The organism is Micromonospora sp. WMMA1998, assembly GCF_027497375.1.
GTDB lineage: Bacteria > Actinomycetota > Actinomycetes > Mycobacteriales > Micromonosporaceae > Micromonospora > Micromonospora sediminicola.
In genome coordinates this window covers 1,504,416-1,561,299 of sequence record NZ_CP114911.1, presented here as the reverse complement: position 1 = coordinate 1,561,299, position 56,884 = coordinate 1,504,416, and the positions used below count along the sequence as shown (strand labels likewise).

The 56,884-nt window shown below is 74.5% G+C and carries 51 protein-coding genes and 2 pseudogenes (2 of these 53 only partly in view); 24 read left to right on the top strand and 29 right to left on the bottom strand.

Features of this window, described 5'->3' with window-relative positions; all coding sequences use genetic code 11:
* Both O7600_RS06790 and O7600_RS06785 read left to right on the top strand, forming a co-directional pair.
* A protein-coding gene (locus tag O7600_RS06790; RefSeq protein ID WP_281592825.1) for an ATP-binding cassette domain-containing protein crosses the window boundary here: on the top strand, positions 1–157 show its 3' end. Its footprint begins 764 nt before the window's first position; the window shows 157 of its 921 coding nt (coding positions 765–921); the start codon falls outside the window, past its left edge; its stop codon occupies positions 155–157.
* Entirely contained in the window at positions 154–975 is an 822-nt protein-coding gene (locus tag O7600_RS06785) for an ABC transporter permease subunit (protein WP_281592824.1), read from the top strand. The genes O7600_RS06790 and O7600_RS06785 overlap by 4 nt, the downstream gene beginning before the upstream one ends.
* A gap of 7 nt (positions 976–982) precedes the next feature.
* Here O7600_RS06785 and O7600_RS30105 read toward each other — a convergent pair.
* The 3 genes and pseudogenes from O7600_RS30105 to O7600_RS06765 all read right to left on the bottom strand — a co-directional run.
* Positions 983–1,672 (bottom strand): annotated as a pseudogene (locus O7600_RS30105) (low temperature requirement protein A); the annotation flags it as partial.
* Positions 1,673–1,874: 202 nt separating this feature from the next.
* The gene (locus O7600_RS06770) at positions 1,875–2,510 is read right to left on the bottom strand and encodes a response regulator transcription factor (protein WP_281592823.1); all 636 of its coding nucleotides are present in this window, start codon (positions 2,508–2,510) and stop codon (positions 1,875–1,877) included.
* Complete coding sequence (locus tag O7600_RS06765) at positions 2,507–3,712, bottom strand: sensor histidine kinase (RefSeq protein WP_281592822.1); 1,206 nt, start codon at positions 3,710–3,712, stop codon at positions 2,507–2,509. The genes O7600_RS06770 and O7600_RS06765 overlap by 4 nt, the downstream gene beginning before the upstream one ends.
* Before the next feature lie 171 nt (positions 3,713–3,883).
* Here O7600_RS06765 and O7600_RS06760 point away from each other — a divergent pair, with 171 nt between their 5' ends.
* From O7600_RS06760 to O7600_RS06735, 6 genes are all read left to right on the top strand, one after another.
* Positions 3,884–4,948 carry an ABC transporter permease gene (locus O7600_RS06760; RefSeq protein ID WP_281592821.1) on the top strand — a complete coding sequence of 355 codons (1,065 nt, stop codon included), beginning with the start codon at positions 3,884–3,886 and terminating at the stop codon, positions 4,946–4,948.
* Positions 4,945–5,637 (top strand): ABC transporter ATP-binding protein, encoded by a 693-nt coding sequence (locus tag O7600_RS06755; protein ID WP_281592819.1) that lies wholly within the window; start codon positions 4,945–4,947, stop codon positions 5,635–5,637. The genes O7600_RS06760 and O7600_RS06755 overlap by 4 nt, the downstream gene beginning before the upstream one ends.
* A 94-nt stretch (positions 5,638–5,731) precedes the next feature.
* The gene (locus tag O7600_RS06750) at positions 5,732–7,045 is read left to right on the top strand and encodes a M48 family metallopeptidase (RefSeq protein WP_281592818.1); all 1,314 of its coding nucleotides are present in this window, start codon (positions 5,732–5,734) and stop codon (positions 7,043–7,045) included.
* 195 nt (positions 7,046–7,240) lie between these two features.
* Positions 7,241–8,194, top strand: coding sequence for a TerC family protein (locus O7600_RS06745; protein ID WP_281592817.1), 954 nt, complete (start codon positions 7,241–7,243; stop codon positions 8,192–8,194).
* A 169-nt stretch (positions 8,195–8,363) separates the two neighbouring features.
* Complete coding sequence (locus O7600_RS06740; protein ID WP_281592816.1) at positions 8,364–8,834, top strand: hemerythrin domain-containing protein; 471 nt, start codon at positions 8,364–8,366, stop codon at positions 8,832–8,834.
* 141 nt (positions 8,835–8,975) lie between these two features.
* On the top strand, positions 8,976–10,484 hold the full coding sequence (locus O7600_RS06735) for a PLP-dependent aminotransferase family protein (protein WP_281592815.1): 1,509 nt from the start codon (positions 8,976–8,978) through the stop codon (positions 10,482–10,484).
* On the opposite strand, the gene O7600_RS06730 is transcribed toward O7600_RS06735, so the two are convergent.
* The 15 genes from O7600_RS06730 to O7600_RS06660 all read right to left on the bottom strand — a co-directional run bounded on the left by O7600_RS06730 (position 10,429) and on the right by O7600_RS06660 (position 25,363).
* Entirely contained in the window at positions 10,429–11,892 is a 1,464-nt protein-coding gene (locus O7600_RS06730) for a UbiD family decarboxylase (protein WP_281592814.1), read from the bottom strand. The two genes, O7600_RS06735 and O7600_RS06730, sit on opposite strands and share 56 nt — an antisense overlap.
* Positions 11,889–12,257 (bottom strand): chorismate mutase, encoded by a 369-nt coding sequence (locus O7600_RS06725; protein ID WP_281592813.1) that lies wholly within the window; start codon positions 12,255–12,257, stop codon positions 11,889–11,891. The genes O7600_RS06730 and O7600_RS06725 overlap by 4 nt, the downstream gene beginning before the upstream one ends.
* Entirely contained in the window at positions 12,254–12,601 is a 348-nt protein-coding gene (locus tag O7600_RS06720) for a cupin domain-containing protein (protein WP_281592812.1), read from the bottom strand. Before O7600_RS06720 ends, O7600_RS06725 begins: the two co-directional genes overlap by 4 nt.
* Positions 12,591–13,295 carry a flavodoxin family protein gene (locus O7600_RS06715; RefSeq protein WP_246248268.1) on the bottom strand — a complete coding sequence of 235 codons (705 nt, stop codon included), beginning with the start codon at positions 13,293–13,295 and terminating at the stop codon, positions 12,591–12,593. Before O7600_RS06715 ends, O7600_RS06720 begins: the two co-directional genes overlap by 11 nt.
* Before the next feature lie 57 nt (positions 13,296–13,352).
* Complete coding sequence (locus tag O7600_RS06710) at positions 13,353–14,657, bottom strand: TrpB-like pyridoxal phosphate-dependent enzyme (RefSeq protein WP_099160513.1); 1,305 nt, start codon at positions 14,655–14,657, stop codon at positions 13,353–13,355.
* 28 nt (positions 14,658–14,685) lie between these two features.
* Positions 14,686–15,909 (bottom strand): MFS transporter, encoded by a 1,224-nt coding sequence (locus O7600_RS06705; RefSeq protein WP_281592811.1) that lies wholly within the window; start codon positions 15,907–15,909, stop codon positions 14,686–14,688.
* Positions 15,900–17,135 carry an ATP-grasp domain-containing protein gene (locus tag O7600_RS06700; protein ID WP_281592810.1) on the bottom strand — a complete coding sequence of 412 codons (1,236 nt, stop codon included), beginning with the start codon at positions 17,133–17,135 and terminating at the stop codon, positions 15,900–15,902. Before O7600_RS06700 ends, O7600_RS06705 begins: the two co-directional genes overlap by 10 nt.
* Positions 17,132–17,920: a phenylalanine--tRNA ligase beta subunit-related protein gene (locus O7600_RS06695; RefSeq protein ID WP_281592809.1), complete on the bottom strand. Its 789-nt coding sequence runs from the start codon at positions 17,918–17,920 to the stop codon at positions 17,132–17,134. Before O7600_RS06695 ends, O7600_RS06700 begins: the two co-directional genes overlap by 4 nt.
* A 106-nt stretch (positions 17,921–18,026) precedes the next feature.
* Complete coding sequence (locus O7600_RS06690) at positions 18,027–19,268, bottom strand: MFS transporter (protein WP_281592808.1); 1,242 nt, start codon at positions 19,266–19,268, stop codon at positions 18,027–18,029.
* Positions 19,268–20,557 carry an amidohydrolase family protein gene (locus O7600_RS06685; RefSeq protein ID WP_281592807.1) on the bottom strand — a complete coding sequence of 430 codons (1,290 nt, stop codon included), beginning with the start codon at positions 20,555–20,557 and terminating at the stop codon, positions 19,268–19,270. Before O7600_RS06685 ends, O7600_RS06690 begins: the two co-directional genes overlap by 1 nt.
* Positions 20,558–20,584: 27 nt before the next feature.
* Positions 20,585–21,232, bottom strand: coding sequence for a prephenate dehydratase (locus O7600_RS06680; RefSeq protein ID WP_281592806.1), 648 nt, complete (start codon positions 21,230–21,232; stop codon positions 20,585–20,587).
* Positions 21,216–22,640 (bottom strand): phenylacetate--CoA ligase family protein, encoded by a 1,425-nt coding sequence (locus O7600_RS06675; protein WP_281592805.1) that lies wholly within the window; start codon positions 22,638–22,640, stop codon positions 21,216–21,218. Before O7600_RS06675 ends, O7600_RS06680 begins: the two co-directional genes overlap by 17 nt.
* A 29-nt stretch (positions 22,641–22,669) precedes the next feature.
* Positions 22,670–23,380 carry an SDR family oxidoreductase gene (locus O7600_RS06670; protein ID WP_281592804.1) on the bottom strand — a complete coding sequence of 237 codons (711 nt, stop codon included), beginning with the start codon at positions 23,378–23,380 and terminating at the stop codon, positions 22,670–22,672.
* A gap of 16 nt (positions 23,381–23,396) precedes the next feature.
* Entirely contained in the window at positions 23,397–23,981 is a 585-nt protein-coding gene (locus O7600_RS06665; protein WP_281592803.1) for an aminodeoxychorismate/anthranilate synthase component II, read from the bottom strand.
* Positions 23,978–25,363, bottom strand: coding sequence for an anthranilate synthase component I family protein (locus tag O7600_RS06660; protein WP_281592802.1), 1,386 nt, complete (start codon positions 25,361–25,363; stop codon positions 23,978–23,980). Before O7600_RS06660 ends, O7600_RS06665 begins: the two co-directional genes overlap by 4 nt.
* A 401-nt stretch (positions 25,364–25,764) precedes the next feature.
* Between O7600_RS06660 and O7600_RS06655 the strand changes: the two genes are divergently transcribed.
* The 6 genes from O7600_RS06655 (at position 25,765) to O7600_RS06630 (ending at position 32,931) form a co-directional block, all read left to right on the top strand.
* Positions 25,765–27,132 (top strand): PLP-dependent aminotransferase family protein, encoded by a 1,368-nt coding sequence (locus O7600_RS06655; protein ID WP_281592801.1) that lies wholly within the window; start codon positions 25,765–25,767, stop codon positions 27,130–27,132.
* 195 nt (positions 27,133–27,327) lie between these two features.
* A complete protein-coding gene (locus O7600_RS06650; protein ID WP_281592800.1) occupies positions 27,328–27,855 on the top strand; it encodes a 2'-5' RNA ligase family protein in 528 nt (175 codons plus the stop codon).
* 206 nt (positions 27,856–28,061) lie between these two features.
* On the top strand, positions 28,062–28,886 hold the full coding sequence (locus O7600_RS06645; RefSeq protein ID WP_281592799.1) for an ABC transporter ATP-binding protein: 825 nt from the start codon (positions 28,062–28,064) through the stop codon (positions 28,884–28,886).
* Positions 28,887–28,915: 29 nt separating this feature from the next.
* Positions 28,916–29,902, top strand: coding sequence for an iron-siderophore ABC transporter substrate-binding protein (locus O7600_RS06640; RefSeq protein ID WP_281592798.1), 987 nt, complete (start codon positions 28,916–28,918; stop codon positions 29,900–29,902).
* A complete protein-coding gene (locus O7600_RS06635; RefSeq protein ID WP_281592797.1) occupies positions 29,899–31,992 on the top strand; it encodes an iron ABC transporter permease in 2,094 nt (697 codons plus the stop codon). Before O7600_RS06640 ends, O7600_RS06635 begins: the two co-directional genes overlap by 4 nt.
* Before the next feature lie 33 nt (positions 31,993–32,025).
* A complete protein-coding gene (locus tag O7600_RS06630; RefSeq protein WP_281592796.1) occupies positions 32,026–32,931 on the top strand; it encodes a siderophore-interacting protein in 906 nt (301 codons plus the stop codon).
* 45 nt (positions 32,932–32,976) lie between these two features.
* On the opposite strand, the gene O7600_RS06625 is transcribed toward O7600_RS06630, so the two are convergent.
* The 7 genes from O7600_RS06625 to O7600_RS06595 form a co-directional block, all read right to left on the bottom strand.
* Positions 32,977–34,488 carry an MFS transporter gene (locus O7600_RS06625; protein WP_281592795.1) on the bottom strand — a complete coding sequence of 504 codons (1,512 nt, stop codon included), beginning with the start codon at positions 34,486–34,488 and terminating at the stop codon, positions 32,977–32,979.
* The gene (locus O7600_RS06620; RefSeq protein WP_281592794.1) at positions 34,485–36,269 is read right to left on the bottom strand and encodes an IucA/IucC family siderophore biosynthesis protein; all 1,785 of its coding nucleotides are present in this window, start codon (positions 36,267–36,269) and stop codon (positions 34,485–34,487) included. The genes O7600_RS06625 and O7600_RS06620 overlap by 4 nt, the downstream gene beginning before the upstream one ends.
* Entirely contained in the window at positions 36,266–36,835 is a 570-nt protein-coding gene (locus tag O7600_RS06615) for a GNAT family N-acetyltransferase (protein WP_281592793.1), read from the bottom strand. Before O7600_RS06615 ends, O7600_RS06620 begins: the two co-directional genes overlap by 4 nt.
* On the bottom strand, positions 36,832–38,106 hold the full coding sequence (locus tag O7600_RS06610) for a lysine N(6)-hydroxylase/L-ornithine N(5)-oxygenase family protein (RefSeq protein WP_281592792.1): 1,275 nt from the start codon (positions 38,104–38,106) through the stop codon (positions 36,832–36,834). The genes O7600_RS06615 and O7600_RS06610 overlap by 4 nt, the downstream gene beginning before the upstream one ends.
* Positions 38,107–38,130: 24 nt before the next feature.
* Positions 38,131–39,645 carry an aspartate aminotransferase family protein gene (locus O7600_RS06605; protein WP_281592791.1) on the bottom strand — a complete coding sequence of 505 codons (1,515 nt, stop codon included), beginning with the start codon at positions 39,643–39,645 and terminating at the stop codon, positions 38,131–38,133.
* Positions 39,646–39,712: 67 nt separating this feature from the next.
* Positions 39,713–40,954 (bottom strand): MFS transporter, encoded by a 1,242-nt coding sequence (locus O7600_RS06600; RefSeq protein ID WP_281592790.1) that lies wholly within the window; start codon positions 40,952–40,954, stop codon positions 39,713–39,715.
* Positions 40,954–41,664, bottom strand: a complete 711-nt coding sequence (locus tag O7600_RS06595) for a siderophore-interacting protein (RefSeq protein WP_281592789.1) — start codon at positions 41,662–41,664, stop codon at positions 40,954–40,956. Before O7600_RS06595 ends, O7600_RS06600 begins: the two co-directional genes overlap by 1 nt.
* Positions 41,665–41,718: 54 nt before the next feature.
* Between O7600_RS06595 and O7600_RS06590 the strand changes: the two are divergent.
* The 3 genes and pseudogenes from O7600_RS06590 to O7600_RS06580 all read left to right on the top strand — a co-directional run.
* Positions 41,719–43,761 (top strand): annotated as a pseudogene (locus O7600_RS06590) (penicillin acylase family protein); the annotation flags it as partial.
* Positions 43,762–43,812: 51 nt separating this feature from the next.
* Positions 43,813–44,370, top strand: coding sequence for a GNAT family N-acetyltransferase (locus O7600_RS06585; protein WP_281594082.1), 558 nt, complete (start codon positions 43,813–43,815; stop codon positions 44,368–44,370).
* A 146-nt stretch (positions 44,371–44,516) separates the two neighbouring features.
* On the top strand, positions 44,517–45,683 hold the full coding sequence (locus O7600_RS06580; RefSeq protein WP_281592788.1) for a low temperature requirement protein A: 1,167 nt from the start codon (positions 44,517–44,519) through the stop codon (positions 45,681–45,683).
* 7 nt (positions 45,684–45,690) lie between these two features.
* Here O7600_RS06580 and O7600_RS06575 read toward each other — a convergent pair whose 3' ends face one another.
* A complete protein-coding gene (locus O7600_RS06575) occupies positions 45,691–47,940 on the bottom strand; it encodes a hypothetical protein (protein WP_281592787.1) in 2,250 nt (749 codons plus the stop codon).
* A gap of 158 nt (positions 47,941–48,098) precedes the next feature.
* On the opposite strand from O7600_RS06575, the gene O7600_RS06570 reads away from it, so the two are divergent.
* On the top strand, positions 48,099–48,800 hold the full coding sequence (locus O7600_RS06570) for a DUF1223 domain-containing protein (protein WP_281592786.1): 702 nt from the start codon (positions 48,099–48,101) through the stop codon (positions 48,798–48,800).
* Entirely contained in the window at positions 48,800–49,702 is a 903-nt protein-coding gene (locus tag O7600_RS06565) for a redoxin (RefSeq protein WP_281592785.1), read from the top strand. Before O7600_RS06570 ends, O7600_RS06565 begins: the two co-directional genes overlap by 1 nt.
* 105 nt (positions 49,703–49,807) lie before the next feature.
* Here O7600_RS06565 and O7600_RS06560 read toward each other — a convergent pair whose 3' ends face one another.
* Complete coding sequence (locus O7600_RS06560) at positions 49,808–50,773, bottom strand: N-acetylmuramoyl-L-alanine amidase (RefSeq protein ID WP_281592784.1); 966 nt, start codon at positions 50,771–50,773, stop codon at positions 49,808–49,810.
* Positions 50,773–50,925, bottom strand: a complete 153-nt coding sequence (locus O7600_RS06555) for a hypothetical protein (RefSeq protein ID WP_281592783.1) — start codon at positions 50,923–50,925, stop codon at positions 50,773–50,775. Before O7600_RS06555 ends, O7600_RS06560 begins: the two co-directional genes overlap by 1 nt.
* Before the next feature lie 127 nt (positions 50,926–51,052).
* Here O7600_RS06555 and O7600_RS06550 point away from each other — a divergent pair, with 127 nt between their 5' ends.
* Entirely contained in the window at positions 51,053–52,279 is a 1,227-nt protein-coding gene (locus O7600_RS06550; RefSeq protein ID WP_281592782.1) for a glycoside hydrolase domain-containing protein, read from the top strand.
* Between the two features lie 52 nt (positions 52,280–52,331).
* On the opposite strand, the gene O7600_RS06545 is transcribed toward O7600_RS06550, so the two are convergent.
* A complete protein-coding gene (locus tag O7600_RS06545) occupies positions 52,332–53,222 on the bottom strand; it encodes an SGNH/GDSL hydrolase family protein (protein ID WP_281592781.1) in 891 nt (296 codons plus the stop codon).
* A gap of 192 nt (positions 53,223–53,414) precedes the next feature.
* Here O7600_RS06545 and O7600_RS06540 point away from each other — a divergent pair, with 192 nt between their 5' ends.
* From O7600_RS06540 to O7600_RS06525, 4 genes are all read left to right on the top strand, one after another.
* Complete coding sequence (locus tag O7600_RS06540; protein WP_281592780.1) at positions 53,415–53,963, top strand: YciI family protein; 549 nt, start codon at positions 53,415–53,417, stop codon at positions 53,961–53,963.
* Positions 53,964–54,173: 210 nt separating this feature from the next.
* Positions 54,174–55,337 carry an ROK family protein gene (locus O7600_RS06535; protein WP_281592779.1) on the top strand — a complete coding sequence of 388 codons (1,164 nt, stop codon included), beginning with the start codon at positions 54,174–54,176 and terminating at the stop codon, positions 55,335–55,337.
* A 36-nt stretch (positions 55,338–55,373) separates the two neighbouring features.
* Positions 55,374–56,417, top strand: a complete 1,044-nt coding sequence (locus O7600_RS06530) for an extracellular solute-binding protein (protein WP_281592778.1) — start codon at positions 55,374–55,376, stop codon at positions 56,415–56,417.
* Between the two features lie 109 nt (positions 56,418–56,526).
* Positions 56,527–56,884: the 5' end (the start) of an ABC transporter ATP-binding protein gene (locus tag O7600_RS06525; RefSeq protein WP_281592777.1), read on the top strand. It continues 716 nt past the right edge of the window; only the first 358 of its 1,074 coding nucleotides appear in the window; it begins with the start codon at positions 56,527–56,529; the stop codon falls past the right edge of the window.

Genomic DNA, 56,884 nt, shown 5'->3' with positions numbered 1-56,884 from the left:
CGGTCTGCGGCGCGAGGTGATCGGCGACCGGGCCGCGGCGGCGGGGCTCACCCTGCACGAGCTGACCGCCACCGAGGCGTCCCTGGAGGAGGCCTTCATGACCATGACCCGCGACGCCGTCGAGTACGCCGGCGCCACCGCAGGAGAGACCCGATGACCACCACCGCGCCCACCGCCGTCCCGACCGACGCCCGGATCACCGGCCCGCGCGTGGTCCGCGCGGAGTGGATCAAGTTCCGCTCGCTGCGTTCTTCGTTGATTCTTCTGGCCGCCACCCTCGTGGTGTTCGCCGCCCTCGGGCTCGGCTTCTCGGCGTTCCTGGCCGACGCCACCATCGAACCGGGCACCCCGGCGCCACCCGGCGGCCCCTCGTCCCTCGACCCGCTCGGCGCCAGCCTCGGCGGCGTCAACCTCGCCCAACTGCTGATCGCCACGCTCGGCGTGCTGCTGACCGCCGGGGAGTATGCCACCGGCATGATCCGCACCTCCCTCGCCGCGGTGCCCCGGCGCTGGCCGGTGCTCACCGCCAAGATCGCCGTCCTGGCCGGCGTCTCGCTCGCCGTGCTCCTGCCCACGGTGCTGCTCACCTTCCTCGGCGGACAGGCCGTGCTGGGGGACGAGGGCATCGCCCTCGGCGACGACGGGGTGCTGCGCGCGGTGCTGGGCACGGCCGCGTACCTCGCCGGGATCGGCGTGCTCGGCGCGGCGCTGGGCTCGCTGCTTCGCACCACCGCCGGCGCGCTGACCAGCGTGGTCGCGTTGCTGCTGGTCGTGCCCGGGGTGGTGTCCCTGCTGCCGGAGCGTTGGTCGGAGACGATCTCCCCGTACCTGCCGTCGAACGCCGGGCAGGCGTTCATGAGCCTCGGCGGCGACCCGAACCTGCTCTCCCCGCAGGCCGGTGCGGCCGTGTTCGTCGGCTGGCTGATCGTCCTCGTCGGCGCCGCCCTGGTCCGGCTGCTCCGGCGCGACGCCTGAGTCGGGCTCACCCGGGCCGGCGGCCGGTGCCGCCGGTCCGGGCCGGCGTCAGCCGCTCCGCGTGCGCGACCAGGATGAGCAGCACGCTGAGGATCGCCGACCCGGCCAGCAGCGGCAGGCCCCGACCGACGAGGGCCAGCGCCGCGATCGCGGCCAGCCCGACCGGCCGGTGCCAGGACACCCGGTGGTGGACCGCCGCGGCGAGCAGGATCCAGCCGATCAGGAACAGCGCCGGGCCGCTGAGCGCCATCATCAGCGCCGCCGGGTCCCGCGACAGCGGCTCGGCGATCATGACCTGGGCGCCGACCGCGGCGGCCACCACCCCGGCCACCATCACCAGGTGCAGGTAGCCGGCCAGCAGACCGAGTCGGCTGCCGGACGGGCCCAGCGCGTCGATCGCCGCGCCGAGCCGTACGCCGCCGGGCACCAGGTAGAGCCGGCGGTTGCCGCGCAGCGCCGGCAGCAGGAACGCCGGACGGCCCAGGTGGATCGCCACGTAGGCGCCGGCGAACACCAGCCCGTGTCCGGTGTGGGCGCTCGGCGCGGCGGCCGCCATCATCAACCCGCCGAACATGACCCAGAGCAGCAGCCCGATGATCAGGGGGGTGCCGGGGTCGAACCAGTCCGTCGACCAGGCGGTCACGAACCACACCCACCAGATGGCCGCCAGCAGCAGGACGGCCCGGAGCACCCGCCCAGGGTGAGGTCCTGCTCCAGCGACAGGGAGACCCGGTTCAGCGCGAGGATGAAGGCCAGGTCGAAGAAGAGCTCCAGGAACGACGCCCGGCGGGAGGCCTCGCGTGGCCGTAACAGCTGCCCCGGCATCCCACCCCTTCCGTACGCCCGGCCCGTCGCACCTGTCGTACCACCCGTCGTGGGCGTGACGAGGGCGAACGCGGTCAGCGGCGGATGACGCCCAGGTCGACCGCGGCGGCGACGGCGGCCGTCCGCGACTCCACCCGCAACTTGGTGTAGATGCGCGACAGGTGCGACTTGACCGTACCTTCGGTGAGGTGCAGGCGGCGGCCGATCGCCTGGTTGGACAGGCCGTCGGCGACCAGCCCGAGGACCTCGGTCTCCCGCCGGGTCAACGCGGTGTCGGGGGTGCGGAGCCGGTTCACCAGACGGTCGGCGACGGCCGGCGCGAGCGCGGTCCGGCCGGCGGCGGCGGTCCGCACGGCGGCGGCCAACTCTTCCGGCGCGGCATCCTTGAGCAGGTAACCGGTGGCGCCGGCCTCGATCGCGGGCAGGGTGTCGGCGTCCGTGTCGTAGGTGGTCACCACCAGTACCCGGGGCCCGTCCGGCCGGGCGGTGATGGCGGCGGTGGCCTCCACCCCGCTCATGCCGGCGCCGAAGCGCAGGTCCATCAGGACCACGTCGACGTCGCCTCCGGCGGCGCGGGCCACCGCGTCCTCGGCGGTGGCCGCCTCGGCCACCACGACCAGGCCCGGCTCGGTCTCCAGGACGGCGCGCAGCCCGGCCCGGACGACGGGATGGTCGTCGGCCAGCAGCAGCCGGATCGGGTCCCCGGTCACGGCCGCTTCCCGGGTGGCGTGCGGGGGAGCCGGGCGGACAGCGTGGTGCCCCGGCCGGGCGCGGAGGCGACGGTCAGGTCGCCGCCGAGCGCGCCCACCCGGGCGCGCATGGACACCAGGCCGAAGCCACCGGCCTCCGGATCGGCAACGGGCAGCCGGTCGGGGTCGAAGCCGACACCGTCGTCGACCACGTCGACGGTGACCCGGTCGGCGTGGTAGCCGAGCGTCACCTCGGCGGTGGTCGCGCCGGCGTGCCGGACGGTGTTGGCCAGACCGGCCTGGGCGATGCGCAGCAGCGTCACCTCGTACGCGGTCGGCAGCGGAGCCGGCACCCCGGTCACCCGCAGGCGCGCGGCGAGCGGGTGCCGGGCTCCGGTGGTGGCGCACAGGCGCTCCAGCGCGTCGGCCAGCGTGGTGTCGTCCAGCGCGGGCGGGGCGAGCGCGGCGACGAAACGGCGGGCCTCGGCCAGGTTGTCGACGGCGGCCCGGCGGGCCTGCCCGACGTGGCGGGCGGCCGCGTCCGGCCGGTCGGGCAGCACCCGCTCGGCGGCGCTCAGCAGCAGCTGGATGCTGGTCAGACCCTGGGCGAGCGTGTCGTGGATCTCCCGGGCGAGCCGTTCCCGTTCGGCCGCCACCCCGGCCTCGTGCTGCGCCCGCGCCAGGTCGGCGCGGGTGGCGGTCAGCTCCTCGATCAGCCGCCGGCGGCGTTCGCTCTCCCGGTAGAGCGCCTGATAGCCCCGAACCACGGCCACCGCGACGGCGGCGCCGAGGGCCGGCCCGACCACGCCCGGCACGCTGACCGCACCCCGGTGGGCGGCGAACGCGACGATCGCCGCCAGGGCGGTCACGCCGACCACCACCGCGCCGGCGCGGCGGGGGAGCAGGTGCAGCTGGAGGACGTACAGCGGGAAGGCGACCCACAGCCCGTCGGCGGTCAGCGCGGTCAACCCCAGCCAGAGCGCGGTCACCGCCGCCAGCCACCAGCCGGCAACCCGCCGCGAGCGGCGGACACCGGGCAGGAGCGCCCCGCCCGCGTACGCCAGCAGGCCCGCCGCCGCGACCGTGACCACGGCCGCCGGGTGCGGGCGGCCGGTGGCGACGGCCCGGAGCCCGGCCAGGGCGAACAGGCCCGCCACGAGCAGGTGCAGGCACCAGGCCAGCACGCGGGCGGTCGGCGTCAGGGCGGGAGCGGCGGTGGTCACAGCCCTCTCAGCCTAGAGGAACCGCAGGTCGGCGGGCCTCTGTCGAAAGTCGTAACCGGTACCCCGCCGTTCCGCCCCGAAGCTGCCGTCCGTCGCCGGATGCCGGGTCGCCCGGCCGACGGCGACCGTGGAGGGCGACCGCATCCGTCGCCGGAAGGGACCGCCGCTGCCGTGTTCGTCGCCTGGAGAGACCTGAGATTCGCCAAGGGGCGCTTCGCCCTGATGGGCGCCGTCATCGTGTTGATCACGCTGCTGGTCGGCCTGCTGTCCGGGCTGACCGCCGGGTTGGACCGGCAGAACACGTCCGCGATCACCGGCCTGCCCGCCGACCGGATCGCCTTCGGCGGCGGGCCGGCGTCGTACGGGGACTCGACCGTCACCGAACGGCAGTGGCGGCAGTGGGCGGCCACGCCCGGCGTGACCGCCGCCGAGCCGCTCGGCATCAGCACCACCCGGGTGACCGCTGGCGGCCGGGGCGCCGCGGTCTCCGTCTTCGGCATCCGGCCCGGCTCCCGCCTCGGCCCGCCGGGCGTCGACCTCGACGACGGTACGGCGGTTCTCACCACCACGGCCGCCGCCGACCTGGGCCTGCGCACCGGTGACCGCCTCACCCTGGCCGGACGGGAGCTGACGGTGGCGGCGGTACGCGGCGACGCCTCCTTCAGCCACACCCCGGTGGTCTGGGCCAGCCTGGACTCGTGGCGGCGCACCGTGGCCGCCGGCGCGGACACCGCCACCGTGATCGCGTTGCGGACCGGTCCCGACGTGGACGTGGCCGCCGCCGACCGGGCCGCCGGCACCCGGACCGTCGGCACGAACGAGTCGGTGACCGCGATCGGCTCCTACCGCTCGGAGAACGGGTCGCTGCAACTCATGCGTGGCTTCCTGTTCGCCATCTCCGCGCTGGTCGTCGGCGCCTTCTTCACGGTCTGGACGATCCAGCGCGGCGGCGACGTCGCGGTCCTCAAAGCGCTCGGCGCCTCCACCGCCGCGCTGCTGGTCGACGCGCTCGGCCAGGCCGGGATCCTGCTGGTCGGCGGCACCGTCGTGGGCACCGCCGTCGCCGCCGGGCTCGGCGCCGCCCTCTCCGGTTCGGACGTGCCGTTCGTGCTGACCCCCGCCACCGTCGCGCTCCCGGCGGCGGTGATGGTGCTGCTCGGCACGGTCGGGGCCGCCCTGTCGGTGCGCCGCATCACCTCCGTCGACCCGCTGACCGCCCTGGGGAGCGTCCGATGAGCCTCGACCTGACCGATGTCACCCTCACCTATCCGGACGGGGACAGCCGGCTCACAGCCCTCGACCACGTCACCCTGTCGGTGCCGAGGGGAAGCCTCACCGCCGTGGTCGGCCCCTCCGGCTCCGGCAAGTCGAGCCTGCTGGCGGTCGCCGCCACGCTCGTCACCCCGGACACCGGGGGCGTCGCCGTCGACGGCGTCGTCACCACCGGCCTGACCCGGGGCGCGCTCGCCACTCTGCGCCGACGCGCGATCGGCATCGTCTTCCAGCAACCCAACCTGCTGCCCTCGCTGACCGCCGCCGAGCAGCTCCAGGTGATGGCCACGTTGGACGGACGGTCACCGGCCCGGGTCCGGCGGCGGGCGGACGACCTGCTCGACGCGGTCGGTCTCGGTGCGCAGGCGGGACGGCGGCCGCACCAGCTCTCCGGCGGTCAGCGCCAACGGGTGAACATCGCCCGCGCGCTGGTGAACGACCCGGTGGTGCTGCTGGTTGACGAGCCGACCAGCGCGCTCGACCACGAGCGGGGCGCCGCGGTCGTCGACCTGATCGCCCGGCTCACCCGCGAGCGGGGCACGGCCACCGTCCTGGTCACCCACGACCGGGACCACCTCGCCGCCGCGGACCGGACGGTCGAGATGCGCGACGGCCGGCTGCACCCGGCGCCGGAGGTTCACCGCCTCCGGTAGCGGTCCACCACCGGGTCCACCCCTGTGGGGCGGCGTCGAACCCCGCACCGCCGGGGCCGCCGCGATCGGCCGCCGCGCCCTACACTCCTGCCTCGTGTCGACGACGATCATGCCGCCGGGCAGGTGTGCCGGCTGTGGCCACGAGCTGGTCTCGGCGGGGCCCGAGAGCGCCTCCTGGTGCCCCGGGTGCCGGTGGAACCTGGACGAGTACGACCCCGCGTTGGCGCCCTGGCGGGGGACGAAGCTGGTCGGGCGATGGGGGTTCCGGCGGGGCCTGCGGATCGACCGGGCGACCCGCGCGGAGCTGTCGGCGGATCCCGACGCCGGCTCGGCCGAGACGTCCACCGGCGAGGTCTGGCTGTCGGCGGTCTCGGTGGCGCTGGGGCTGGTCGGGGCGGTCGCGGTGGGTTACCTCGGCTGGCTCTTCCTGGCCAGCGGCCTGCCCGCCGGCGTGCGGGTGGCGTTCGCGCTTCCCGCCGTGCTCGTGCTGCTGCTCGTGAAGCCCGCCTTCGGGCGGGTGCCCCGCGCGGGCGTGCTCAGCGAGCGGGACGCGCCGCAGCTGCACCGCCTGGTGGGCGAGGTGGCCCGGGCGGCGGGCACGCCGGTCCCGGACGTGATCTGCGCCGACCTCAGCATCAACGCGGGCGTCGCCCGGTTGGGCTGGCGACAACGGTCGGTGCTCGTCATCGGCGTTCCGCTGTGGGTGATGCTGCCCCGCCCCGCCCGGGTGGCGCTCCTGGCCCACGAGCTGGGGCACCTCGCCAACGGGGATCCACGCCGGGTACGTCGGACGCTGCTGGCGCGCGCGTTCGGCGCCCGGGCGGTGGCGGCCACCGGCGGGCGGAACCCGTGGCTGCGCGCGGTGCACGGCGCCGACTCCGTGGCCGTGCACGGTGGTGGCCTCGCCGCCCTGTTGTCGCTCGTGGTGCACGCGCTCCTGGGGCTGGTGAACGTCCTCGGCGCCACCGCGCAACTGCTCGTCGACAGCGTCGCGATGCCGGACAGCCGGCGGGCCGAGTACCGGGCGGACCTGATGGCGCGCCGGGTGGCGGGCACGGACGCGTTCCTCCGGTCCTGTGAGGTCGTCCTGCTCGCCGAGCGGATCTGGTCCGAGCTGTGGCACCTGGCGCCCCGCATCGACGGTGAGCGGCTCGAACCGATGGCGGCCGAGCTACGGGAGCACCTGGCGCCGAAGCTCCCGCTGGCCCGCCAGCTCACCCGGCGCGGCACCGACCTGTGGAGCACCCATCCCGCGGAGGACCAGCGGATGCGGCTGGTCGAGGAACTTCCCCGGGTCGACGGGACGCTGCACGTGGACGAGAGTCGTTGGGCCGAGCTGGACCGGGAGCTGGCGCCCTGGCGCCGGGCCGTCCACCACGCCCTGCTCGGCACCCGGGACCGCTACTGACGGAGGTTGACACACGAACTGCGCTTCGTGAATAATGGAACGTAGTTCGAGGGGGAGTACCCGCCACCGGACGCGCGGTCGTCAGGACGGACCCACCACGGGTCCCGGCCGCGCGGGCCGCCCGCGCGGCGGTCCGGGGAGACCTTCGACCCGTTCGCCGGCGACCAGCCGGCCCGGTCGGAGGGAGCGCCGCGCGTGTCCGTACCCCTGTGGGCCTGGTTGGCCCTGACCGCCGCGATCGCCGTGATGCTGGCGGTCGACCTGTTCCTGCACCGGGACAACCACGTCATCGGCTTCCGCGAGGCGGCCGTGTGGTCGGCGGTCTGGATCGCCGCCGGACTGGCGTTCGGTGTGGTGTTGTGGCTGTGGCAGGGCGACGAGGCCGCCGGCGCCTACTACGCCGGCTACCTGATCGAGAAGGCGCTGTCGGTGGACAACGTCTTTGTCTTCGCGTTGGTCTTCACCTACTTCGCGGTCCCGGCCGCGTACCAGCACAAGGTGCTGTTCTGGGGCGTCATCGGCGCGCTGCTGTTCCGGCTGGTCTTCATCTTCGTCGGCGCCGGGCTGCTGGAGACGTTCTTCTGGACCGCCTACGTCTTCGGCCTGTTCCTCGTCTGGACCGGCTGGAAGATGGCCTTCCGGCACGACGCCGAGATGCGTCCCGAGCGCAACCTCGTCGTCCGCGCCGTGCGCCGGGTCATCCCCACCGACGCCCGCTACCACGGCGACAGGTTCTTCACCCGCCTCGACGGCAGGCGCGTCGCGACGCTGCTGTTCGTGGTGCTCGTCGCCGTCGAGGCCACCGACCTGATCTTCGCGATCGACTCGGTCGCCGCCATCCTGGCGATCACCACCAGCACGTTCATCGTCTGGACCGCCAACGCGTTCGCCGTGCTCGGTCTGCGCAGCCTCTACTTCTGCCTCGCCGGCCTGCTGCGTCGTTTCGTGCACCTGCACTACGGACTGGCGTTCCTGCTCGCCTTCGCCGGGGTGAAGCTGATCCTCTCCGAGACCCCGGTCGGCAAGCTGCCCATCCCGCTGACCCTCGGCGTCATCGTGGCCACCCTCGCCGTCTCCATCGGATGGAGCCTGGCGACCACCCGGGGCGCCCCCGCGCCGGCGACGGTCCGGTCGGACGAGGGTCGCTGACGACGGATCCGCGCCCGGTCCCCGGCGATCGAGCCGGGGGCCGGGCGGCCCGCGTCGTGCCCTAGACTCGGCGCAGCGTCGCGTGTCGGTGGCAGGCCGTGCCAGGCATGGAGGCGCCGGACCGGAGGGAGCACGACGATGATGATCGCCGTCCCTTCGCCCTCTCCCCGTGGGTGAGGGTGGAAAGACCAGGCTGGTGGCCTGGAGTCAGGAGATGCGCGCCGTCCACGAGCGGCTGCGCGAGGCGCTGCGGGTGACGCGGCAGGCATTGGCCGACGGCACGCCGGCGGAGCCGGCGACGCGTGATCTGCTGCTGTTCTGTCACGGGTTCTGTGCCGCGCTGAGCGCGCACCACGAGGGCGAGGACCGGGAGCTGTTCCCGGCGATCGCGCGGCACCACCCCGAGCTGCGGGAAACCCTGCACCAGTTGCGGCAGGACCACTCGATGATCGGGCACCTGCTCGCCGGCCTGAGCGCCGCGGTGACCCGGGACGCCCCGCCGGAGGAACTGGGCCGGCACCTGGAGGGGGTGGCCGCGATCATGGAGTCGCACTTCCGGTACGAGGAACGGCGACTGCTCACCGTGCTGGAGACGCTGGCGCTGGACGCCGACCCCGCCGACGTGCTGGGCCCCCTCTGACGACAGGTCGTGAACCCGTCGATCATGAAGGTGGCGGCGAAGTCGATCTCGGATCATGCCGCCACCTGCATGATCGATCGGTGGAGAGAGGCGGGGGCACTAGGATCGGGGTGGGGGATCACAGGCGGGGGAGCGGGTCGGGTGGGTGGGTCGCAGCTGCTTGTCGTGCTGGACCGGGACAGCTCGGTGCCGTTGCAGCAGCAGCTCTGCGACCAGATCAGCGGATCCGTGCGGAGCGGCCGACTGCGCGCCGGTGACCCGGTGCCGCCCAGCCGGGAGCTGGCCCACCAGCTCGGTGTCTCCCGCACCGTGGTGACCCGCGCGTACGAGCTGCTGCGGGCCAACGGTGTCCTCACCTCCCGCCGCGGCTCCGGCACCCGGGTCAGCGGCGCGGTGCCCGACCTGCCACACCGCGACCCGCCGGCCCGGGCGCCGCTGCGGCCGGAGCCGCCGCTGCCCACCGACGCGGGCAGTCCACTGTGGCGACCGTGGGAACCGGCGCCCATGCACCGGCCCGACGGCGCGTACGACTTCCGGCACGGCACGCCGGCGCTGGCCAGCTTCCCGGTGGCCCGGTGGCGGCAGTCGCTCGCCGAGGCGGTGAGCCGGGCCGACGCGGTGGCCCTGGGCTACGGCCCGGCCGAGGGCTCACCGGCGTTGCGCGACCAGATCACCGCGTTGCTGCGGCGCAGCCGGGCGCTGGACGTGTCCCGCGAGCACACGATCGTGACCAGCGGCGCCACCCAGGCCATGGACATCCTGGTCCGGCAGCTCGTCGGCCCGGACGACGTGGTGGTGATCGAGGACCCGAGCCACACCGTGCTGCGGCAGATCTTCGGCTACTCCCGGGCGGCGGTGGTGCCGGTCCCGGTCGACGCCGAGGGGCTGCGGGTCGACGAGATCGCCGACCGGGTCCGCGGCCACGGCCTCGACCCGGCCCGGGTACGCCTGGTCTACGTCACCCCGTCGCACCAGTTCCCGACCGGGTTCGTCATGTCCGAGCGGCGGCGGCGGGCGCTGCTGCGCTGGGCCCGCGAGCACGGCGTCACGGTGCTGGAGGACGACTACCACAACGAGTTCAGCTTCGTCGCCGAGCGGCTGCCCTCGCTGGCCGCCGATCCGCAGGGCGCCGACGTGGCCTACGTCGGCAGCTTCAGCAAGACTCTGTTCCCCTCGCTGCGCATCGGCTACGCGGTCCTGCCGCCGCACCTGGTCCGGCCGTTCCTCGGCATCAAGTGGATCACCGATCGGCTGACCCCGACGCTCACCCAGGAGGCACTGGCCGAGTTCGTCGGCTCCGGCGCGTACGCCCGGCACATCGGCCGGATGGACCGGCTCTACCGGCAGCGCCGGGCCCGGCTGCTGGAGGCGCTCTACGAGCACTTCGGCGCCGGCGTGCGCGTCTCCGGCGCCGCCGCCGGGCTGCACGTGCTGGTCACGCTCGGCGGCGCGCCCGGCGCCGACGAGACGGCGATCGTGCGCGCCGCCGCGGCGCGCGGCGTGCGGGTCTATCCGGCCTCCGGCTACTTCGTCACCCACCCGCCGTCCGAGCCGACGTTCCTGATCGGGTACGCGGCGTTGCCCACCACCCGGATCACCGAGGGAGTGGCGCTGCTGGCCGCCGCGGTGCGGGACGCGACGGCTCGGTGAACCGGGGCCGGCGGAACCGGTCGCGCTGGGCGTACGGCACGGTGCAGTCGAAGACCGCCTTCGCGGTCCGCCCGTCGGCCGACAGCGAGCGGGAGTAGCCGGTGTGCTGGCTCGGATCCAGCGGAAAGCCCTCCCGGTCCGGCAGCACCCGCAGGTCCTGGTCGGCCTGGAAGCGGGTCACCATCGCCCACCACAGGTCCTGGTCGGACTCGACGTCGACGTCCTCGTCGACGCAGAGCACCAGCTTGGCCATCCGGAACGCGTCCAGCACCGCCTCGCCGGCGGCCCGGACCGCCGCGTCGTCGGCCGGGTCGCGCTTGGCCGGCCACTGGAGCACCACCATGAGCTGACCGCCGCCGGCGGTGTGGCAGTGCGCGGCCCGCGCCGGCGTGCCGCGGCGGCGCAGCAGGTCCAGCACGGCGGCCTCCATCCCGAAGCCGAGCAGCACCGACTGCTCGTGGCCGGGGCCGGAGACGGCCTGCAGGATCGGGCTCTCCCGGGCGGTGATCGCGGTGACCCGGATCAGCGGCAGCGACGGGTGCGCCCGGCCCTGGTAGCCGAGGAACTCCGGGGTGGCGACGGCGCCGTGCCGGCTCTCCGGCGCGTGCTCGGCCAGCAGCTCGCCCTCGATCACGTACTCGGCGTGCGCGACGAACTCGGCGTCCACGGTGGCGCACGGCAGCAGCTCGACCGGCCGGCCGCCGAGCGCCCCGGCGACCGCCAGCTCGTCGACCTCCGGCGGCACCAGCGAGGTCGGGCAGCAGGAGGAGAGCAGCACCGCCGGGCCGAGTCCGAGGTGGACCGCCACCGGCAGTGGGACCCTCCGGCGCAGGGCGGCTTGGTGGGCCAGTTCGAGATCCCGACCCGGGACCATCCAGATGGTCAGCGTGTCCGGGCCCTGCACGCACATCCGGTGCACGGACAGGTTGCGGACGCCGGTGTCCGGGTCGGTGGCGAGCACCGCGCCGAGCGTCAGGTAGGGACCGGCGTCCTCGTCGGTGAGCACCGGCACCGGCAGCGCGGTGAGGTCCGTCGGCAGGCGCCTGCGGGGCCACCGCGCCGGGTCGGGCGCGGGCACCGGCGGGCGGGGTGCGGCCACCGCGTCGAGCAGCCGGTGCGGCAGCTCGGTCGGGGTGACGCCGAGCAGGCCGGCGGCCCGCCGGCGGGTGCCGTAGAGCCCCATCAGCACGGCCCGGGTGGGGCCGTGGTCGGGGCGTACCCGGTCGAAGAGCACGGCCGGGCCGGGACCGGTGGGCGGGGCGGCGGGTGCGCCGGCCCAGCGGGCGTAGTGCGCCGAGACGCCGTAGCGGGCGGGCAACTCCTCGGCCACCCGCACCAGCTCGCCCGGCAGCGGGTCGAGCGTGGCCAGCGCGTGCCGCAGGTCCACCGGCGCGCGCAGCCCGGTCATCGCCGGTCCGTCGGGGCCGGGGCGGCCCGCCGGGCCGCCAGCATCTCCAGTTGCATCCGGGTCAGCTCCTCGATCAGCGCGCGGTAGGTGGACACCGCGACCTCCGGCGGCATGCCGTGCCGGTCGGCCAGCTCGCGGACCCGGTCCAGGACCTGCCGGACCCGGTCCGGCGACCGGACCGCCGCCTCGTCCGACTTGTGCACGGTCAACTCCCGGACCACCCGGGTACGGACCGCCAGCAGCTCGACGATCCGCTGGTCGAGCCGGTCCACGGCGGCCCGCAGTTCGGCGATCCGGGCGGGACCGTCGACGGCGTCGACCGGCGGCGAGCCGGCCGACGCCCCCGCGTCGTACCTGTCGGTCACGGCTGCGGGACCCGGTCGATCACGAACACGACGGTCGGCTCGTCGTCGCTGCCCTGCGAGCGGTGCTCCTCGTCGTCGGGGATGACGAAGCCCATGCCGGGGCGGCACGGCACCGAGCGGTCCCGGAAGTGGATGGTGAACTCGCCCCGCAGCACGTAGCCGGAGTGGCCGCGCAGGCACCAGTGGTGCTCGTCGAAACCGGCCGGCAGCTCCAGCAGCCGCAGCCGCTGCCCCCCGACGTACGCGATCTTGACGCGCCCCTCCGCGCCGGGCTTGTCCCACCTCTCCCACTCGGTCGCCGGGAAGTCGATGCCGACCGGCACGGTCGCCTGCTCAGTGGACATTCTCGGTGTCTCCTCTGTTCGGGACGGATTCGGCGCGGCGCTGCCGCGGCACGCGTTCGTTGCGGTCCCGCCGGGGCAGGACCGGGCCGCCGGTGGACCGCCGGTGTTGCTGGAGCAGCTGCACCATGTCGACCATCCGGTGCACCATCCGCTCCAGCGCGTCGACGCCCTCGGGGTCGGTCAGCCCGGGCGTGCCGGTGGTGTTGCGCAGCAGGACGGGGAAGCCGCTGCCCACCAGGATCATGCGGTTGAGCAGCAGGTTGTTGACGATCTGGTTGTGCACCGACGAGTCGCTGTAGCGGCGTCCGGTGACGATGATGCCGCCCACCTTGTCCGCCAGCGGGCGGGTGAAGCGCAGGTAGCCGACGCCGGCCCGCTCGATGAAGATCTGCATCAGGTGGGCCAGGCCGAACCCGTGCACCGGCGCGGCGTAGATCAGCCCGTCGGCGCGGACCATCTGCTCCACCAGCGCCGGGACGTCGTCGTCCAGCTGGCAGGGCAGCGTACGGCTGTTGCAGTCGCCGCACGGGCTGCACGGCGAGATCCGGTGCTCGCGCAGCCGCACGGTGCGCAGGACCGCGCCGCGCTCGGCGATCAGACGCCCGGCGTGCGCGACCGCGAGGTCGGTGTTGCCGCCGGCCCGTTCGGATCCGTTGATGGCCAGGATGGTGGCTGCTTGGCTGGGCAATCGCACCCCCGAGGGCTCGTCGGCCGGGACGCGGCGCCGCACCGCGCCGCGTCCCGGCCTCGTTCAGTCGGTCAGCTTTCCGGCGAAGTAGTCGATGTAGGCCTGCATGTCGAAGTGGCCGTGCCCGGACAGCGAGAACAGGATCGCCTTCTCCTCGCCGGTCTCCCGGCAGCGCAGCGCCTCGTCGATCGCCACCCGGACGGCGTGGCTGGACTCCGGCGCCGGCACGATCCCCTCGCTGCGGGCGAACCGCACGCCCGCCTCGAAGCAGGCGGTCTGCGGCACCGCCCGCGCCTCGATCAGGTCCACCTCGCGCAGCGCGCTCACGATCGGCGCCATGCCGTGGTAGCGCAGCCCACCCGCGTGGATGGCCGGCGGGCGGAAGTCGTGGCCCAGCGTGTGCATCTTGGCCAGCGGGGTGAGCCCGGCGGTGTCGCCGAAGTCGTAGTCGTAGCTGCCCTCGGTCAACGACGGGCAGGAGGACGGCTCGGCGGCCAGGAAGCGGACCGTCCGGCCGCCCTCGAACTGCCGGCGCAGGAACGGCAGGGCCAGCCCGGCGAAGTTGGAGCCGCCGCCGGCCGCGCCGACCACCACGTCCGGATAGTCGTCGGCCAGTTCGAGCTGGAGCAACGCCTCCTGGCCGATGATCGTCTGGTGCATCAGCACCAGGTTGAGCACCGAGCCGAGCGCGTAGCGGGCCGAGCCGCCGCTGCCCATCGCCGCCTCCACCGCCTCGGAGATGGCCAGGCCGAGGCTGCCGGTGGCGTCCGGGTCGGCGGCGAGCACCGCCCGGCCGGCCTCGGTGCGGTCGCTCGGGCTGGCGGTGACCGTGGCGCCGAACGTCTCCATCAGGCCCCGCCGGTAGGGCTTCTGGTCATAGCTGACCCGGACCATGAAGACGTCGCACTCGAGGTCGAAGTAGGCGCACGCCATCGACAGCGAGCTGCCCCACTGGCCCGCGCCGGTCTCCGTGGTCAGCCGCCGCACGCCGTCGAGCTTGCTGTAGTACGCCTGCGGCACGGCCGTGTTCGGCTTGTGGCTGCCGGCCGGGCTGACCCCCTCGTACTTGAAGTAGATCCGGGCCGGGGTGTCCAGGTCGCGCTCCAGCCGGCGGGCGCGGATCAGCGGGCTGGGCCGCCACTGCCGGTAGATGTCGAGCACCGGGCCGGGGATGTCCACGTCCCGGTCGGTGGCGAACTCCTGCGCGATCAGCTCGGAGGCGAACAGCGGCGCCAGGTCGGCCGGGGTGATCGGCTCCCGGGTGCCGGGATGCAGCATCGGGGGCAGTCCCTTGGGCAGGTCGGGGACCACGTTGTACCAGGTCGTGGGGATGTCGCTCTCGGGGAGGACGAACTTCGTCGTGGTCATGGCCTCTTCCGGTGAGGGGTCGGGTGGATCACGGACGGGCGGTGGCCGGCGCGGCGGGTTCCGGCACGGGCCGGGCCTGGGGCCGCACCCGCAGCACTGCGAACGCGACCACGCCGACCACCGGGGTCAGCAGGAGCAGGAGCAGGACCGGGCGGTGCCCGCCGGCCTGCCAGACGAAGCCCAGCCCCATCGGCACCACGAGTCGGGCGGAGCTGAGCACGAAGCCGTTGAGCGCCATGAACCCGCTGACGCGGCGGGGCTCCACATGGTCGGCGATGTAGGTGGGCACCACCACCGACGCGATGATCTCGCCGAGCGTCCAGACCACAGTGGACAGCAGCACTGCCGGCAGCGAGAACGCGAACACCAGCACCGCCATCCCCGCCGACCACAGCAGGCCGGCGACGATCAGCAGCGTCCGCGTCGGGTACGCCTTGATCCGCTTCTCGATCAGCAGGCCGGCGCCCACCACGACCACACTGTTGACGGTGTAGACCGCGCCGACCACCGCCACCGACGACGCCAGCACCTCGGTGACCGCGAGCGGCAGCGTGTACTCCAGACCGATCAGCGGCGCGACGTAGCAGAACGACACCACCACCAGCACCGCCACGTCCAGGTCCCGCCGCAGCTCGGCCCGCCGCGCGCCGGTCGGCGCGGGCACCGTCGCCGCGTCCCGCCCGGTGTCGGCCGGCACGAACAGCCGGATGGTGAGCGCGGCGAGCAGCCCGAGCGCGATGTTGCCGGCGAACATCAGCCCGTACGAGTAGGCCGCGGCCAGACCGCCCAGCAGCGGCCCGACGCCCATGCCGAGGTTGTTGGCGATGTAGCTGACGGTGTACGCGAACGGCCGCTGCTCCGGCTCCGCCAAGTCGGCGATCAGCGTGTTGGCCGCCGGCGCGAACATGCCCATCCCGACCAGCGCCACGAACAGCAGCGCCAAGTACGTCCACGGCGGACCGTCCAGCACCGCCAGGCCGAGGTAGCCGACCGCGTTGAGCAGCAGACTGGACACCAGCGCGGCGCGGCGGCCGGCGCGGACGCAGACCGGGCCGCTGATCAGGCTCCCGGCGAGCAGGCCGGTGCTGCCCACCGAGATCAGCACCCCCGCCTCGCCGGTGCTCAGCTCCCGGCTGCGCACCAGGTAGACCGCGAGCAGCGGGAAGACGAACATGCCGGCGCGGTTGATGAACGAGGCCAGCACCAGCATCCGCAGCGGACGCGGCAGGGCGCGGAACCGGCTCAGCCACATGACGGCTCCCCGGCCGGCTCGGTGCGCACCTCGAACGCGTCCCGGATGGTCTTGAACCGGGCCCGCACGTCGTCGAAGTCCCGCCCCTCGCAGACGTACCAGCCCAGGACGTCGTTGGAGGCGGTCGGTGGGGCGAGCACGTCGCCGACGCTCTTCCACACGTCCGCGTCGAGCACCGAGTCCAGCGCCCGCAGCTCCTCGGCGGTGGTGATCGCGGTGATCCGGCCGTACCGGTCGGAGCAGAGGTATTCCGTGCCGGTCTCCGGGCCCAGCACGGTGGCCGGCACGTGCGTCGGGTCCAGCTCCAGCCGGCACCACTCGCCGGCCAGGTTGATCCCGCGCCCGGCCTCGATCGCCGGGACGATCGAGCCGCCGCCGGCCCGGGCGGCCGCCTCGCCGAAGACCACCTCGCCGTCGTCGCGGAGAAAGAACTCGACGTGCGCGACCCCGGTACGCATGCCGAAGCCGCGCAGGATCTCCGCGTTGGCGGCCAGGATGCGCCGCTCCGCCGGGGCGAGGTCGTGCTTGCGGGAGACCGTGCCGCCCGGCTCGTCGCGGAACTCCAGCACCGAGTAGGTGTAGCGGGACAGCTGCTCGAAGACCACCTCGCCGTCGCGCAGCAGCGAGTCGACGTGGAACTCCGCGCCGCGCACGTACTCCTCCACCCGGTAGTCGTGCCGGGCATCGGCGACCAGCGGCCAGACCCGGGCCAGGTCGTCGGCCGAGTCCACCCGGTGGGTGTCGCCGCAGGCCCAGCCGGCGTACGGCTTGACCACCACGGGCCAGCCCACCTCGGCGGCGAACTCGGCGACCGCCCCGACGGTGTCGGGCCGGCAGGACCGGGCCACCGGCACGCCCAGCTCGGTGGCGCGGCGGTGCATCACGTTCTTGTCCCGGAACGTCAGCGCCTGCTCCGGGTCCAGGCCCGGGATGCCGTGGTCGCGCCGGCACCGCGCCGCGGTGAGCACGTCGCCCTCGAACAGCGGGAAGATCCGCTCGACCGGACGCTCGGCCACGATCCCCGCGACCGCCGCCCGGACGGCCTCCGGGTCGTCCAGGTCGGCCCGGTGACAGGGTAGGCCGGCGGCCTCCGGGGCCGGCTGGTCGGCCGGCAGCAGCACCAGCGTGTCCACGCCCAGGTCGGCGGCGGCGGCGACCACGGCGCGGAACTGGGCGAGGTAGCGCCCGGCGGCGGGCCGGTAGACGACCAGGATCGCGCGGTTCACGACCGGCTCCCCGGGGTGCCGCCGGCGGGGCTGAGCGGGGCGTCGAGGGCGAACACCGCGTCCCGGCCGTCCCGGTCGAGCACCGCCCGGGGCCGGGGCGTGCCGGTCAGGTCGTCGAGCGTCGTGTCGAGCCGGGTCAGCGCCGCCTCCACCTCCGCCCGGCCGCCCGGGTGGGCCGCCTCGACGGTGAGCAGCAGCCGGCGGCGGCCCAGGTCGGTGCGGACCAGGTGGCCCTGGCGCCAGTTCCAGCGCCGGGAGTGCGCCCGCCCGGCGTCGTCGGCGTAGACGATCTCACCCGGATCGGGTTGCTCCGGCGTGTCCGGCATGCCCAGCGGCAGGTACGTCTCGGCGCCGTCGGCCGGCCGGACGACCAGCTCGGTGATGCCGTCGATTGCGCACGAGGCCACCGGCAGCGCGGTGTCCAGCGAGACCGCGTTGCACAGGTCGACGAGCGCGTTGATCCGGGGCAGCCGGTCGCCCCGGGCCACCCGGCGGGCGATCGACTCGGCGGCGCACGGGAACCGGTTCGGGTTCACCCCCACCGCCCGGTACGCCGCCCGCCACGCGGCGACGCCCGGCAGCTCCGCCACCCCGGCCTTGTCCAGGCCGGCCCGGTGCAGCGCGTCCTCGGCGGCGGCCAGCAGCGCCGCCACGGTCGGGGAGGCCGGCCCGACCTCGACCGCCGGCACGGCGATCAGGCCGAGGACGTAGTCCGGCACGCTGCTCAGCACCCGGTCGTCGATGCGGACGGCCAACCGGTCGGCGCCGTCGTCGAGCTGGGTCATCGTCATCCTCGTCGGTTCGGTTCACACGGTCGCCCCGACCGTACGGAGCGCAACAGCCACCGGTTGTGGCCAATCCGGGCGGATCCGGTGAGGCCAATCGGGGAGCTCACCGGCGCACGGCGACCCTCGGCGCGGGCCGGCCCGGCTCACGTCCGGTTCCCCCCTGATCGGGCGGTTCCCGGTCGTCCCCGGCTCCGGCGGCACGCGCGCCGAGCAGCGCGGCGCCCAGCGCCAGCACGCACAGCGCCGCGCCGACCGGACCGAGCAGGTCGACGGCGTGCTCGCCGCCGTGCCGCAGCACCCGGTTGCCGAGGAAGCCGCCCAGCGCGATGCCGAGGAACGTGGCCGACGAGTTGAGCGACAGCAGCAGCGGCCCGGAGCCCGGCGCGACCGTGAAGAGGCGGTGCTGCTGGGCCGGCTGGGTCGCCATCGCGGTGAGCCCCCACGCCGCCATGGCCAGCGTGGCCGGCAGCAGCGCCTGCCGGGTCAGCGGCAGCGTGGCCAGCACCAGCGCCAGCCCGGCGACCGAGGCCAGCAGGACCGGCCGGGCGCCCCACCGGTCGGTGGCCCGACCGCCGAGCACCGTGCCGACGACCCCCGGCACGCCGAAGACCAGCAGCAGCACCGCCAGCAGTGACCCGTCGCCGTCGGTGGCCGGGGCGAGCAACGCCCCGACGTAGGTCAGCGCCAGGTAGCCCCCGGTCATGAACAGCGCGGTGGTGAGCACCGCCGCGCCGACCCGGGCCTGGCGCAACGGCGCGAGCCGGGCGGCCAGCCCGGGGCCGGCCGGCAGCCGCATCGCCGGCAGCCCGACCGACACCGCCGCCGCGCAGCCGGCGCCGAGCGCGGCGAGCAGCCAGAACGTGGCCTGCCAGCGCAGGTCGGCGGCGAGCCAGGTGCCGAACGGCACGCCCGCCACGGTGGCCGCGGACAGACCGCCGAGCACCACCGCCATGGCCCGGCCACGCCGCTCCGGCGCGGCGAGCGCGGCGGCCGAGGCGGACGCGGCGGGCACGTACAGCGCCGCGCTCACCGCGGTCAGCACCCGCGCGCCGAGCAGCAGCGGCAGGTCGGGGGCCAGCGCCGACGCGACGTTGCCCAGGGTGAACCCGGCCAGCGAGAGCAGCAGCACGGTACGCCGCTCCCAGCGGCCGGTGACCGCGCCGAGCGCCGGAGCGGCGACCGCGTAGGCCAGCGCGAACACGGTGCTCACCCAGCCGGCCGAGGCGACGCTCACGTCGAGGTCCCGGGCCACCTCGGGCAGCACCCCGGCGACCACGAACGTGTCCGTGCCGATGGCGAACGCGCCCACCGCCAGCAGCGGGACCACGGGGACGAGCCGCCGCATCAGGCCACCCCCGCCGGCTGCCGGTCCCGGTACGCGGCGGCGTCCCCGGCGACCACCGCACCGCCCAGCAGCACCAGTTCGATCGCCTCCGGGCGGCCCAGCACGGTGATGTCCCGCGCCGGGTCGCCGTCGGTGACCACCAGGTCGGCCAGCCGGCCCGGCTGCACCGTGCCCGCCTCGTCACCCCGCCCGGCCAGCCGGGCGCCGTTGGCGGTGGCCCAGGTCAGCACCGTGGACGCCGGGATGCCGGCCATGCTCACGTACGTCTCCAGCTCCTCGGCGTAGCGGCCGTGCGGGGTCCAGGCGAAGCCGAAGTCGTCGCCGGCCACGATCGGGATGCCCATCTGGACCATCAGCGGCAGGATCCGCAGCGTGTTCTCCACCTCGGCCTCGAACTCCAGCGTCTCCAGGTACTCCGGGGTCTTGCCGTGCGCGGTGCCGGTGGTGAGCAGCCGGTGCGGCTGGTGCAGGCTCGGCACCACGAAGATGCCGCGTTCGGCGATCGCCTCCAGCGCCGCGTCGTCGGCGTACGTGGCGTGGTCGATGACGTCCACCCCGGCGGCGATGGCGTTGCGGATGCCGCCCAGCCCGCGCGAGTGCGCCCGGATCCGCACCCCGCGCTCGTGCGCCGCGCGGGCCGCGACCACCAGCTCCTCGGCGGTGAACAGCAGCTCGTGCGAGCGGCCGTTGGGGAACGTGTCGTCCCCGGTGGAGAACACCTTGATGATCTCCGCGCCCTGGTCGACCTCGGTGTTGACGTAGTCGACGAGCTCCTCCGGGGTGTCGGCCAGCCGCATCAGGTCGGTGGGGATCCGCTGCTTGACCGCCGGGTTCCGGCGTTCCGGCGGCCCGGACACCATCAGGTCCCGGCTGCACGGGGTGATCCGCGGGCCGGGCAGCCGGCCGGCCTCGATCGCCCGCCGCAGCGCCATGTCGATGCCGGCCACCGAGCCGGCGCCGACGAACGCGGTGTAGCCCAGCCGGAGCATCGCCGCCGCGTTCGCCGCCGCGCCGAGCGTCACCTCCGGGACGGTGTACTTGAACAGCGTCTCCCGGCCGTCGAGCACGTTCAGGTAGGCGATGTGGGTGTGGCCGAGCGTCATGCCCGGCATCACCGTCCGGCCGTCCAGGTCGAGCACGTCCACACCCGGGTCGTGCAGCGGCGCCTGCGCCTCGGGCAGCACAGCGACGATCCGCTCGCCGTCGAGCAGCACGCTGTGGTGCGGTCGGGACGCCACGCCCAGTCCCTCCTGGACGGTGGCGCGGTGCAGCAACGTTCGTCGGGACACGGTGGTCACTCCGATTCTCGAAGGGGTTCAGCGGTGGCCGAAGAGCAGCCAGACGATCTCCGCGCCGGGGCGGCGGACCACCCAGCGCAGCCCGTGCCGGCGTACCCCCGGGGCGTTCGTCACGGCGAGGTCGGCGCCCCCGGCGGCGAGCAGTTCGGCGGCGTGCTGGGTGGAGTCCGCGTCCACCCACCGCACCGGGCGGTCCGCCAGCGCGGACGGCGCCAGGTCGCCGAAGATCCGCCGGACCTCCCACAGCGCGGCCACCGTCACCGCGCCGGCGCCGGCGGGCGCGCCGTCCGCGCGGGCGGCGATGCCGTACTCCGGGGTGGCCTGCGCGAAGTACGCGTCCAGCCGCAGGTCCCGGTGCCAGTGGAAGCGAGTCGCGCCCTGGTAGGCGCTGGGCACCAGCGCCTGCTCCACCCGGCGGTCCACCAGTGCGCCGAGCACCGCGTCGAACGTGTCGCACAGCTCGATCCGCAGCGCGTGCCGCTCGGCGAGGAACGCGGCGGTCAGGTGGCTGGACGTGCCGGGCGGGCCGAGCGTCGCCACCGCCGTGCCGGGGTGGCGCGCCCAGCGGTCCACCACCGCCCGCCACCGCCGCCCGTACGCCCCGGCGAGCGGCCCGGGCAGCGCGGGGACCGGCTCGGTGGCGGCGGTGTCAGGTGTCGTAGCCACGCCTGCCCGCCATCCGCTGCGCCACCCGGGTCTCGTGGTCGTCGGCGACCCGCCGGTCCACGATCCGGGCGGCCTTCCAGCTCACGAACGCGCCGGTGCTGACGATCGGGTCCAACCCGTCGCTCAGCTCCACCTCGACCGGCACGCCGAGCGCGTCGGCGGCCCGCTCGCGCACCCCGGCGGCCACCCGGGCCGGGTCGTCGACCAGGTCCTTGAGCAGTTCCAGCCGGATGGTCAGCCGGTCGCCGCCGGTGGCCGGGTCGTGGTCGATCACCACCTGGTAGCCGGCCGAGCCGGTGACCCCGGTCAGCACCGCGCTCTCGATCTGGCCGGCGGTGCGCCGCCGGCCGCCCAGCTCGATCCGGTCCAGCGTCCGGCCGACGATCTGCACCAGGTCGCCGGGCAGCTCGCAGTCGCAGTCCGACGCGCCGACCACCACCGCGTCACCGGTGCGGTAGCGGATCAGCGGCTTCACCCCGTCGACGAGCATGGTGACGGTCAGCTCGCCGCTGCCGCGCGGGCCGTGCGACTCGCCGGTCTCCGGGTCGACCACCTCGATCAGGTAGTTGGTCTGGGACAGGTGCATCCGCTTGTTGCGGCAGGCGGTGGCGATGACGAACGCCTCCTGCGACCCGTAGAGGATGTTGTAGACGTCCGCGCCCCACACCGACTCCAGGTTGTGCGCCAGCGCCGGCGTGCACATCTCCCCGGTGACGAACAGCAGCTTGACCCCGAAGTCCTCACGCAGCCGGTAGCCGTGGTGCTCGGCGGCCTTGGCCAGCGTCAGCGCCACCCCGGGCGTGCAGCAGATCACCTCCAGGGCCAGGTCCTTCATCAGTTGCAGCGCCTTGGCGAAGCCGATCACCGGCGAGTACGGCCAGATCTTGGCGTTCATCGCGCCGACGTTGCGGGCGACGTCGCCGAGCGTGTCGCCGAACGAGTGCACCTCGGTCGGACCCATCAGCCCCACCCGGGGCGCGTGGTCGCCGAAGTGGTGCCGGAAGATCGACGCCCAGGACTCGGTGACGTGGGCGTTGCTGGCCACCACCTCCCGGCCGTCGCGGGGGCACGGGGTGGCGGGCCCGGTCGTGCCGGTGGTCTCGTAGAAGAAGACGGCCTCGGCCAGCGGCCGGCTGAGCACGTCCAGCATCTCCTCGCGCAGGTGCGCCTTCGTGGTGAACGGCAACGTGTTGAGGGTGGCCGGCGTGACCGAGGCCAGGTCGACGCCGGCCAGGTGCCGGGCGTAGAACGGCGAGCCGGTGGCGACCTGGTCGAGCACCCGCCGCAGTTGCCGGCGCCGCCAGGAGTCGAGCTGCTCGGCGGTGAGCGTGCGGTCGAAGAAGGCGCGGTGCAGGGTCAGGTAGTCGGCGGCGAAGCCGGCCGCCGGGCCGGTGGTCGGGAGCCACATGGTCGGGGTCCTTTCGGGTGTGGCGCGGGTCAGTGCAGGCCGCCGTTCACGTCCAGCACGGCGGCCGTCACGTAGCTGCTGGCCGGGTCGGCCAGCCAGGCGACGGCCGCGGCGATCTCGTCCGGCGTGCCGAAGCGGCCGACCGGGATCCGGGCCCGGTAGTCGTCGCGGCGCGCGGCCGGGACGCGGTCGGCCATCGGCGTCTCGACCAGCCCCGGCGCCACCGCGTTGACCCGGATCCGGTGCGCGGCGAGCGCCCGGCCGAGGCTGCGGGTCAGCGCGATCACCGCGCCCTTGGAGGCGCCGTACGCGGCGTCCGGGCTGCCGGACCGGCCGCTGATCGACGCGACGTTCACCACCGTGCCGGGGCGGCCGGCGGCGACCAGCGCCCGCGCGTACGCCAGGGTGCCGAAGAACGTCGCGCCGAGGTTGACGTCGAGCACCTCGGCGTACGTCTTCGCGTCGTAGTCGAGGAAGTCGCGGGCCAGGTAGACGCCGGCGTTGTTCACCAGCACGTCGGGTAGGCCGTGGCGGTCGCGCACGTCGGCGACGACGCGCTCCACCCGCTCCGGCACGGCCAGGTCGGCGACCACCGTCGCGTACGCCGACGGGTCGGCGGCCGGTTCGCGGTCGATGCTGACCACCCGGTGCCCGGCGCGGGTCAGCGCGGCGGTGACGGCCCGGCCGATGCCGCCGGCGCCGCCGGTGACCACGGCGAGCGGGGTCGGGGATTCGGTCATCACGGTCCTCCGCCGCTCAGCCCGCGACCGGCGACGGCGCGCCGCGCAGGAAGGTGTCGAACAGCCGCAGCCCGTCCTGGGTCATCACGCTCTCCGGGTGGAACTGCACCCCCTCCACGGCCAGCGTGCGGTGGCGCACCCCCATCACGTAGCCGTCGTCGGCGGCGCGCGCGGTGACCTCCAGCGTCGGCGGCGCCGGGTCGGCGACGATCAGCGAGTGGTAGCGGGTGACGGTCAGCGGCGCCGGCGCCCCGGCGAACACCCCCCGGCCGTCGTGCGTGACCTCGCTGGTCTTGCCGTGCATGAGATGCCGGGCGACCGCGACCGTGCCGCCGTAGGCCAGGCCGATCGCCTGGTGGCCGAGGCAGACGCCGAGCAGCGGTACCCGGCCGGCGAACGTGTGCACCAGCTCGACGTGCCCGGAGTCGGCCGGATGGCCCGGACCGGGGCCGAGCACCACCGCGTCCGGGCGCAGCGCGGCGAGCTGCTCGTGGGTGCGGGAGCGGGACCGGACCACCACGGTCGCCGCGCCGAGCGTCCGCAGGTACTGGTCGATGATGTGGGTGAAGCTGTCGTACGCGTCGACGAGCAGGACCTTCACGGCAGCAGCTCCTCGCCGGTCAGCGCCCAGTAGGCGGCGCTCATCTTGGCCAGCGTCTCCCGCCACTCGGCGGCCGGCGTGGAGTCGGCGACGACGCCGGCGGAGGCCTGGGTGTGGTAGCGGTGCCCGTCGTGCACGGCGGTGCGGATGCAGAGCGCCAGCACCGCGAACCCGCGCACGTCGACCAGCCCGATCGCGCCGGCGTAGATGCCCCGGGGCTCGTCCTCCAGCCCGTCGATGATCTCCATGGCCCGTAGCTTCGGCGCGCCGGTCATGGTGCCGGCCGGGAACGCGGCGCAGACCGCCGCCCACACGTCCGCGCCGTCGTCGAGCCGGCCGGAGACGGTGGAGACGAGGTGGTGCACGTATGCGAACGGCTCGACGTCGAGCATCGCGTCGACCGACAGCGTGCCCGGCTCGCAGACCCGGCCGATGTCGTTGCGGCACAGGTCGACGAGCATCACGTGCTCGGCCCGCTCCTTCTCGCTGGCGAGCAGCTCGTCGACCCGGCGGCGGTCGGTCTCCGGGTCGGCCGCGCGCGCGGCGGTGCCGGCGATCGGGCGCATCGACAGCCGGTCGCCGTCGATGCGCAGGAACAGCTCCGGGCTGGCCCCGATCACGGTCCGCCCGGCCCAGGGCGCCAGGTACATGTACGGCGACGGGTTGCGGTGCCGCAGCCGCCGGTAGACCTGCGCCGGGGTGAGGTCGGTCTCCACCTCGATGCGGTGGCCGATCTGGATCTGGTAGCTGTCGCCCACCTCGATGTGCCGCAGGCACCGCCGTACCCGCCGGGCGAACGTCTCCTCGTCGAGGTTGTCGTGGACCCGGGCCGGCGCCGGCGCCGCCGGCACCTCCGGGTTGCGGTCGGGTCGCCCGGCGAGCAGTCGCGTCACCGGCGGCGTGTCCTCCGGCGGCAGGTGCGGGCCGGCGGCGGAGAGCTGGTCGACGGTGCCGGCGCGCAGGTCCCACCAGACGGTGTGCCGGAACAGTGTCAGCGCGCACCGGGGGAGGTCGTCGACCGTCCGGTCGAGGGAGAGTTCGTCCATGTCGCGGGCCGCCTCGTAGGCCAGCGTGGTGAGGAAACCGAAGGCGAAGCGGTCGGTCGGCACCGTCGTGGAGACCGCGAACGCCCGGTGCACGGCGCGGACCACGGCCCACAGCCGCGCCGGGCCGGGCACGACCCAGGCGTACGTCGTGGCGTCGTGCGGCACGGGCGGGCCGAGGATCGCGGTGACCACGGCGCGCAGCGCGCCGCCGAGCGGGCCGGCGGCGGTCAGCTCGCACCGGTCGGCCAGGAACCGCAGTTCGGCGAGTCGGCCCCAGCCGACGGCCGCCGCCTGCCGGTCCCGCGCCGGGCCGTCGAGGCTTTCGAAGAGGTACACGTCCTCCGGGGTGTGCTTTTCCGTCAAGACGGTGTAAAGGGATAACGGATCGACGGACGGCAGTGTGATAGAGGTCACGGAAATCGGAATGGTGTCCGGTGGTGGCGTACGTCTCTCCGCCATTGTTCGGTGATGCGCGGTTTGTGCGCTCACCGTGGTCGACAATGAGGACACTGTGGAACCCCCCTCTGAGCAGCCCGCTCCCCGCAACGCCTGCCGGGCAGGGTTGCGTTCGTGACAGATCGGACTTCCCCCGTTGGAAAGGGCGCGCGACCACCCCCGCCCCCTGCGGGGAAACGGTTGCGGGCCCGGGAAACACTTTCGCCAAGTGCGGATCCCGCTGTCCATACCACTTCGGCTGACCGGGAGGGGACCACTCGGTGTGGCATCTGAGTCTGTCAATGGAAAGTGATGCGCGCGAAACATTGGCGGCGCAGCTCCGCAACGCTCTACGCCGGCAGATCGACCAGGGCGCGCTGCGGCCCGGCACCCGGGTTCCGTCCAGCCGGCAGCTCGCCAAGGACCTCGGCGTGTCCCGTACCGTGGTCGTGGAGGCTTACGAACAGCTCTGCGCCGAGGGATACCTCACTTCGCAGCGCGGCTCCGGCACCTCCGTCGCGGACGCCGCGCCCGCCGAGGTCGGCTCCGCGCTCACCACCGACGAGACGCCCACGCCCGAGGTGTGGGACCTGCGCGCCGGCGGCACCGACGTCTCCGCGTTCCCACGCCAGGACTGGATCCGCAGCGTCAGCGCCGTCGTCCGCGCCGCCGGCCCCCGGGAGCTGGGCTACGCCCCGCCGTCCGGCCTGCCGCCGGTGCGCCGCACGCTCGCCGGCTACCTCGGCCGGGTCCGGGGCGTCCGTGTCCGGCCCGAACACCTCATGGTCACCTCCGGGTTCGCCCAGGGGCTCGCCCTGCTCTGCCGGGTGCTGCGCGACCAGGGGCACGACGCGGTGGGCGTGGAGGACCCGGGCCACCCGGGGGAGTGGGCGTTCATCGCCGACGCCGGGCTGCGCCCGGTGGCCGTGCCGGTGGACCGGCACGGCATCCGCGTCGACGACCTCGCCGCCACCGGCGTCCGGGCGGTGCTGACCACCCCGGCCAGTCAGTTCCCGACCGGGGCGGCGCTCAGCCCGCAGCGCCGCGAGCACCTGCTCGCCTGGGCCCGCGCGGTCGACGGCTACGTGGTCGAGGACGACTTCGACGCCGCGTTCGTGGCCCCGGCGCAGCGCATGCCCGCGCTGCAGAGCCTCGCCCCGGACCGGGTGGTCTACGCGGGCAGCGCCAGCAAGGTCCTCGCCCCCGCGCTGCGGCTCGGTTGGCTGGCCGCCCCGCCCGGGCTGGCCGCCTCGATCGAGCGCGTCCGCGCCGGCTGGGACATCGGCTGCTCCGGGCTGGACCAGCTCGCGTTCGCCCGGCTGGTCGACACCGGCGCGTTCGACCGGCACCTGCGCCGGCTGCGGGCCGAGTTCCAGCGCCGCCGCCAGGCGGTGCACCAGCACGTCGCCCGCCACCTGCCCGGCGCGTCACCGCTCAGTGGCGACGGCGGCCTGCAGACCTACCTGGTGCTGCCCCGGTGGTGCGCCGAGGAGTCGATGGTGGATGCCGCCCGCCGCCGGTCCGTGCTGGTCCGCGGCGGCCGGTTCTACGCCCTGCGCCACGACGACCGCCCGCCCGCGCTGGTGCTCGGCTACGCCGGCGTGCGCGGCTCCGACCTCGGCCGGGGCCTGGCCGGCCTGGCCACCGCCTACCGCGACCTGACCCCCTGACCCCCCTCCCGCCGCCCCCACCGCCCCCGCCGCCCGGGGCGTTGACCAAGGAGTTTGGGTCTCGGGTCGGCGTCCCGACCGACGCAAACTCCTTGATCGCCTGCGGGGCGCGGGGTGGGCGGAAGGACTGGGCCCGCAGCTCTGCTGTCCCGAATCCCGGTGGACTGGCAGGAGCGACGGTCGGAGACTGTGGCGATGGAGCCGACCGAGACCGCCCTGATCGTCGCCGTGCCCGAGGCCGAGCGGGCCGTGGGACGCTTCCGATCCGCCCTGGACCGCGCGGCCGGCTGGGGAGTGCCCGCTCATGTGACCGTGCTCTACCCGTTCCTGACCCCGGACCGGATCACCGACGACGTGCTCGCCACCCTGAGCCAGATCTTCGAAGCCACACCGCGGTTCGACATCTCGTTCCCGGAGGTCAAGTGGTTCGGAGACACCGTGGTCTGGCTCTCGCCGCAGCCGGATGGCGGGTTGCGCCACCTCACCGCGGCCGTCTGGCAGCGGTTCCCCGAGGCCCCGCCGTATGCCGGCGCCCATGCCGACGTCGTACCGCACCTGACCATCGGCCACGACGCCCCGAAGCACGTCCTGGCCGAAGCCGCCGAGGTGGTCGCCGGCCACCTGCCCATCCGCGCCACAGTCGACGCGGTCCAGCTCATCGCCGGGGCGCCGGAACCCGACTCCTGGCACCCGCTGCGCGAGTTCCGGCTCGGCACGGCATAGCGCCGCGCCGAGGTGTCCGCCACCTCGGACGGCCTACCCCGTTGCGGGCCGGCGCCGGACTTCGACCGCAGGCACGCGCACGGGTCGAGTGGGGGCGACAGTCCGATCACGCCGCACGTCGGAGGTCGACGCGTGCCGCGTTCACCGAGGTGGGGACGGGGGAGCGGCTTGACAACGCGATCGGAGTTTAGGTTAGCCTTACCTTTGTGACGAGCGGAACGGTCCGGGCCGACGGCCTGTCGGGCAGCCGGTTGCGCCTGGGCTACCACGGCGCCACGGTGGTGCACGACGCCGCCATCACGCTGCGGCCGGCGGCCGTGACCGCGCTGGTCGGCCCGAACGGCAGCGGCAAGTCGACATTGCTGCGCGGGCTGGCCCGCCTGCACCCGCTGGAGCACGGCGAGGTCGTGCTCGCCGACGGCACCCCGGCCCGGGCGCTGTCCCCCCGGGACTTCGCCCGCCGGGTCACCCTGCTGGCGCAGAGCCGCCCCACCCCGAGCGGGGTCACCGTCCGGGACGTGGTCGGCTACGGCCGGCACCCGTACCGCGGGCGGTGGCGGGCCGGCGACCCGGACGGGCCGGCGGCGGTCGAGCGGGCCATGGCGGTCACCGGCGTCGAGGCGATGACCGACCGACCGGTCGACGAGCTGTCCGGCGGTGAGCTGCAACGCGTCTGGCTGGCCACCTGCCTGGCCCAGGACACCTCGGTCCTGCTGCTGGACGAGCCGACCACGTTCCTCGACCTGCGCTACCAGGTGGAGATCCTCGACCTGGTGCGCGACCTCGCCGACACCGCCGGCGTCGCCGTCGGCGTGGTGCTGCACGACCTCAACCAGGCCGCCGCCGTCGCCGACCGCGTGGTGCTCCTGCACTCCGGCCGGGTCCGCGGCAGCGGCGCCCCGCGCGAGGTGCTCACCGAGGCGGCGCTCACCGAGGCGTACGGCATCCGCGTCGAGGTGACCGTCGACCCGGCCACCGGCCTGCTCTCCACCCGTCCCGTCGGCCGGCACACCAGCCGTGCCACCGCCTGAACCCGTTCCTGCCCACAGAAGAGAAACCGATGTTGCGTACCCGCCTGACCCTGCTGGTCGCCGCCGCGACCGCGCTGCTGATCGCCGGCTGCGGCACCACCGAGACGCCCGCCGCCGCACCGTCCGCCTCCGACACCGCCGCCACCGGCCCGGTCACCGTCACCGACAGCCGCGGCAAGGCGATCACCCTGAAGAACCCGGCCACCAAGGTCGTCGGCCTGGAGTGGGGTGAGGTCGAGATGCTCGTCGGCCTCGGCGTGATGCCGGTCGGCGTGGCCGACCCCAAGGGCTACGCCACCTGGGTCACCGCCGCACCGCTCGACGCGAGCGCCAAGGACGTCGGCACCCGGGGCGAGCCGAGCGTCGACGCCGTCGTCGCGCTCCAGCCCGACCTGGTGGTGATGGAGGCCGAGCGCGGCTCCGCGATCGTCCCCCAGTTGGAGAAGTACGTGCCGGTGCTGGTCACCGAGGGCAGCGACGCGGCCGACAACATCGGCCGGATGCGCTCCGACCTGACCATGATCGCCACCGCCACCGGCCGTACCGCCCAGGCGGAGAAGCTGCTCGCCGACTTCGACGCCGCCCTCGCCGACGGCCGCAAGAAGATCGCCGACGCCGGCGCGGCCGGCCGGCAGTTCGCCTTCGCCGACGGATGGAAGGAGGGCAGCACCGTCTCGGTCCGGATGTTCGGCCAGGGCGCGCTCGTCTCCCAGCTCGGCATCCAGCTCGGTCTGAAGAACGCCTGGACCGGCAAGACCGACGCGATGTGGGGCCTGGGCCAGACCGACGTCGAGGGACTCACCGTCCTCAAGGGTCAGGACGTGCACTTCTTCTACAACGCCTCGGACGGGCAGGACGTCTTCGCCGACGGGCTGGCCGGCAACGCGATCTGGCGTTCGCTGCCGTTCGTGCAGCAGAACAAGCTGCACAAGATGCCCAACGGCATCTGGACCTTCGGCGGCCCGCTCTCCGCCCGGCAGTACGTCGACCAGCTCGTCACGGTCTACACGGCTTGAGCCAGACGATCGCCCCGCCGGGGCCGGCCACCCGGCCGGCCCCGCTCGGGCCACCGCCCGCCCGCCGCCGGGTCGCCGGCGCGTTCCTGCTCGCCGCCGCGCTGCTCGTCGCGATCACCGCCGTGCACCTCACCCAGGGCACCTCGTCGGTGGGGGCGACCGACCTGCTCCGGCTGCTCACCGGCGCCGACGACGAGACCGCCCGGGTGCTGGTCGCCTCCCGGCTGCCCCGCCTGCTCACCGGCCTGGCCGTCGGCGTCGCGCTCGGCTTCGCCGGCGCGGCGTTGCAGTCGACCACCCGCAACCCGCTCGCCTCACCCGACACGCTCGCCGTCAACGCCGGCGCGCACCTGGCGATCGTCGCCACCGCCGCGTTCGGGATCGCCCTTCCGGCGCTGCCCGCCGGCGGGCTCGCGTTCTGCGGCGGCCTCGCCGCCGCCTGCCTGGTGATGCTGCTGTCCGCCGGCGGCCAGTCCGCGACGACCCGGCTGATCCTCGCCGGCTCGGCCACCGCGATGGCCCTGGCCTCGCTCACCATGCTGCTCCTGCTGCTCTTCGAGCAGGCCACCATCGGCCTGTTCGCCTGGGGCAACGGCTCCCTCGTGCAGGGCGACCTGGTCGCGTTCACCCAGCTCGCCCCGGTGGTCGGCGTCGCCGCGCTGGTGCTCGTGGCGCTCGGCCGCCGGCTGGACCTGCTCGCCCTCGGCGACGACACCGCCACCGTGCTCGGGCTGGACGTGCGCCGGACCAGGCTCACCGTGGTGCTGCTCGCCGTCCTGCTCTCCGCCGCCGCGGTCACCCTGGCCGGGCCGATCGGCTTCGTCGGGCTCGGCGCGCCGGTGATCGTCCGGCTGCTCGGCCGGTGGGTGCCCGAGGTGCACCGGCACCGGGTGCTGCTGCCCCTGTCCGGCATGGTCGGCGTGGTCGTGGTGCTCGGCTCCGACGTGCTGCTGCGGGCCGTGCTCGGCGGGCAGGCCGGCGTGGACGTGCCGACCGGCGTGGTCACCACGCTCTTCGGCGCGGTGCTGCTGGTCTGGCTGGCCCGCCGGCACCGCGACGCCGGGCCCACCCGGCAACCTCCGGGCGGGCACGCGGCCGTGCGCTCCCGCGCCTTCCACGTCGCCGTCGTCACCGTCTGCGCGGTGGCGGCCGGCACGGCCCTGGTGGTGGGCATGCTGGCCGGGGACACCGGGGTGCTGCTCGGCGACATCGTCAACTGGCTGCGGGGCCGCACCGGCCCGGCGTACACCTTCGTGCTGGACGCCCGGTGGCCGCGCGTCGCGGCGGCGCTGCTGGCCGGCGCGGCGCTCGCGCTGGCCGGCACCACCGTGCAGGCGGTGTGTCGCAACCCGCTGGCCGAGCCGGGCATCCTCGGCATCACCGGCGGGGCCGGTATCGGCGCGGTGTCGCTGCTGACGTTCGCCCCGACGGCCGGCGTGGCCGCGCTCTCCGGCGCCGCCGGTCTCGGCGCGGTCGCCGCGTTCGCGCTGGTCTACGGGCTGGCCCGGCACCGCGGCCTCAACTCCGACCGGCTGGTGCTGATCGGCTTCGCGGTCTGGCAGGGCGGCGCCGCGGTGATCACGTTCATCGTGGTGTCCTCCGACCCGTGGAACACCGGCAAGGCGTTGACCTGGCTGTCCGGCTCCACCTACGGGCGCACCGCGCCGCAGGTGCTGCCGGTGGCGGTCGCGCTGCTGGTCGCCGTCCCGGTGGTGATCGGGATCCGCCGCGAACTCGACCTGCTCGCGTTGGACGACGACACGCCCCGGGTGCTCGGCGTCCGGCTGGAGCGCGCCCGGCTGGTCGCGCTCGGCCTGGCCGCGCTGCTCACCGCCACGGCCGTGTCGGCGGTCGGCGTGATCGGCTTCGTCGGCCTGGTCGCGCCGCACGCCGCCCGGGCGCTGGTCGGCGGCCGGCACACCCGCGTCGTGCCGGTGGCGGTGCTGCTCGGCGCGACCCTGGTCAGCCTCGCCGACACGCTCGGCCGCACCGTCATCGCGCCCGCGCAGATCCCCGCCGGCCTGGTCACCGCGCTGGTCGGCACCCCCTACTTCGTCTGGCTGCTGTGGCGCTCCCGCGCCGCCCGTTGAGCACACCCCGCGATCCCGAGAGGACATCTGTCGATGACGAGCACCCTGGCCGCCGCTCCCTGGCGCGTGTTCACCGTCGAGGTACGCGCGTTGCGGCGGCTCGGCCCGTCGTTCCTGCGCGTGACGTTCGCCGGGCCGGACCTGGACCGGTTCGCCGACAACGGCTACGACCAGCGGATCAAGCTGGCCCTGCCGGCGGTCGAGGGGGCGTCGGCGGAGCTGCCCGCCGGACCCGACTGGTACCAGCGGTGGCGGGACCTGCCGGCGGAGCGGCGCAGCCCGGTCCGCACCTACACCGTCCGGGCGGTCCGCCCGCAGGTGTCCGAGGTGGACGTGGACATGGCGCTGCACGGCGACGGCGGCCCGGCCACCCGGTGGGCGCGGCGCGCCCGGCTCGGGGACCGGCTCGCCATGGTCGGCCCGGACGCCGGCTGGCCGGGCGTGCACGGCGGCGTCGAGTTCACCCCGCCGGCCGGCGCGACGCTGCTGCTGGCCGGCGACGAGACCGCCGCGCCGGCGATCTGCGCGATCCTGGAGCGGCTGCCCGCCGACGCGTGCGGGCACGCGGTGGTGGAGGTGCCGGAGCCGGGCGACGAGCTGCCCTGCCGCGCCCCGGCCGGCGTCACCGTGACCTGGCTGCCCCGCGCCGGAGCGACGCACGGCAGCCGGCTCACCCCGGCCGTCACCGGCCTCGCCGACCGGCTGCTGCCCACCCCGGCCGCACCGGCCCCCGCCGCGCCACTGGCCGAGGTGGACGTGGACCGGGAGATCCTCTGGGAGGTGCCGCAGCGCCCCGACGGCGCCCCGCTCTACGCCTGGCTGGCCGGCGAGGCGGCGGTGATCCGTGGCCTGCGCCGGCACCTGGTCACCGACCGGGGCGTCGACCGCCGGGCGGTGGCGTTCATGGGCTACTGGCGGGCCGGCCGCGCCGAGTCCTGAGCCCGGTCGACCCGGCCGCAGGCCGCCTGCCGGTTCGATCCGGCGTCAGGCCGACAGCCGGTCGGCCCGGTGCAGCAGGGCGGCCGCGACCAGGCCGCCCACCAGGACCGCCACCGCGCCCACCGTCTGGCCGGTCCGCAGGGCCTCGGCGAAGGCGGCGGTGACCACCTCCCGGTCCGGGCCGGCGGCGGCCAGCGCCGCCGGGAACGAGCCGTCGCCGGCCAGCGCGGCCGGCAGCAGCGCGCCGAACCGGGCGTTGAGCACCGCGCCCAGCACCGCGACGCCGAGGCTGCTGCCGACCTCGGTCATGGTGCCGTCCACGCCGGCCCCCGCGCCCGCCTTGTCGGTGGGGATCGCGCTCATCACCGCCTCGACGATCGCCGGGTTCGCCAACGCGCACCCGGCGCCCATCACCAGCAGCCCGGCCAGCAGCGTGCCGTAGCCGTCGGCCGGGCCATGCGTGACCAGCGCCAGGCCGCCGGCCAGCAGGGTCATCCCGACCGCGATCGCGGTCGGCCGCCCGAGCCGGCGGATCACCGACGCGGCCACCCCGCCGGCGGTGAGCACCACGATGGACAACGCGAACGGCGCCATCCGCAGCCCCGCCTCCCAGGCCGGGTAGCCGCGGACGAACTGGAGGTGCTGGGTGAGCAGGAACAGCGCGCCGGTGGCGCCGAACGTGATCAGCACGACGCCGCAGACCGCGCCGACGAAACGGCGATCCCGGAAAAAGCGCATGTCCAGCATCGGGTGGGCGACCCGCCGTTCCCAGCCGACGAACGCCGCCAGCAGCAGCACTCCGGCCGCGGCCGCGCCGAGCACCGCAACCGACGCCCAGCCGCGTTCGGGACCGGAGATGATCGCCCAGACGATCGCGGTCAGGCCGCCGGTGGACAGCGCCACGCCGCCCAGGTCGAGCGGCCCGCCGGCCGGATCCCGCGACTCCGGGACCAGCGCCCGGACGGCGAGCAGGCACATCAGCACGACCGGGACGTTCAGCAGGAAGATCGCGCCCCACGGCAGGTGCGCCAGGACGAACCCGCCGATCGGCGGGCCGGCGGCGAAGCCCAGGGCGCTGGTGGCCGCCCAGACCCCGATCGCACGGGACCGTTCGGCGGCGTCGAAGACCTGCATGGCCACGGCCAGGGTGGCGGTGACCAGCAGCGCGCCGCCCACGCCCATGCCGGCCCGGGCGGCGATCAGCTGCTCGGCGGTGCGGGCCAGCCCGGCCGCCGTCGAGCCGAGCCCGAACAGCACCAGCCCGACCAGCAGCATCCGCCGCCGCCCGTACCGGTCGGCCGCGCTGCCGGCACTCAGCAGCAGTCCGGACAGCACCAGCGCGTACGCGTTGATCATCCACTGCACGTCGGCGGTGCCGGCGTCCAGCTCGACCGTGAGCACCGGCACCGCCACGGTCAGCACGGTGTTGTCCAGCACCACCACCAGTTGGGCCAGGCAGAGCACGGCCAGGATCAGCCAGCGGTGCGGCACCGGAGCCGGGGTGGCCCGGTCGGCGTCCACCGTCGCCGGATCGGCGCTCGTCGGCTCGGCGCTCATGGTGTCGGCGCGAAGTGGGCGAGCGGGTTGACCAGCGTGCCGGCGAACTGCAGCGCGGCGGACGGGTCGGTCAGGTCCACCATCTGCTGGTTGTTGCGCAGCTGGAGCCGGTTGAGGCAGGAGAGCGTGAACTCCGGCGCGAACAGGTCGTACCGGCGCATCCGCTCGGCCAGGTGCGGCACCGTGGCCGCGTAGTCGGTGGCGCACTCGGCGACGGTGCGCCAGAAGTCGTCCTGGTCGAGCACGCCCTCGGTGTGCAGGGCGGCGCTCAGGTGCCGCAGGAAGCAGTCGAAGACGTCGGTGAAGATGGACAGGATCTTCTCGTCCTCTCCGATCGCGGCCCGCACCCGCCGCACCCGCTCCGGCAGGTCGGCCTCCGGGTCCATCACCACGATCTCCTCGGCGATGTCCTTGAAGACCACCCGCTGCACCACGTCGCCGTCGAGCACCAGGATGACGTTCTCGCCGTGCGGCATGAAGGCCAGGTCGTGGGCGTACAGGCTGTGCAGCAGCGGCACCAGGTAGGCGTCCAGGTAGCGGCGCAGCCAGCGCGCCGGCGGCAGGCCTGACCGGGCGATCAGCGCTGCCGCCAGCGAGCGGCCGTCCCGGTCGAGGTGCAGCAGCGAGGCCATGGTGGCCAGTCGCCGCCCGGGTTCCAGGCCGGGCACCGGGCTCTCCCGCCAGAGCGCGGCCAACATCTTCCGGTACGGCGACCCGGGGGCGGTCGCCGCCTCGTACTGCCGGTGCCGGTAGCCGATCGCGGCCCGCTCCCGGATGATCGACAAGCCGGTGCGCGTGAGCACCGGGTCGTTCTCGATCAGGTCGGCCAGCCAGTCGTTGATCGCGGGCGTGGCCTCCATGTACGCGGCGGACAGCCCGCGCATGAAGCCCATGTTGAGCACCGACAGCGCGGTCTTGACGTAGTGCTTCGCCGGGTCGCTGACGTTGAAGAACGTGCGGATGGACTGCTGGGCCAGGTAGTCGTCCGGCCCCTCGCCGAGGCAGACCAGCCGGCGTCGGGCCACGTCGCCGGCGAAGGTGACCGCGAGCCTGTTCCACCACTGCCACGGGTGCACCGGGATCAGCAGGTAGTCGGCTGGGTCGAGGCCGAGCGCGGTGAGCGTGGCGGTGAACCCGGCGAGGGTCTCCTGGCCCAGTTCGGCGCGGACGAGCGTGTCGTAGTCTAGGTCGGCGGCGCAGGTGAACGTGGTGTGGTCGCGGTGCGCGGCCAGCCACAGCAGCCGTACCGGCGCGGCGGTCTCCGGGGCGTAGCGGTGGTATTCGTGCACGCCGAAGCCGATCCGCCCGTTGTTGGCCACGAAGCAGGGGTGACCCTCGGTCATCTGCGTCTCGATGGTCTGGAAGTCCGCGCCGGCCAGCTCGGCGGCGGTCACCGCGGGTTTGCCCAGCTTGTACGCGGTGCCCGCGAGGGTGGAGGTGATCTCCTCCAGGTAGACGGGCAGGATCGCGTCGGTGAGGCCGAGCGCGGCGCGCAGCTCCAGGCACAGGTCGACCGCGTCGGGCGGCAGCTCCGCGCCGTCGCGGCGCCTGGTGATGCTGGCGGCGTCGACCTGCCAGTGGTCCAGCGCCAGCCGCTGCGCGGCGAACCGGTACTCCACCGTGCCGTCGTCGCTGCGGACGACCCACCGCCCGGGGCCGGCCGGCTCGGGGGTGATCAGGCGCTCGTGGGCGAACTCGGCGAGCGCCTTGCGCACCAGCAGCCGGTTGGCCGTCGCCCACGCCTCGGGGGTCAGGTGGTCCACGGACGCGGCGGGGTTCACGGGGTCGCCTCTCCCCGGGCCGCGGCCCGGAATCGTTCCCGGGTGCAGACGCTGAGCAGCGCGTCCTTCTCCGGCTTGCGGATCTCGCCGACGACGGTGAAGCCGACGGCGGCGTTGAGCGCGTGCACGGCGGTGTTGCGCACGTCCGGCTCCACCACTACCCGCCGGGTCGCCGGGTCGGCGAAGAGCCAGGCCATCACCGTGGTGAGCACGGCGCGGGTGAAGCCGTGCGTGGGCGTGTCGGTGGGCGCGCAGAGGAAGTGCATGCCCACGTCGCCGGGCTCCGGGTCGTAGAGGCCGACCAGCTCCACCCGGGCCGGGTCGTACCGTTCGGCCAGGAACGCCGGCCGGCCGCGCCACGAGCCGAGGTACGCGTCGTGGTGCGGGTGGGCGGCGATGCGCCGGTACTCCTCGGCGACGCCGGCCACGTCGGCGTCCTGCATGAGCCAGAACGCGGCCTTCGGGTGGGTGACCCAGCCCTGCAGCAGCGCCGCGTCGGCGTCGGGGTCCAGCGGGCGCAGCGTGAACTCGCCGAGCCGCTCGTCTCGGCGGGTGAAGACGCTCATGCGGGCGCCCCGAACTCCTGGAACGCGATCGACTTCTCGATCGGGTAGTGCTCCCGGCCGGTCAGCTCCCGGATGATCCACGAGTTGCGGTAGGGCCCCATGCCCAGGTCGGGCGAGGTGATGCTGTGCGTATGGGTGCCGCCGTTCTGCAGGAACACGCCCCGGCCGGTGTGGTCGACGCTGTAGTTGCGGGCCACGTCGAAGCGGCCGTGGGCGTCGAAGCGGAGCCGGTCGCGCACCGGGGCGAGGAACTCCGGCACCCGGTAGTGGTAGCCGGTCGCCAGGACGAGGCCCTCGGTGTCCAGCGTGAACGCGCGGTCCTGCTCGGTGTGGCGCAGCCCGAGCCGGTAGCGGCCGTCGGCGTACGCGGCGTCGACCAGTTCGGTGTTGGTCAGCAGCCGGGTCGGCGCCGGCCCGTGCAGGCTCTTCGCGTAGAGGGTGTCGTAGATGTCGTTGATCAGGTCGGCGTTGATGCCCTTGAACAGCGGCTTCTGCGCGGCTTCCAGCCGGTAGCGGGTCGGCTCGGGCAGCGCGTGGAAGTAGTCCACGTAGTCCGGTGAGGTCATCTCCAGCGTCAGCTTGGTGTACTCCAGCGGGAAGAACCGGGGCGAGCGGGTCACCCAGGTGAGCTGGTAGCCGTACGTGTCGATGTCGCTCAGCAGGTCGTGGTAGATCTCGGCCGCGCTCTGCCCGCTGCCGACGACGGTGATGCTGCGCTTGGCGCGCAGCGCCTCCCGGTGCTCCAGGTAGCGGGAGTTGTGGGTCAGGTCGCCGCCCAGGCCGGCGCAGGCGGGCGGCAGGTACGGCGGGGTGCCGGTGCCGAGCACCAGGTGCCGGGCCCGGTGGGTGACCGGCCCGTCCGGCGTGTCGGCGCGTACCACGTAGCGGTCGTCGGTCTCGTCGTACCCGACGCTGGTGACGGCGTGCCGGAAGCGCAGGTTCGGCAGCTTGGCGGCGGCCCACCGGCAGTAGTCGTTGTACTCGGCGCGCAGGGGGAAGAAGCTCTCCCGGATGTAGAACGGGTAGAGCCGCCCGGCCTCCTTCAGATAGCTGAGGAACGAGTACGGCGAGGTCGGGTCCGCGAGCGTGACCAGGTCGGCGATGAACGGCGTCTGCAACCGGGTCGATTCGAGCAGCATCCCGGGGTGCCAGTCGAAGTCGTCGCGCGCCTCCAGGAACAGCCCGTCGAGGTCGTCGATCGGTGCGGTGAGGCAGGCCAGGCCGAGGTTGTACGGGCCCAGCCCGACGGCGATGAAGTCGTGGGTCGACATGGGGTTCTTTCTTCTCGGGCCGGATCAGCCGACCGGGCAGGACAGCTCGGCGGTGGCCGCGGTCCGGGCGTACCAGGCGGCGTGGTCGGCGATCAGGTCGCGCACGTGGGCGATGTCGTCGACGGTGGTCTCGGGGTTGAGCAGGGTGAGCTTCAGCCAGTGCGCGCCGTCGACCTTGGTGCCGGCGACCAGGGCCGCGCCGGAGGTGGCCAGCGCCTCGCGGGCGTGCAGGTTGGCCTCGTCGACCAGGTTCGGGTCGGCGCCGGGCGGCAGGTGGCGGAAGACGACGGTGCTCAGCTGGGACGGGGCCGCGACCTCGAACCGGGGGTCGGCGTCGAACAGCCGCCAGGCCTCGGCCGCGAGGTCGACCACCTGGTCGAAGAGCGCGCCGATCGCGTCCGGCCCCATGATCCGCAGGGTCAGCCAGAGCTTGCACGCGTCGAAGCGGCGGGTGGTCTGGATGCTCTTGTCGACCTGGTTCGGGATGCCCTGCTCGACCGCGCGGGCCGGGTTGAGGTAGTCGGCGTGCCAGGTGGCGTGGCGCAGCACCCGGCCGTCGCGGACCAGCAGCGCGCTGGAGCTGACCGGCTGGAAGAACGACTTGTGGTAGTCGACGGTGACCGAGGCCGCCCGCTCGATGCCGTCGAGCAGGTGCCGGCGGGTGGGGGAGACCAGCAACCCGCAGCCGTACGCGGCGTCGACGTGCATCCAGACGCCGGCGGCGGTGCAGATGTCGGCGATCTCGGGCAGCGGGTCGATGGTGCCGAAGTCGGTGGTGCCGGCGGTGGCGACGACGGCCATCACCACCTGCCCGTCGCGCCGGCAGCGGTCGATGGTGCGGGCGAGTTCATCGGTGCGCATTCGGCGGCCGGGGTCGGTGGGCACGGTGAGCACCGCGTCGGCGGACAGGCCGAGCAGCTTGGCCGCCTTCTGCACGCTGAAGTGACCGGCGGCGGAGGTGATGATCCGCAACCGGGCCAGCACCTCCGGCCGGGCCGGGCGGGTGGCCGCGCCACCGACCACCCGGCGGTAGGCCTCCTCCCGGGCCAGCAGCATGGCCTGCAGGTTCGACTGGGTGCCGCCGCTGGTGAACACGCCGTCGGCGGTGGCGCCGAGACCGATCCGTCCGGCCGTCCACTCGATCAGGCGCCGCTCCATCAGCGTGGCGCCGACACTCTGGTCCCAGGTGTCCAGCGAGGAGTTGACCGCGCTGAGCACCGCCTCGCCGAGCAGCGCCGGGATGACCACCGGGCAGTTCAGGTGGGCCAGGTAGCGCGGGTGGTGGAAGTAGACCGCGTCGCGCAGCCAGACGTCGTGCAGCTCGTCCAGGGCGGCGTCGGTGTCGCCGAGCGGCCGGTCCAGGTCGATCGCGCCGACCACCGGGGCGAGCGCCTCCGGCGTCACGCCGGTGAACGGTCGGTCGGCCGCGCCCACCCGGCGGGCGACGCGGTCGACGCCGCGCGCCAGCACGTCCCGGTACCGCCCGAGCGAGCCGGCGTTGAACAGGTGGGCGCGCGCTGCGGTGTCGATCGCACTCATGTGACTTCCCGGTCGTCGTGCGGACAGGAGCGCGGCCGGGCCGCGCGGAGATCAGATTAGGTTAGGCTTACCTAACAAGCAAGTCCGGCGCGGCGGGTGTCGGGTGGGCGGGCGCTGCGGACGGCGGGAACCGCCGCTGGTGCGCCACGCCCACCACGACGCCGGCGGCCACCAGCCCGAGCGAGGCCAGCGCCACCGCCGGGTAGCCGAACCGCCCGGCGGCGGTGAGCCCGAGCGAGGCGGCGACGAAGGAGCACACCAGCCCGAACGACGACAGCACGGTGAAGTCGGTGCCCCCGCTGCCCGGCCGGGAGTAGTCCATGTTGACGGTGTAGAGCACCACGTTGGCGATCGTGTACGCGGCCAGGAAGAAGCAGAGCGCGGCGACCGTGCCGCCGAGCGGCGCGCGGCCGTTCATCAGCGGCAGCAACGCCACCGTGGACAGCGCCAGCGTGACCCCACCGGCCACCAGCACGCGGGCCCGACCGAACCGGCCGACGCCGAGGCCCGCGACCAGGCCGGCGACGATCGCCGGCACGCTGGTCACCACGCCGGTCACCACGCCGATCCGGCCCAGCGACCAGCCGGCGTCCACCAGCGCGGGCGTCACCAGCGCGTACGCCATGCCGGCCCCCACGTAGACCAGCGGCACCACGCCGAACGTCCACCACCGGCAGCCGGGCTGGCCGAACACCGACACCAGCGCCCGGTAGGCCGCCCCGATGCGCACGACCCGGTCGGTGCGTTCCGGTTCCCGGAACCGCCACACCACGAGCAGCCCGACCGCGGTCAGCGCGGCCAGCAGGCCGACCGCCGCCGCCCAGCCGAAGCGGTCGTAGATCAGCACGCACGCGCCGCCGCCGAGCAGGTTGCCCAGGTAGCTGGCGGCCACCTGGATGCCGTTGCCGGTGCCCCGGTCGGACGCGGCCAGCAGCCGCACCGCGACCGCGTCGGCGGCGATGTCCTGGGTGGCGGAGAAGAACACGAACGCGGCGCAGATGGCGATGACCGGGCCGAGCTGGTCGGCGGGCCGGGAGAACGGCAGCAGCGCCAGCAGCGTCAGCACCAGGGCGGCCTGCAGCACCAGCAGCCAGGACCGGTAGTGGCCGCGGTGGCGGGAGCCGTAACGGTCCAGGACCGGCGCCCAGAGGAACTTGATCGGCCAGATCAGGCCGACCACCTGGAGCAGCGCCAGGGTGTCCAGCGAGGTGCCGCCGTCGCGCAGGATGGCGGTGAGCCCGACGGTGATGAAGCCGATGCCGAGGTACTGCGTGACGTAGAGCGCGGTCAGCGTGCCGAGGCGGCCCATCAGACGGCCCGCCAGTAGCCGAGCGCGGTGAGCTGGTGCTTGCCGACGCCGAGCGTCCGCCGGACGTGCCGGGTGATGCTGCGGGTGCTGGCCGCCTCGCACGCCACCCAGTAGTGCGCGGTCCCGGCGGCGGGCAGCGCCGCGCAGACCGTGTCGACCAGGTGCCGGCCGTCGTCGCGGCGGGGCACCCAGGTCACCTGGTGGTGCGCCCGGGCGCGCGGGGCGAGCGCCTTCTCGCCCTCGTGGGCGTATTCCAGCCAGACCGTCGCCGGAATGTCCGCGCCGGCGTCGAGGAGGCTGTTCACCGCCGGCAGCGAGGCCGCGTCACCGACCAGGTAGAGGTGCTCGGGCGCCGGGTCCGGCAGCTGGAACGCGCTGCCCTGCACGGTCGCGTCGATGGTGTCGCCGACCTCGGCGTCGGTGGCCCACCGGGCCGCGACGCCGTCGTGGACGGCGAACTCCAGCGTGAACCGTCCGTTCTCCGGGTCCGGGTCGACCAGCGTGTAGGCGCGCTGGTGCGCCCGCCCGTCGTTGTCGAACCAGAGCCGGATCCACATCGTCGGGTGCGTGCCGCACGCGGCCAGCAGCCCACCGTCGTCGAGGAGCAGTCGCTGGTAGTGCCCGTCGACCGATTCGGTGCCCCGCACGGTGAGCCGGAAGTCCCGGCCCCCCATGGCCTTGAGCACCAGGCCCTCCCAGTTCCGTTTCACGCGCCCCTCCAGGTAAGGTCTGCCTCAGTTAGGGGAGGGTAACCTAAGTTGACCATCCGAGGAAATGGCCACCCGACGACGCGTGTCGATCGGGACCCCTGGGGCGTACCCCAGCTCTGGGCCGGCGACGTGGACGCGCTCGCCCGCCTCCAGGGCCGCGTCGCCGCCGAGGACCGGGCCTGGCAGATCAGCGTCGAGCGGTGGCGCGCCGAGGGTCGGCTGGCCGCCCGCGTCGGCGCCGCCGAGCTGCCCTGGGACCGGTTCGCCCGGCGGGCCCGGCTGGACGACACCGCCCGCCGCTGCCACGAGCGACTCGACCCGGCGACCCGCCGGTGGGTCGAGGCGTACGTCGACGGCGTCAACGCCGGCCTCGCCGAGGGCGCCGCCGTCGCACCCGAGTTCGCCGCGACCGGCGCCGCGCCGGAGCCGTGGCAGCCCTGGTCACCGCTGGGCGTCTTCCTCGTCCAGCACGTGCTCTTCTCCACCTTCCCGAACAAGCTCTGGCACGCGCACGTCACGCGCACCCTCGGCCCCGAGGCGATCCGGCTGTTCGCGGTCGAGGGGCCGGCGTCGGCCGGCAGCAACGCCTGGGCGCTGCCCGCCGACCCGGTCACCGGGCGCGGCCCGGTGCTCGCCGGCGACCCGCACCGGCTGCTCGAACTGCCCGGCATCTACCAGCAGGTGCGGCTGGCCTGCCCCGAGTTCGACGTGGTCGGGCTGGCCTTCCCCGGGGTGCCCGGGCTGCCGCACTTCGGCCACACCGGCCACGTCGCCTGGGCCGTCACCAACGCGATGGCCGACTACCAGGACCTCTACCGCGAGCAGCTGCGCCGCGACGGCGACCGGGTGCTGGTGCGGGACGCGGACGACTGGATCCCGGTCCCGCGCCACGTCGAGGAGATCGAGGTCCGCGGCGGCGCGCCGGAACCGGTCGAGGTGATCGAGACGCCCCGCGGCCCGGTGATCGACCACGACCGGCGCACCGGCGAGGCGATCAGTCTGCGTACCCCGAGCCGGGTCGAGGGGCGCCTCGGCTTCGAGGCGCTGCTGCCGCTGCTGCGGGCCCGGGACACCGCCGACGTCGCGGAGGCGCTGTGCCACTGGGTGGAGCCGGTCAACAGCGTGCTCGCCGCCGACACCGGCGGCGCCGTGCGTCGCCTGGTCGCCGGCCTGGTCCCGGTACGCGACGACAGGTGCCGCCGGGAGCCGGTGCCCGGCTGGCGGTCGCGGCACCACTGGCGCGGCGACTACCTGCCGTTGGTGGACGAGAAGGTCGAGGGCGTCGCGGTCTGCGCCAACGACCGGCGCGACGACGTCGCCGCGCACGGGGTCGACTTCGCGCCGCCGCACCGGGCCCGGCGGATCCGGGCGCTGCTCGCCGACGGCGTCGACGCGTCCGCGGTGCACACCGACACCCGACTGCCGGCGACGCCGCTGCACCGGCTGCTCGACCGGCTCGACCCCGACCGGCTCGACGAACCCTCCCGTACGCTGCGCCGGCGGTTGACCGGCTGGGACCGCGCGATGGCCGCCGACTCGGTCGAGGCCGGCGCGTTCGCCGCCTGGCGCGCCGCGCTCGCCCGCCGGCTGCGCGCGCACCCGCGGTTGCGGCCACTGGCCGAGCCGTGCGGGTTCGACGAGCTGTTCGCGCCCTGGACCGACCCGGCGGCACGGATCGGCCTGGCGCTGGACCTCCTGGTCGAGCGGCACGTCGACCTGGGCGTCGACGTCGTGCCGCTCGCCGCCGCCGCGCTGGCCGAGGTGGCCGCCGGTCCGACGCCCGAGCCGTGGGGCCGCCGGCACCTGCTGCACCCGGTGCACCTGGGCGTCGCCGCGCAGACCTCGGCCGCCGTCGCGGCGATGCGGCGGTCGGTGGCGCTCGGCGGCGACACCGACTGCGTGCTGGCCACCTCCAGCGTCCCCGGCGTCTCGGACGCCTGCTGGCGCGGGCCGGTGGCCCGCTACGTGTGGGACCTGACCGACCGGGCGGCCGGCGGCTGGGCCGTCCCGTTCGGCGCCTCCGGCGTCCCCGGCGACCCGCACTTCTCCGACCAACTGCGCCACTGGGCCGCCGGGGACCTGATCCCGCTGCCCACCGGACCGCTGACTCCGGCGCCCGCCGGGTCCCCGACGAAGGACGAGACCACAGTGACCTACCAGGAGCGGATCCCCGACCTCGGCGAGCTGGCGCTGGAGCCGGTGCGCCCCGACCGGCACGCCGCGCTGCTGCACGGCTGGGTCACGTTGCCCCGCAACGCGTTCTGGGGGATGGGGTCGCACACGCTCGACGACGTCCGCGAGGTCTACGCGTTCCTCGACGGGCTGGAGACCCACCACGCCTACCTGATCCTGCTGGACGGGGAACCGGTCGGGCTGTTCCAGACCTACCGCCCGGAGGCGGACCCGGTGGGTGAGCGGTACCCGGTCCGGCCGGGGGACGTCGGGATGCACCTGCTGCTCAACCCACCCCGGGGGCGCGCGCGCGGACTCACCACGGCCGTCGGGCCGGCCCTGGCCCGGTTCCTGCTGCGGGACCCGGCCGCCCGGCGCATCGTGGTGGAGCCGGACGTCCGCAACGAGGCGGCGCTGCGCCGGCTGCGGATCGAGGGTTTCACGTTCGCGTCCGAGATCGACATGCCGGACAAGCGCGCGCAGCTGGCGTTCCTGACCCGGGAGCGGTTCGAGGCGGACCACCCGCCGGCGTGACCGGTACGCTGCCGCGTCGCCGACCAGGCGCGGATCGCGCTCCGCCACCACCGGTGGGCGGATAGCGTGACCGGCATGGAGGGCGGCGTCGGCAGCGCTACCGGGGTGCGCGTCCGGGGCGTTCGGGCCGACCGGGACCGGCGGCGATGAGGGCGGCGGTGTCCCGCCGGCCCGGCGCCGAGCGGGTGGTCACCCCGCTCGAACTCTTCTTCGACCTGGTCTACGCCTTCGCGATCGGGCAGCTCTCGCACCACCTGCTCGCCCACGTCGACCTGCGCACCGGCGCCGAGACCGTGGTCCTGGGCCTCGCTGTCGTCTACGCCTGGTACATGACGGCCTGGGGCACCAACTGGCTGGAGCCCGAGCGCCCGCCGGTGCGGCTGCTCCTCGTCGGCATGATGTTCGCCAGTCTGCTCATGTCCGGCGCGATCGCCGACGCGTTCGACGGCCGCGCCTGGCTGTTCGTCACCGGCTACCTGCTCCTGCAGTTCGGCCGCACCACCTTCCTGATGGTCGCCCTGCGCGGCCGGCCGCTCGGTGGGCACTTCGTCCACGTCGCGGTCTGGGAACTGCTCCTCGGTGTGCTCCTGGCGGCCGGCGCCGCCGTCGGTGGCGACGCGCGCCTGGCGCTCTGGGGCGTCGCCGTGCTCGGCCTGCACGTCGGCGCGTGGAGCCTGCACTGGTTGCCGGGCCCGGGCCGGCGCATCGACCTCGGGCACACCGAGATCGCCGGCCCGCACCTGATCGAGCGTTTCCGGCTCTTCTTCCTCATCGCCCTCGGCGAGACCGTGCTGACCACCGGCCGCGCGTTCAGCGACGCGCCGTTCACGGTCGCGCGTCTGCTCGCCCTGGTGGTCGGCTTCACCGGCTCCGTCGCGCTGTGGTGGTGCTACTTCCGGCGGGCCGAGCGGATCGGGTTCGAGGCGGCGCAGACCGCCGGGAACGCCGGGGTGGTCGGCTGGCGGGGCACCTGGACGCTGACCCTCGCCGTGCTCGCGCTGATCGGGATCGCGGTCGGTGACGAGCTGGCGATCGCCCACCCGGAGGACGCCGGCACGCCCGGTTTCGTCGTGCTCGCGTTCGGCGGGCCGGCGCTGTTCCTGGTGGCCCAGTTCTTCTTCCTGCGCGAGGCGCCCGGCAACGGTCCGCGCTCCCGGCTGCTCGGCGCGGTGGCGCTGGTGCTCCTCGCGGTCGCCACCGCGCCGCTGCCGAGGCTCGCCGGCACCGGCGCCTCGACGCTGGTCCTGGTCGCCGTGGCGGCCTCCGACTCGCTGCGCCGAAGGGACCCGCAGCGGGGAGACCCCGACCGGTGACCCCGGTTCACGAGCCCGACGGCGGGCCCGGCGTGGCACGCAGGAGCCCGGTCAGGTCCCGCACCGCTTCGGCGTACGACCGCTCGGACTCGCACGGCCAGTGTCCCTTGATCGGCGGCGGAACGCTGTCCCCGGGCGGCGCGACCAGCCCGTCGGGGTCGCGGAGGCGACGGTCCACCCCGGCCGGCGGTCCGGTGACGGTCCCCGACGCGCGCGGGCGGTGGGCCGAGAAGACCCAGCCGCCGACCGGATCGGTGTCGCGCCACAGGTTCCGCCACCGCCAACCGACCCGGTCCCCGATCTCCCGCAGCACGGCGTCGTCGACGTACGCCGGGAAGAGCCGGGCGTAGAGCCGCCGCAGCGGCGAGCTGTAGGTGAGCAGCGCGACCCGGTCGCTGACCTCGGGCGGCAGTTGCAGGATCGTGGCGGCGACCAGCACCGAGCCGTGACTGTAGCCGGCCAGCAGCACGCCGTTGCCGCTCTCCACCAGGAAGGTGATGCGCCGGGCCAGCTCCGGCACCGCCCGTTCGGCGTAGCAGGGCGGGGCGAAGGGGTGCGCGGACCGGGGCCAGAACGTGGCGAGGTCCCAGAGCACCCCGACGTGGTGCCGGAACCCGGTGCTGCGATAGGCGAAGATCCCGGCGACGACGAGACCGAGCACGGCCGCCGAGACGGCGTAGCCGCCGGCCCCGATGCCGAACGCGACCAGCCCGGCGGGCACGTGCGTGCGGCGTTCGAGGACCTCGCCCGGCGCCGGCCGCAGCAGGGCCATCGCGGTGGTCGCCGCGCCGACCCCGGCGAGGACGGCGAAGAGCACCGTCAGCGGCACCAGCAGGTCGGTGAACCGGGCCCGGACGATCGCCGTCCGGACCTGCCGGAGCCGGGTCGCCGCCTCGGCCGGCGGCGACGGGAAGTCCCGGGCGACGATCGCCGCAGCGGCCCGCCGTCGCACCGGCCGGGAGAGCAGCGCCACCAGGACGGCGACGAGCAGGGTCACCAGCAGTGCCCGGAAGAAGCCGTAGATGGCCCAGGTGTACGCCCGGGCCGGGCCGGCGATCACGGTGCCGCCCGTGGTCGCGTCCCGGTTTAGCACGTCGGCCGCCCGGTGCACCAGTTCCGCGGAGTACGCCACCGCGAGCCCGGCCGCCGCGGCCGCGACCGCCAGCACGCCCAGCCCGGCCGGCGGCCGGCGTCCCGGCCGGCGGAACCGGTGCCACAGCAGCACGGCGGCCAGGGCGGCCAGCAGCCCGGCGTGGCCGACGAACAGCCAGGTGAGCGTGGAGCCGTAGCCCGGCAGCCCGCCGTCGGGCCGCCAGCGGGTGGGCGCGAGCAGCAGGTGGCCGCCGACCACGACGGTCAGGCCGATCGCGACCGTCCGCACCGCCCGGGCGACCGTGTCCCGCCGCGGGTCGGCGGGGGCCCGGTCGATCAGCGCGGGCGCGCAGACCAGGACCACGCAGGCGGCCAGCACGGCGCCGGCGGCCACCAGCAGCGCGACGGTCATTCTCGGCGTGCCCTGGGCGGCCCGGGCGGCGAGCAGGCTGACGTCGAGCGTGGCGAACGCCGTCGCGACGTGGATCGAGCGCAACCGTCCCATCAACGGCTCGGCGTCCCACTGACCGACGGTGCTCAGCGGATGGGTCGAGGCGGCGCGTTCCGGCGCGCGGAACGCGGTGAAGGAGCGCCCCGGCCGGGTGGCGCCCCACCAGATCAGGCAGATCGCGGCGACCGGGGCGAGCGCGAGTACCACCAGGCGGACCTCGACCGGCCGTCCACCCAGCCAGGACAGCCAGTCGCGGTCGGAGGTGCAGGCCGCCGCGGACATGCACTGCCAGGCGACCAGGTCCAGCGCCACCCCCACGACGGCGAGCACGTACAGCGCGGTGAGGCTCAGGCCGAGCACCCGGCACAGCGGCCGGACCAGCGCGTCGGCGGACCGGTCGCCCGGCCGCATCCACACCGCCACGTTGAGCAGCATGAACGGGAGCAGGAACAGCAGCGACAGGGTGCGTGTCACGGTGCCGGAGGGCAGGTCGTTCCACTGGTACGCCTCCAGCGTCACCCCGTCCGCGCCGTGCTCGTCGGCGTGCCCCGGACGGGGGCGGTAGAAGCCCGCGCTCCGGTCGCCGGCCACCTGCCGCACCAGGGGCCGCTCCAGCACCTGGGCGGCGCCGGCCGAGGAGACGCCGTGCACCCGCAGCTCCACCACCCCGCCGGGCACGACCGGCCGGCCCGGTGGTGCTGCTCCAGCCGACATCGACCCTCCGAGACGCCGCGCCGCCGGCACGGCCCGCCGGGCGCATCGGCCTACCCGCCCCGGTGGTCGACAAACGCCGCCGGCTGTCGTGTGCGGCCCCGCCGGCCGGGTAAGCGCCCGACGCTTGCAGGTCGACATCTTTTGCGAAGGGAGCCCGCATGACCGGCGCCTCGCCCACACGCGACGGCTTCGCCGTCGTGGAGATGTTCACCTCCCAGGGCTGCGACAGCTGCCCCCCGGCCGAGGAGGTGCTGTCCGGGATCGACCGGGACGCGCGCGAGCGGCGAGAGCGGGTGTACACGCTCGGCTTCCACGTCGACTACTGGGACCATCTCGGCTGGGCCGACCCCTACGGCGCGGCCGCACACACCCTGCGGCAGGAGGCGTACGCCCGGGCGTTCGGCTCCGGCGGCCTGTACACCCCGCAGATGATCGTCAACGGGACCGTCGAGTTCGTCGGCTCCGACCGTCGCCAGGCCGCCTCGGCGATCGACGCCGCCCTGGCCACGCCGCCCGGCACCCCGCTGACACTCACCGTCGTCGAGGCGGGCGACCGGCGGGTGGTGCTCGACTACGGCACCGGCGCGCTGCCGGAACAGGCCCGGTTGAACGTGGCGCTGGTCGAGCGCGGCCTGGAGAACGACGTGCCTCGGGGCGAGAACGCCGGACGGCGGCTGCGCCAGGACACGGTGGTCCGCGCGTTCCGCTCCGCCGAGCTGAACGGGGAGCGGGGACGGGTGGAACTCGACGTGTCGACGGCGCCCGACCCCCGGCGCGCCTCGGTGGTCGGCTACGTGCAGCAGGGCGACCGGGCGGTGGTCGGGGCGGCCGCGGTCGACCTCGGCGACGGGAGCCGATGATGACCCGCGCCCCGGTCGCGACCCGGCTGCCGCCGATCACCGTGCGCCGCTGGGTGAACTCCCCGCCGCTGACCCCCGAGGCGTTGCGCGGGCGGGTGGTCCTGGTCGACATCTGGGAGTACACCTGCGTCAACTGGATCCGCACCGCCCCGTACGTCCGGGCGTGGCACCGCGACTACCGGGACCTGGGGCTGACGGTCGTCGGCGCGCACGCGCCCGAGTTCGCGTTCGGCCGGCGGCCGGAGAACATCGACCGGGCGATCCGGGACCACGGACTGACCCACCCGATCGCGATCGACGACGACTTCACGTTCTGGCGTGCCCTGCGCAACGACGCCTGGCCGGCCCGGTACCTCTTCGACGGCGACGGCCGGCTCGTGGACCGGTGGGTCGGCGAGGGCGACTACGACCGGACCGAGGCGGAGATCCGGCGGCTGGTCCAGGCGGCGTCGCCCGGCGCGGCGTTGCCCCCGGTCAGCCCCGAGGTGACGGCGTTCGTCACGACCACGCCACCGACGTACGTCGGCATCACCCCGGAGACCTATCTCGGCGCCGACCGGGGCGTGCCGGGCACGTACGCGCTCACCGGCGACTGGCGGGTCGACGGCGAGTACGTCGAACTCGCCGCCGGGGCCGGCGAACTCGTCCTGCCGTTCACCGCCGGCGAGGTGAACCTGGTGGCCGACCCCGGTCCGGGCGGACCGGTCCCGCTGCGGGTCCTGCTGGACGGGAACCCGGTCGGCGTCGCGCGCGGCCCCGACGTCGACCCGGCGGGCCGGGCCCACGTCGACCGGCCGGCGATGGTCCGTCTGGTGTCCGGCGCGACGCCGGGGGAGCACCGGCTGAGCCTGGTCACCGACCGCCCCGGCTTCCGCGCGTACGTGTTCACGTTCGGACCCTGATCCCGACCGCGGCTGTTCGTCGAGGAGATGCGCGCGGCCTTCCGGTCGCTGCGCTGAGGGCCGAGGGCGGTGCGGCCGGGTGGCGTCACCCGGCCGCACCGCCGCTCAGACCTCGGTGAGTCGGACGGCGTCGGCGATGACGAGCCCGGCGGCGGAGCTCCAGCGGCTGACCGCGACCCGGTCCGCGTCCCCGGCCGGCAGCGTGAACGTGCCGAGGGTGCGCCACTGCCCGCCGGTCGCCCGCTGGTCGACGTAGACGGTCCGGTTGCCCGTGGTGGTGGCGACGACGTACGGAGTCGAGGCGTTGTAGCCGGAGTTCGCCGGCCACCACGCCTCGACCCGGTAGTTGCCGGTGCGGGGGACGTTGAACTTGTACCAGGCGGCGTCGCTGGCGGCGACCGGGTTCGCGTAGCGGTAGTCGGCGCCGTAGCGCTGCCCGGAGTAGGTCGACACCCCCCAGTTGGCGCTGGCGCTGAACCGGCCCGCGGTCGCGTTGTCCACGATCGACGACCACCCGCCGCCACCACCGGCCATCTTCGCCGCCACGTCGGCGCGCATAGCGTTCAGGTCGATGAAGGACGGGTCGATCTTGCCGGTGGTGCTGGTCTCCCGGTGTCCGCGGGCATAGCTGGAGTCCCGGCCGAGCCGGGTGAGCACGGCGGCGGTGGCCGCGATGCTGGCGTCGTACTGGGCGGTGGTCATCCGCTGGTCGACGCCGTTGTAGTCGATCTCCCACCCGATCATCAGGGTGTTGCCGTCGCCGGCCGGGATCGGCCCGCTGCCGCCGCTGACGCCGGCGTGGTTGCACCGGCCGGCGGAGATCACGTGGAACACGCCGTGGTAGTCCACCAGGGCCTGGCAGAGCGGGCCGGGCAGGTCGGACCGGCCGTTGATGCAGATGTTGAGCGCCGGGTGCGGGTTGCTCGCGCTGGAGGTGGCCGCGGTGTGGTGCCAGAGCACCCCGATCGGGTCGAAGGAGCCGGGTCGCCCGCGGTTGAGCCAGTCGCCCTCGACCACGACCTGGACCCCGGCGGCCCGGAGCACGTCCACCAGCCAGGGGATGGTCGCCATCACTGCTCCCGGAGCAGGTCGGCCAGGCACTCGGCCTTCGGTGCGGCGACGGCCGCGCCGGGGCGGACCACCACGGTCAGCGCGGCGGCCATCAGGGCCGGTACGCCGAGCAGGCCGCGGCGTCGCAGACGGACGGATCGGGACGTGGGCATGGCGCTCCTTCGGGGACGGCGCTCGGCATCCAACCGATCGACGAATGTAAGTGCGGGCACGCTATCCCGGATCGATCGAGATGTCGATACCCTTCACTCCCGTGCGTCTCGATGAAAGGTTTTGCCGATGAGAACGATCGCCGTGGCGCTGACGGCGCTCACCGTCGCCGCCGCCCTCGCCGCCCCGGCGGCCGAGCCGTCGCCGGTGGCGGCGGCGGTCGGCCCGCAGCCCGGCACGTTCACCGGCCGGGGGTTCGACACCTGCGCCGCCCCGTCGCAGGCCGCGATGGACGCCTGGCTGGCCGGCTCGCCGTACCGCGCGATCGGCGTCTACATCAGCGGCGCCAGCCGGACGTGCGCGCAACCCAACCTCACCGCGACCTGGGTGGCGAGCCAGACCGCCAAGGGGTGGCGGCTGATCCCGATCGACCTCGGCCGCCAGGCGCCCTGCGGCACACGTACGCCGAAGATGTCCGCCGACCCGGCCGTCGCCCGCGCCCAGGGGGCGACCGCGGCGGACGACGCGGTCGGTGCCGCCCAGGCGCTCGGCATCGGCGTCGGCAGCACGCTCTACAACGACATCGAGCACTACCCTTCGAGCGCCTCCTGTCGTGCGGCGGTGCTGTCGTTCCTGTCCGGCTGGGTGGAGCGACTGCACGCGCGGGGCTACCTCGCCGGGATGTACTCCAGCGGCTCGTCCGGGATCAAGGACGTGTGCGACGCCTACGACGACGCCCGGTACCTGCGCCTCGACCAGATCTGGATCGCCTGGTGGAACGGCGTCGCCGACACCGGGGCCGGCACCTACTGCGCGGACACCCGCTACGCCGACCGCCAACGCCTGCACCAGTACGCGGGCGACGTCACCGAGACCTGGGGCGGCGTGACGATGACCATCGACCGCAACTGGATCGACGTACGCGGGGGCGCGACGCCGCCCGGCCCGTGGAGCGTGACCGTCGACAACGCCACCTCGGGCGGTTTCACGGCCGGAGCGGCGTGGGGCGCCTCGGCGTACTCGGGCCAGCGGTACGGCGCCGACTACCGGTTCGCCGCGCCGGCGTCGATCAGCGACGTGGCCTGGTTCCGGGCGACACTCCCCGAGGCCGGTGACTACGAGGTCGCGGTGTGGTACCCGGCCGACCCCGGCTACAACGACCGGACGCCGTACCTGGTGGCAACCACCACCGGCAACCGGGCGGTGGTGGTCGACCAGCGGTCCGGTGGCGGCCGGTGGGTTTCGCTCGGGGTCTTCGCGCTGGCGGCCGGATCCGGCGACCGGGTTGGGGTGAGCCGGTGGACCGCAGGCAGCGGCTTCGTGGTCGCCGACGCCGTCCGCATCACCCGCGCCTGACGGCGGGGCGCCGCCGGTGGGCCCGTCCGGACGGGCCCACCGGCGGACCGGTTCAGTTGAGGTGTGCCAGCAGGGCGGTGGCCATGCCCTGCTCGCCCCGGGCGTTCGGGTGGAACGGCGCGGCCGCGTTCTGCGGGATCAGTCCCTCCACCCAGCGGGTGCCGCTGCCCTTGCACGCGTCCCGGCCGATCGACGGGGTGTAGACGTCGGCGTAGCTCGCGCCGTTCGCCGCCGCGGTGTCGGCCAGCATGGTGTTGAGCGCCTTCTCCACCCCGCGCAGGTACGGCACGTCCTGGTAGGCGATCGGCACCACCGGCCAGCAGCCGTACCCGCTGTCCGGCAGGATCGCCGGGTAGCCGAGCACCACGACCCGCGCGTTCGGCGCGGCCTGGCGGACCGCCCGCAGCACCGCTGTCACCTTCGGCACGGTGGCGGCGATCCGGGCCCGGAGCTGGTCGGTGCCGCCGGCGGTGAACCGGTCCTTGCACGGTGAGCCGAGCGGGCTGCTGACGCTCGCCTCGGCGCAGTCGCTGATGATCCCGGAGAAGCCGATGTCGTTGCCGCCGATCTGCACCGTCACCAGCGCGGTGGTCGAGGTGACGGCGTTGAGCTGCGGCGGCACGGTGATGCCGAGCTGCCCGTCGCCGCCGTAGAGGATGTCGTCGGTGGTGGCCCCGGAACAGCTCACGTCCGCGAACGACGACGAGCCGGCGGACGCGGCGACCAGGGACGGGTAGTTGCGGTTGGACCGCAGGCAGTTCAGGTCGACCTGGGTGGGCACGAGCGGGGCGGCGGTGTACGAGTCGCCGAGCGCCACGTAGCGCCCGGTGGGCACCGCGGCGTTGGCGGGCGCGGCGACGGCGAGCAGCACACCGGCGGTGGCCGCGGCGAGCGCGGCCAGTCGTGCGGCCGTACGTCGTAGCGGCGGATGGGGACGGTTCATGGCGCCCTCCCGGAGCGGGATGGTGGGGGTGGTGGTCCCGGAAGTCTGGTCGCGCTCATGACACTCGTCAATATAGATGAACCTCATTAAGGGGTGGTCGGGGATGTGGGGGCGCCCCGGGTCGGTGTGTCCGGTCGGGCCGCCGGCGACGCCGGCCACCGCGCCGCCGGCCGTGCGTCGAGACTGTCCGGCATGGAGTTTCTGTGTTTCCACCGTGACCGGCGCGGCACCGCCCCGCTGCGCGAGGCGTTGCGCGAGGACCACTGGTCCTACATGGACCGGTTCGCGAGCGGAATGATCGCCCGCGGGCCGACCCTCGCCGACGACGGTGCGACGCCCACCGGCAGCCTGCACATCGTCGACCTGCCCGACCCTGCCGCCGCCCGCGCGTTCGCCTTCGACGAGCCCAACTACCAGGCCGGCGTGTATCGCGACGTGTTGCTCCGACGCTGGGGTAACACGCTGGGGCGGAGCATGGGCGACTTCCCTGGTGGTCCGGTCGGCGGCAACCGCTACCTGGTGCTGGCCCTCGGCGTGGGGCGGGCGGTCGATCTCGCCGTGCCGCCGGACCCGGACCGGCTGATCGCGTACGGCCCGCTGCTGTCCGACGACGGCGACGCCTGGCTGGGTACCGCGATGCTGGTGCAGGCGTCGCACCCGGAGGCGGCTCGCGCCCTCCTGACCGTGCGGCGGTACACCGACATCGAGGTGCGCAACTGGCAGTTCGGCGGGCGGCGCTGAAGCCGTCCCGTCGGGCGACCCCTCTCTCATCCTTCGCAATGTGAAGCAAAGGGGGTGGCCGGCCGCAGCACTGTGCGGACGCACTGGCGGATCCGGGCGCGCTCAGATGCTCTCGTCTCGGCCATTTGGCGAGGTGAAGACCGCTGCGGCGAAGCCGGCGAGACCCAACCGTTACTTGACTCAATACTTCGTTCGCCGTAGGAAGGAAATGTGACTGACGTGGTGACCCCACCGACGAGCCCGGTGAGCCGGGAGCGGTCGAAGGAGATCAAGCGCCGTAGCGTGATCTCCGCCGCCCGCCAGGCCCGGGTGCTGTCCCGGGCTGAGCTGACCGAGCTGACCGGGCTGAGCCCTGCCACGCTCACCCCGCTGGTCCGGGACCTGATCGCGGAGGGCTACCTGATCGAGCGCGGCCCCGGCGCGTCCCGGGCCGGCCGCCCCCGCGCCATCCTGGAGTTCAACCCGCGCGCCGAGCTGGTCGCCGCGGTCGCCCTGGAACCGGCCCGGATCAGCTGCGAGATCGCCGACAGCGACGGCGCCGTGATCGCCCACCGCACGGTGCGCCGCACCGGTGACATCGTCGACCTGATCTGCACGGCCGTGCCCGAGCTGGCCGGCCCCGGCCTGCCGGCGCTGCGCGGGGTGGCCATCGCCGCGCCCGGCGTCTCGACCGGCGGCGCGGTCCGGCTCGCCCCCTCCGTCGGGCTGGTCGAGGCCCGTCCGGTGGGGGAGTCGGTCCAGCGGCGGCTCGGCGTGCCGGTCGTGGTCGACAACGACGTGAACCTGATGGCCGCCGGCGAGCACGCCGCCGGCGCCGGGGCCGACGTGGCCGACCTGCTCCTGCTGCACGTCGCCGACGGCATCGGCGCCGGTCTCGTGCTGGACGGGCAGGTCCGTCGGGGCGCCGGCGGCGCGGCCGGCGAGGTCGGCTTCCTGCCGCTCGACCCGGCCGACCGCGGCCACGACGGGGTCGGGCCGTTCGAGGCCCGCTGGTCGGAGAGCGCGGTCGCCGAGCGGGTGGTGGCGCTGGCCCCGGGCCGCCGGCCGGCCGCGCCGGTTCGGGCGCTGGTGGAGCTGGCCGCCGCCGACGAGCGCGCCGCCGCCTACCTGGCCGACCTGCTCGACGCCTGGGCTCGGCTCATCGTCTCCTGCGCCTGCGTGATCGACCCCGGCCGGGTGCTGCTCAGCGGCGCCGCGGCCGACCTCGACGACGCCGCCGTGGCGCGGCTGCAGGCGCTGGTGTCCGCCGCCGCGCCCAGCCCCACCGAGGTCCGCCGCGCGGTGCTCGGTGACCGGGCGGTGCTCTACGGCGCGATCAGCTACGCGCTCTCGGCCGCCGCGTCCGGCCTGTCCGCCCTGCTACCCGCTCCCTGATCCACCGTTCCCCCTCACACCCCTCGGAGGTACCCCATGAGACGTCGACTCCTGCTCGCCGGAGCGCTCGCCACCGTCCTCGCCGCCGGCACCGCCTGCGGCGGCGGCTCCGGTGACTCCGGCGGCGGCGCGGCCGAGAAGCTCACCATCTACACGGCCCGCGACAAGAAGGTCACCACCTACGTCCTCGACAAGTTCACCGCCAAGTACCCCGAGTACAAGGGCAAGGTCGAGGTGCTCAACCTGGGCGCCCAGGAGATCCTGGAGCGGGTCCGCGCGGAGAAGGCCAACCCGCAGGCCGACGTCTGGTGGGGCGGCACGCAGCAGGGCCTGGCCGCCGGCGCGTCCGAGGACCTGCTGGCGGCCTGGCAGCCGTCGTTCGCCGGCAAGATGGACGCGGCGTACAAGGACCCGCAGGGCCGGTGGTTCGGCGAGATCCTGCTGCCCGAAGTCATCATGTACAACAACAAGGCGCTCACCCCGGAGCAGGCCCCGAAGGACTGGGACGACCTGCTGAAGCCGGAGTGGAAAGACAAGATCATCATCCGCGACGTGGCCGCCTCCGGCACCATGCGGTCGATCTACGCCTCGATGATCCAGCGCCAGTCGCCCGACGGCAGCAACCCGCAGCCGGGCTACGACTGGCTGAAGAAGCTCGACGCCAACACCGGCGCGTACGCGGCCAACCCGACCGACCTGTACCTCAAGCTGTCCCGCCAGCAGGGCACGCTGAGCGCCTGGAACCTGCAGGACATCCTGCTCCAGGCCAACCAGGCCAACATGCCCTTCGGCTACGTGATGCCGGCCTCCGGCGCGCCGGTCCTGGTTGACGGGCTGGCCCAGGTCAAGGGCGGCAACAGTGAGGGCGCGCAGAAGTTCCTCGAGTTCCTCTTCGACGACTCGCTCCGCGCCGAGCTGGCCAAGGACTACTACCAGATCCCGGCGGTGGACATCGCCGAGAAGCCGGAGTGGCTGGCCCAGCTCGACCTCAAGCCGCTGAACGTCGACTGGGACGTGATCGGCAAGAACGAGACCGAGTGGATCAACCACTGGAACAGCCAGATCAAGAACAAGGGCTGAGTGGACGGGACGCCGGGTGCACCGCGCACCCGGCGTCCCGCCGTCGCCGTTCCGCATCACCCACCCCGTCACCGGTCGGACCCGGTTACCGGACGCAAGGAGAGACATCATGATCGATGTCACGCTGGAGTCGGTGAGCAAGCGCTTCCCGCGTGCCGGCGACACCGCGGCGGTCGACGACGTCGACCTCCGCATCGGCGCGGGGGAGTTCTTCACCCTGCTCGGCCCGAGCGGCTGCGGCAAGACCACCACCCTGCGCATGGTCGCCGGCTTCTACTTCCCCAGCTCGGGCCGGATCCGCTTCGGCGCCGAGGACGTCACCAACCGGCCGCCGAACAAGCGCGACACCGGCATGGTGTTCCAGAACTACGCGCTCTTCCCGCACCTGAGCGTCGCCCAGAACGTGGCGTACGGCCTGAAGATCCGCAAGGTCGGCCGGGCCGAGTCGAAGCGGCGGATCGACGAGG

Coding starts and splice junctions, on each gene's coding strand:
- O7600_RS06690 (WP_281592808.1), bottom strand. CDS start 19,268: ATGCGGCGGCTCGTCCCCGTGGTCCCGCTGCTGGCGGTGGGCGCGTTC.
- O7600_RS06705 (WP_281592811.1), bottom strand. CDS start 15,909: ATGTGGCTGAGCCGGTTCCGCGCCCTGCCGCGTCCGCTGCGGATGCTG.
- O7600_RS06560 (WP_281592784.1), bottom strand. CDS start 50,773: ATGGCGACCATCCCCTGGCTGGTGGACGTGCTCCGGGCCGCCGGGGTC.
- O7600_RS06605 (WP_281592791.1), bottom strand. CDS start 39,645: ATGAGTGCGATCGACACCGCAGCGCGCGCCCACCTGTTCAACGCCGGC.
- O7600_RS06615 (WP_281592793.1), bottom strand. CDS start 36,835: ATGAGCGTCTTCACCCGCCGAGACGAGCGGCTCGGCGAGTTCACGCTG.
- O7600_RS06565 (WP_281592785.1), top strand. CDS start 48,800: ATGACCCGCGCCCCGGTCGCGACCCGGCTGCCGCCGATCACCGTGCGC.
- O7600_RS06655 (WP_281592801.1), top strand. CDS start 25,765: ATGGAAAGTGATGCGCGCGAAACATTGGCGGCGCAGCTCCGCAACGCT.
- O7600_RS06650 (WP_281592800.1), top strand. CDS start 27,328: ATGGAGCCGACCGAGACCGCCCTGATCGTCGCCGTGCCCGAGGCCGAG.
- O7600_RS06630 (WP_281592796.1), top strand. CDS start 32,026: ATGACGAGCACCCTGGCCGCCGCTCCCTGGCGCGTGTTCACCGTCGAG.
- O7600_RS06710 (WP_099160513.1), bottom strand. CDS start 14,657: ATGACCACGACGAAGTTCGTCCTCCCCGAGAGCGACATCCCCACGACC.
- O7600_RS06640 (WP_281592798.1), top strand. CDS start 28,916: ATGTTGCGTACCCGCCTGACCCTGCTGGTCGCCGCCGCGACCGCGCTG.
- O7600_RS06545 (WP_281592781.1), bottom strand. CDS start 53,222: ATGAACCGTCCCCATCCGCCGCTACGACGTACGGCCGCACGACTGGCC.
- O7600_RS06730 (WP_281592814.1), bottom strand. CDS start 11,892: ATGACCGGGCTGCGCGCGCCGGTGGACCTGCGGCACGCGCTGGCCACG.
- O7600_RS06785 (WP_281592824.1), top strand. CDS start 154: ATGACCACCACCGCGCCCACCGCCGTCCCGACCGACGCCCGGATCACC.
- O7600_RS06755 (WP_281592819.1), top strand. CDS start 4,945: ATGAGCCTCGACCTGACCGATGTCACCCTCACCTATCCGGACGGGGAC.
- O7600_RS06575 (WP_281592787.1), bottom strand. CDS start 47,940: ATGTCGGCTGGAGCAGCACCACCGGGCCGGCCGGTCGTGCCCGGCGGG.
- O7600_RS06530 (WP_281592778.1), top strand. CDS start 55,374: ATGAGACGTCGACTCCTGCTCGCCGGAGCGCTCGCCACCGTCCTCGCC.
- O7600_RS06570 (WP_281592786.1), top strand. CDS start 48,099: ATGACCGGCGCCTCGCCCACACGCGACGGCTTCGCCGTCGTGGAGATG.
- O7600_RS06550 (WP_281592782.1), top strand. CDS start 51,053: ATGAGAACGATCGCCGTGGCGCTGACGGCGCTCACCGTCGCCGCCGCC.
- O7600_RS06695 (WP_281592809.1), bottom strand. CDS start 17,920: ATGACCCAGCTCGACGACGGCGCCGACCGGTTGGCCGTCCGCATCGAC.
- O7600_RS06555 (WP_281592783.1), bottom strand. CDS start 50,925: ATGCCCACGTCCCGATCCGTCCGTCTGCGACGCCGCGGCCTGCTCGGC.
- O7600_RS06720 (WP_281592812.1), bottom strand. CDS start 12,601: ATGTCCACTGAGCAGGCGACCGTGCCGGTCGGCATCGACTTCCCGGCG.
- O7600_RS06600 (WP_281592790.1), bottom strand. CDS start 40,954: ATGGGCCGCCTCGGCACGCTGACCGCGCTCTACGTCACGCAGTACCTC.
- O7600_RS06675 (WP_281592805.1), bottom strand. CDS start 22,640: ATGTGGCTCCCGACCACCGGCCCGGCGGCCGGCTTCGCCGCCGACTAC.
- O7600_RS06670 (WP_281592804.1), bottom strand. CDS start 23,380: ATGACCGAATCCCCGACCCCGCTCGCCGTGGTCACCGGCGGCGCCGGC.
- O7600_RS06540 (WP_281592780.1), top strand. CDS start 53,415: ATGGAGTTTCTGTGTTTCCACCGTGACCGGCGCGGCACCGCCCCGCTG.
- O7600_RS06610 (WP_281592792.1), bottom strand. CDS start 38,106: ATGTCGACCCACGACTTCATCGCCGTCGGGCTGGGCCCGTACAACCTC.
- O7600_RS06625 (WP_281592795.1), bottom strand. CDS start 34,488: ATGAGCGCCGAGCCGACGAGCGCCGATCCGGCGACGGTGGACGCCGAC.
- O7600_RS06580 (WP_281592788.1), top strand. CDS start 44,517: ATGAGGGCGGCGGTGTCCCGCCGGCCCGGCGCCGAGCGGGTGGTCACC.